Here is a 57,061-nt window from a genome sequence, read left to right as displayed (position 1 = left end):
AAGCTGGCTGGAGCCGATGTAGTCGGCGTTTGCGCCTACGACGATCGCTGGATGTACAGCAAGATCTATGACGAAAATTCCCAGCAAAGCATAGCGCAGGAAATTCCCGATGACTTACCTCACGTCATAGTTTTGGGCGAATCAATGGATGAAGACTTAACTCGCACCGTGCCGTCGGCCCTATCAGGCACTGCTACCGGGCTGGGCTATTCTAACGACGCGGTCACGCTACTCACCCTCACCCAGTATATCCGCAACCTAGGCTACCGAGCGCACGCCAGTATGAACGATTCGTCGCTTGCCATTCCACTGGCAGTACAGGCAGGTCTCGGGGAGGTGGGTCGACACAGCTTGCTGATAACGGAGGAGTACGGCCCACGATTGCGGTTGGGACGCATCCATACGGATATGCCGCTGGTGTTGTCTACACCGAAGAAGTTTGGAGTGAAGGAGTTTTGTGAGATCTGTGATCGCTGTGCCGCCGGATGCCCGCCAAAGGCCATCACCTTTGAAGAGCCGACGACGAAAGTCTATAACCGATCCAATTTGATCGGCGTGTCAAAATGGACTGTAGATGCTGAAAAATGCTTTAAGTTCTGGGCAAACCAGAATACGGACTGCTCCATTTGTATTCGCACCTGCCCTTACAATCGCGATTATGGCAAGTGGTATAACCGCGCTTGGCGAAAACTGGCTGGAGGCAAGCTACGTCACCTGGCCCTTTGGCTGGACGACAAGCTGGTTCAACGCACCCGTTTTAAATCTACTGGCTGGTGGGGCCGGACTGGCTAAACTGCCCCCGTCACCTCAAAGCTCGCGCTGACTCGAACCGTTTCGAACTTTAGACAGAGACTCATGAAAATTATTCACGCGTTTTCCCGGGTGATTAGTCTCTACAGCTCTGGGCAGGACGAAACTCGATATGCAGTTCCTTGAGCGCGCGCAGCAGGTAATGGGGGTGATAGCGGAACTCATTCTTGCCCTCGGCGAACCAGAGGTCGTCCACTCGATCGAGTAGCGCCGTGAACGACCAAAGCAACTCGCGTCTCGCCAACGGTGCACCCAGGCAGTGGTGTTTACCCGAACCGAATGCCATATGGCCGCCTGCATTCTTGCGCTCCAAATCAATTTCCGTGGCCTTGTCGAAACGGCGTTCGTCGCGATTGGCAGCCGCGTAGCGAACATTGATCAGACTGCCTTTGGGAATCAGCGTGCCGCCAATCTCCACATCCTTGGCCGCCGCGCGCATCAGGCTCTGCACCGGCGACTCGAGGCGCAACACCTCCTCTATAAACGTCTTCAGATAGCGATCCGGATCCGATTTCAGTTGATCCCAGATATTCTTGTTCTCGATGAGCAACTTAACCCCGGAAGCAATCGCATTGGTCGTGGTCTCGGCGCCCCCGACAAACGTATCGGCCATCATCTCGGCATGGAGCTCGTTGTCGTTCATCGGCCGGCCCCATTCCTCGATGACTGTATTGACCAGAATGCTCAACAGCGAGTCCTCGGGTTTGCGCCGCAATTGCTCAAAAATAGGCTGGAAATAATGTTGCGCCTCGATCTCCCGGCGGACGGTATCGAGTTCCTCGTCGGGGCTTTGCATCATGCTGATACGTTCGAAGAACGCTTCGGTCCAGCCTTTGATGCGCCACAGATCCGCGGGGTCGGCACCCATCTGCTGGCCAATAATAAATAGGGGCAGGGGTATGGCAAACTGCTGGACCCACTCGCAGTGGCCATCCTCTATAAAGTCATCGATCAGCCGGTAGGCCAGCGCCTCTACCTCACTATCCATCGCCTTTATTTTGCCGGGCCTGAACGCCTCATTGAATACGGAACGCATGGCCTTGTGGTCAGGGTCGTCCCGCGCGGCCAGTGTCGGTGCCGGTAGCCACCCCTCTTTTTCAAATAAATCGTTAACCATCTGCTGGCGATCACTAAGCACGGGCTGCTTACCGTAAAGCGTGGTGCGATTGGTGAAATTATCGTGATCGGTGAGAACCCGGCGTACGTCCTCATACCGCGTGATGATATACATGCCGGTCTCGGGGCACTGATAGACTGGGGCTTCATCCCGCAGTGCTTTGTAGGCATCGTACGGACATTGCTGGGTTTCAAGGTTGAACAGGTCTACATCGGGTTGCTTAGAATTACTCATATCCGCCCTTATTGTCTTTAGATTGAGACGCAGTCACCACTGTGTGATATTCGAATCTTTAAAGTCAAGGAAGAAAGCTGATGGAACGGGAACTACAGGAACTGCTCGATAAAAAGGCCTGCGAAGAAGTGTTGATGCGTTATGCCCGAACCCTCGACTGGCTGGACCGCGAAGGACAGGCAAGCTGCTTCTGGCCGGACGCCGACATCGACTACGGATTTTATTCCGGAGACGGTACGGGCTGGGTGGAAACGGTCATGGAAGTCGAGCTCGCCGCACCCCGCCGCTGGCATATGTCCGGCGGTGCATTGATTCGTATTGAAGGCGCGAAGGCACAGAGTGAGTGTTATGGATTCACAGTGAGCATGTCCACGGATGACGATGGCAACAGCGTTGACAGCCTTTTTGGTGGCCGCTACCTGGATGAGCTGGAGAAACGCGGCGGGCAATGGCGTATTTCCAAACGCCGGTACATTCTCGATTTCAGCTACCAGTTGCCCAATGGTCTGGAAGATCTGGTGAAGAGCGGCTTTAGCCTGCACACACTGCAAATTCAGCAACCGGGGCATCCGGACTATCGGGAACTTTGACCGGTGTGGCTTTGTACGCCAGCGCCGACGTTATTGCCTCAAGCCACGCGGTGTTATCGGTTGTTCCCTCTTGATCGGGGCGAGGATTAGTTCTCGGAGTCGCGGCGTTCAGTCAATATCGGGGTTGCGCGGGTAAGCGGAGGCTTGGCCGCCCGGACCCCAGTGTAGTGGCCATTTTTTAAGCGTTATTACTTTTTCAGCGGTAATTCGCGCAGCGAGTCGAGCCGCCATCGCTCACCGCAGCACCGCCCGGTTATTCTCCCGGCGACACCGAACACCTCGCGCCAAACCCATTGCAATCGGGCTTTACTTGCCAAACAGCGTGCCCAGCGCCTTATCGATCACACTGTCAGTAGCTTTGTCGGTCTCCTCATCGACCGTTTCATCTACCTGATCTTCCACCCGGTCTTTTTGCCGCTCGGTCTTGGCACCGAGAACACCCATCACACTGGAAAACAGGCCTCCCTTTTCTTCTTCTTCGGGTTCGGTGGAGCTCTCACCCTCGCTATCCGCAGCTTCTGTGGTCGATAACTTGCCGAGAAGACCGGACAAACCGCTCATATCGGTGGGTTCCGCCGGCAATTCGAATCGGTCAGCGGGTACCGTTTCTCCGCTGATGGTGCTCACGCGCATGTCGTCCCCAAAGCGAAGCACGCCGGCGTCCATCGCCGTCAGCCGCTGCATAAAGTCGTCGCTTTTCTCCCGAGACGCCTCGGGGGCGATTGAGGTCGCGAAGGCCATCATTTGACCCATGGCCTGGGTGTATTCCTGAACACGCGGGTCCGATGAGAGCACCAGGGTTTCCAGGCGCTCCTCGCCGTCTTCATCCCTGAAGCGCGCTTCGTACACATCGCCACGAATACCGGCAACGGTCTCCTTCTTTCCCGTGTCTTCGAACGACAACAGCTCGCCAGCGAGATCGCTATTCCAGTCAGTCGGCAGCATCCCGGAATTACCCAGCTGTTTCATCATGGCACCCGCGTCCATCACCATCATGCCATCGCCGGTATCGACAACCGAATACATGTTGCCGTCGCGCACCACCATATATGCGTCGGTACTTTCGGCGCTGTTGATACGCAGCATGGTCTCGTTGTATTCGAGCGTCGTTTCACCGCCGTCGGAGGACTCGATCGTGGCGATACCGGCAACCGTCACGGTGGCAAACAGCGAGCTGGCAACCAGCGGGCCAAAAATCGATGTTACTACTGAACGCTTCTTCATTTTTCTCGCTCCTTTTACTGCGCGCTAAAGACGTTGTTCTCAAGAGTAACGTAGACCAGTTTTTACACAGATTCCAGTCGCTGCCGCGCGCCTCCATCCGGCGATGCAGCGCCCCACTGAGTGCCACTCTACGGGAGTATCAACAAGCGTCGGCGATCTACCCCCCGCTTTCGCTGCATTTCAGCCCAATGAGTGAAGGATGCACCGCTCCGATACCGCGTACCGGATCGGCCCACAGGCGGTGGGTATAATAAGAATGGAACCAGCCCATACCGAAGCTAATCGACTGCCAGTGACTATGTTGTGCGACAGCGGGCCTGATGACCTATTGCTCATGGGCTCGTAGCGGTCAAGTGGGGTTTCGGAGAGATGCGGTAGAGGCACACTGGTACACGCCGGGTTTCTTTGGTAGAAACCTTGGCACTCTGAACACTGAATTTGAATACTTTTGATTCGGATACAAAACGTCAGTTCCCTTGGCAGCAACCTATTTTCAACGGAAAGGAACTTCTTATGATTACGATTCACCACCTGGGCGTATCACAATCCGATCGCATCGTATGGCTTATGGAGGAGTTGGGGCTTCCCTACGCGCTGAAATGGTACGACCGCGGCGAAGATATGCTGGCACCCCCGGAGTATCGGGCCCTGCATCCCAGTGGCACTGCTCCGATCATCACCGACGGTGACCTGGTCATGGCGGAGTCGACGGCGATTGTCGAGTACATTTCCCAGCGCCACGGCGACGGTAAATTGTCCGTAAGCGTCGAATCCCCCGACTATCCCCACTACCTCTACTGGATGCAGTTCAACAACAATCTGCAAACCAGCGTGTTCACCAAAATGGCCTATGAGTCCGCCGGTGGCACAGAGCCGGGGCCCGATAATGTAATCATGACCACCATGTCACGGCGAGGGGAAGGGCTCTACCGGGCGCTGGAGCAACGCCTTGGCGAGTCGGACTATCTCGGCGGTCCGGAATTCAGTTGTGCGGACATTATGTCTATTTTCAACCTGACCTCACTGACCACGCTGGTCGGCGCCCGCACGATTGATGACAGCATGCCCAATACCCAAGCCTACATAGGGCGGGTCACCTCCAGACCCGCCTATCAAAAAGCGATGTCGATTGCCGGCCCGGAGGCCTCTCGCCCCGACTAGGTCTCCGAACGGGATAACGTACACCACGCCCTCGCCTATCAGCACTGAGCCGTGCCTCCTCCGATCGCCGGGGTATATCACGCGCCCCCCGAACGAAGTTGACACAGGCAAGGTGAGGTCGCGGCTATTTTTGGGTTGCCGCGGGCTGAATACCTGCCACCCCGCAATAACGAGGTTTCACGATTTTTGAGCAACCCGGCTATTTGAAGGGGTTGTGGATAAGCCACGCCGCAACACATTGCCGTGAAAAAACAAGCTAAATGGTTTGACTGGTTAATAACAATTGCTGTATTGCTAAGCGGTAGATAGTCCAATAACAAAAAAAGGGCTCATCGCGTATGTCAAACCATCAGGACCATTCTAAGGTCCGCCATGGCGTGTTAGGGGCCATCGGCACCGCATATTCTGGCTGCCTCGCTTCGAAAGTAGCGCCGGGGATACTCGCTAATTATCAGCATGATCAGAAACAGCATCTTCACCAGACGCTGAATGCTGAGCAATCAATAAAAAAGGTTACCTAAGGGAGTACTGATTATGCATTCCAAAATTGCTCGCCCGCTCGCTCGATCGTTGGTTACAGCAAGCCTGACGTTGGCGGTGTCGGCCGCGAACGCCCAACTTGAGGAGGTCGTTGTCACGGCGCAGAAGCGTACCGAAAGTTTGCAGCAAGTGCCCATCTCGGTGACCGCAATCAGCGGTGAGCGCATAGCGGACTTTCAGATCGGTGATCTGACCGCATTGAGCGGTTCAGCGCCGAACGTTCAAATCACCCATTTTGCGAATACGCCGCACGGTGCCGTATTCAATATTCGAGGCATGGGCGTGATCGAGCCCGATCCGTATGCCGGGCAAACCGTCACCACCGTGGTCGATGGTGTGCCACTGGTTTTCAATATGCTTTCCTTGCTCGATCTTTACGATATCGAGCGCATTGAAGTCCACCGCGGACCGCAGGGCACGCTGTTCGGTGCCAACACCACCGGCGGGGTGATCAACGTGGTGACCCGTCAGCCGACGGGGGAACTGGGTGGCGATCTCAAGGTAAACGTCGGCGACTATAACCAGCGCGATATCATGGGTTCGATCAACTTCCCGATCACCGAAAACCTGTCTGGCAAGATCACGGCGGCGAATTACCAGCGCGACGGCTTCGTCACGAACGTCGTCAACGGCGACAGTATGGGTGACAAAGACGTGACTATTGTGCGCGGTTATCTGCGCTATGACGACGGCGAGACCCTTGATGCGACCTTTATCGCCGAGGCGACCCGTTCACGCAATGGTGCGCCGATAGTGGTCAATGGCTCCTATCCGGGTGAGATCACCTACGTGCCCGAGGGGACGGTCGGGCCCGATGGTGGCGTGATGTATGAGAGCGTGTGTAAGCCGGGCGGAAAGTGCAGAGCACCTAACAGCTACAAGTCGGCAAACAACTCGGTACGGGATGTGTCTGACCAGGATGTGGAAAGCTACGGGCTGACCATTAACAAAGATCTGGGCTGGGGGAAATTGACGTCCATCACCGGCTACAAAAACTTCGAGCTCTACGAGGAGACCGATCAGGATGGCACGGTGCTGTTCATCGATGACACACAACGACCGTCCGAAGGCGAGCAGTTCTCGCAGGAATTGCGCGCAACGATTCCGATTGGTGACAGCACCGAGATCATAACGGGGGTGTTCTACCAGGAAAACGAGTGGGATCATATCCAGAACTTCCGTATCCCGTTCGCCGGGCCGCTGAACCAGGTGACCACCATGGATTGGGAAAACTGGTCCGTGTCAGCGTTCGCACACGCCTTTATCGATATCTCTGATCGAATGCGGCTACAAGTGGGTGGCCGTTTCGCGCATGAAGAGACCGACGCAGACGTCGACGTAACCACGTTTTTTCACCCCGGTGGAGAAGCGCTGTTTTCAGGTGGTGTGCCGGTCGGGAATATTGCGGCAGCCGATGAGGAGCAATGGGACAACTGGGCTGCCAAGATCGGAATCGACTACGACCTCAACGACGATATGATGCTGTATGCGTTCGCATCGCGTGGCTTCAAGTCGGGCGGCTTCACTGGCCGTCTGGGTGTACCTGAGGATATCGGTCCGTATGACGAGGAAACGGTACAGACCGTGGAAGTCGGTATCAAAAGCGAGTGGTTCAATAACAGGGTGCGGGTCAATGCATCCAGCTTCTTCAACGCTTACGACGACCTGCAGTTGGCATTGATCTACTTCTGTACCGATGAACAGACCGGTGCCACGATCAACTGCAATTCGATCATCAACGCGGCCGAAGCCGAAACCTGGGGTCTCGAACTCGAGGTGGAAGCGGTTCCAACCGACGGATTGCTTCTGACGGCGAACCTCGGTTACCTGAATGCCGAATACACAGACTTCCCGTTCCTGAATCCGGTGACCGGTACGGTCGAAGATCTGAGTGGCGAAGACCTGCAGAACTCACCGGATATGACAGCGTCGCTTGGTCTTCGTTACGAGTTCTCCCTGTTCTCGGGCACCAGCTCTTTCGGTGCGAACTATCGGTACACCGATACCAAGTACCTCGGCAACCTGACCAATTCGGTACGCTCGGAAATCCAGTCAATGAAGTATATTGATGCAAACCTGACCTGGACGCCGGCTTCCGAAAACTGGCGAATCAATATCTGGGGCACCAACCTTGCCGATGAGCGGTACATCGACACGGCCTTTGAAGGTGTTGGGTTCATTGGCTTGATGAGCTTCGCGGCGCCGCGTCAGTACGGGGCATCGTTCGAGTACTTTTGGAACTGATCAGTTTTGCAAACCGGCCAGCAGCGCCCACGATACACGCGGGTGCGCCGGCCAGCTGACGCCTCAAGGCCAAGATGAAATCCGGCCATCTCAGTTAACACTCAGGTCTGCGCAGATCGGACCACTATCAGGCACGCCTACCAGCGTGCAAATTCGATTGCCGGCCCAGAGGCCAAAGGCCGTTTATCCTGCTTAAAGCAATAAAAGAGAAAGTATCGTGTGCTTAAACCCGAACGGTAGGGGCAACACCGGCGCGCTTATTTCAGCAGGCTTTTGACGGCGTCAATAGCGGCACGGCTGCAGGCCTCGTCTTCTGTCGAAGAAGCACCAGAGACGCCAATGCCACCTATATGCTCACCGTTCTCAGTGCTGATCGGCAGGCCGCCTTGTGCGACCGTCAGCCCCGGCATATTGGCAATACCCATGGGTCGTTCATGGTTCTCATAATCCAGGTCGCCCAATGCACCGGTGGCAAGACCTGTGATTGCGGCTGTTCGGGCTTTTGCCATGGCAAAAGCCGACACGGCTTGCATGGCATTGTCCTGAATAACGAACAGGATCGGATTTCCGGCTCGGTCGTACACGGCCATTGCCAGGGGTGCGAGTGCGTGTTCCTGCGCATAGTCTTCGCAACCCCTGATCATCAGTCGGGCAGTCGCGAGGCTGACAGACTTTTGTGTTATTAACGACGAAGCACTACTCGCCCCCGCCCCCAGAGTCGCGACGGTCAGCGCAACGATTCCGATTTGAGCGCCTATGCGATGACCTATGCGATGACCTATGCGATGAAACACAGCGTTAACCCCCAGAGCACCAATGGCTCTCTCTACTGCGCGGTAAATCCGCCGTCGACACTGAGTACCGCGCCCTGACACAGACTGGAATCGGCAGACGCAAAAAACAGGATCGAACCGGCCACTTCGTCGGCGGTACCCATGCGACCGATGGGCATGACACCTTTGAGCATGGTCTGGGCGGCCTCTTTATCGGGCATGCGATCGGTCCAGCGCTCCATCATGCCGGTCTCAATGACCCCGGGGCAGACACAGTTAATGCGTACCCCGGTGGTGGCCAGTTCTATTGCCATGTCCCGGGTGAACACCACCAGCCCCCCTTTTGCACTGCCGTACGCCGTCGACAGCGGAAAGCCCACCAGGCCATTCAGTGAAGAAATATTGATAACGCTACCGGACCCCGCTTTCACCATGGGCGGTACAAAATGCTTGCACATCAACCACGGACCCTTCAGGTCGGTGTTCAGCACATGGTCCCATTCGTCTTCGGTGGTTTCGTCGTAGGGACGGTTCAACTCGCTGCCCGCATTATTGACCAGCACGTCCACCTTGCCCCATCGGGCATAGGCGGCCTCCGCCGCCGCCTTGACCTCCGCCTCGCTCTTTACATCGCAACGAAACGTCGTCACGGCATCGCCAAGTTCCGCGGCCAGGGCGTCGGCCGCCTCCATGTTGATATCGGTAATCAACACCTCGGCACCCTCAGCGACGAAGCGTCGCGCAGTGGCAGCACCGATGCCGCTCGATCCACCGGTAATCACGCAATTCTGGCCTTGTAGTCGCATGGGGCACTCCTCTTGTTTTGACGGCATCGTAGCACCCGGGATCTGCAAACAACCAGAGCAATCGACTCTACATTGCCGGGGCCCGCAGGAAGTCACCGTCCACATCGGAGGTGCGCGGAGAATCGTTTGATCTTTACCGGCTGTTGTACGATGGTTCATGAAGCGGACGCGATTCATAAACAGCCCGCGGCCTCCCGTGCCGGGGCCTGCTATGTCAGGGCCCGAAATACTGGTGAAATGTTTAGGAAAAGCGACAAAAGGTAAAATAAAAATGATCACACTCATTATGCGGGTGCGCATAAAAGCCGACCAGGTGGACGTTTTCACCGGTCTTGTTACGCAGTTGGCAACGGATGTCTACGCCAACGAGCCCGACTGCCTGGCCTTCGAAGTGCGCCAGTCACAGGAGGACCCCACGCTGTTCGTATTTTATGAATGCTTTCGTAATCAGGAGGCCCACAGCGCACACCCCGACATGCCTTACCACAAGGCGATGTCTGAGGCCGGCTGGGATTGCGTCGATGGCGAGCCGCAGATCGAGTATCTGACGCCCCTGGCTGGCGCCCCCGCGGCATTCCGGGGTGCCTGACGTGAGCACCAGTGGAGTAGGTCATGAATAACAACGGCAGGCTTGCGGGAAAGACCGTTTTTATCACCGGCGCCGCCAGCGGTATCGGCCGTGCGGCCGTGGTCAAATGCCTGGAGGCCGGCGCGAACGTTTTTGCCACCGATGTGTCTGATGCCATCGATCAGCTGGCCGATACGCTTGAATCAGTAGATACAAACGTCCTCGCCAGCAGACGGCTCGACGTGCGCGATGCCGCCGCCTGCGAGGAGGCCATGACGGACGCCATTCGGCAGTTCGGTGAAGTCGATGTTGCCGTGCTCGCAGCGGGAATTGGCTATTCGCGGCCGTTCGAGGCGATGGATGCCGAATCCTGGCACGAGCTCTACGCCGTGAATGTCGATGGCGTTTTTCACTGTTGCCAGGCCGCTATCGCCATCATGAAAAGCGGGGCAACGGAACGCACCTGGGATTCGGCCGCTTCGATCATCATCATTTCCTCGATCGCGGGCCAGGTCGCAGAACCTGCGGCAAGCGCTTATGCGAGCACCAAAGGCGCCGTGCGCAGCCTGTCAAAGTCCCTCGCGAAGTATTGCGCGGGCCACGACTATAAAATCCGGGTGAACTCGGTGCATCCCGGCGTCATCGATACGCCGCTGCTGTGGGCGGACCTCGAAGCAACCGGTGCGGCGCAGGAGGCTTACGAATCGGTCTGCGCCGCACAGCCGACCGGGCGTATCGGTCGACCCGAAGATGTGGCTAATGGCATTGTGTATCTGGCTTCCGATGAAGCGGCCTTCGTCAACGGTGCCGAGCTGGTGATTGATGGAGGTAGTACCGCCTGATGGACCCATCAAACGATAGCGCCTTATTTGCCGGGCGAACGGTTCTGGTCACGGGCGGTGCTTCGGGTATCGGCCAGGCAACGGCACACGCGTTCGCGAACCGTGGCGCCCGCGTCGGCATCATTGATACCGCAGATACCGGCGACATCGACGAGGAAGTGTCGCGACTGAAAGCCCACGGCATCGATGCGGCGGGCACCCGTGCTGACATCGCCAATGCGCAGCAGGTAGCACACGCGATAGCGTTGCTTTCAGAAGCCCTTGGCCCCATCGATACCCTGGTCAATAACGCCGGTATCTGGGAACCCAATCCGGTACCCGAAAGCCCGCTTCAGCTTTTCGACCAACATATCGACGTCAATGTGAAAGGGACCTTTCATGTCACCCAGGCCTGTCTGCCGGCGATGCTGGAACGCGGTCGCGGTGTCATCGTCAATGTATCGTCGGTGAGTGGCATCGCGGGCCGCGCCGGGGACAGCGCTTACTCCACCTCGAAAGCCGCGGTGGGCATGCTGACAAGAACGCTGGCGGCGGAGCTTGGTCCAAAGGGCATACGCATCAACTGCATAGCACCGGGCGCGGTCGCCACGCCGCTCACCGCAGGTCTGCGCACCCCCGAGGGCGAATCCGCCATCGCCGCGTTAATGGCAACCCACCCAAGCCCCAATGGCCGGTTTTTTATCGACCCCGAAGACATGGCCGATATCATCCTTTTTCTCTGCAGCGACGCGTCGAAGGCGATTCACGGTGCGGTGATCCCGGCGGATGAAGGGCTGACGGCGGTGATGTAACGCGCCTTGATCCCGGCTACCGACCGATGGAGATAACTCCAGACTCTCACTCGCTGTAATGCTTACCTCGGTACCTGCTCTACATTGCGAAGTCCAGCGGCATCCGAAACGCTGCGCGGATAATCGAGTGCGCGCGAAGGGCAGGCATTCCACGCGCGTCGTTGCGCAGCCACCGAGTCAGAAACGAGAAGACCGCAAGCTCTCGGATATACTTCCCTCGACATCCAAGGGGAAAGGACATCCAAGTATTGATTAACCGACGCCAATTTTCCATGGCCGCCCTCACCGGTAGTTTTTTAGCAGGAAACAGAATCAGCCAAGCTGCAGCGGGCAAGTGGCGTCGCGGGGCCTCGATGCCCTATCGAACCCAGGAAATCTATCCCGCCCGGCTGGGTACAAAAATCTACGTTGTGGGGGGGCTGTCCCCGGACTTTATGGATCATCGTCTGGGCCTATCGGACCAAACCCTTGTTTATGACATTGCCCGCAACACCTGGCAGACGGGACCGGGTTTCCCCGAGCCCAGCCATCACGTCAATTGTATTGGCTACGGGGGGAAGCTCTATGCAGCGGGCGGGTTCACCCTGAGCAATAGTGGACGCTGGAAAATGCGCCAATCACTGCATGTTTACGATCCCGCCTTTCCCAGAAGCGGCTGGCGTCAACTGACTTCAATGCCACTGCCACAGGCGGAATCGGTTTTGTTTGCCAGCGATGGCCTCCTGCACCTCATCTCCGGGCGAACGCCCAGTAGCCCCGGGAACGACCAGTGGCAGGATCACACCGATACGGACAGACACCAGATCTACAATGTCAGCGGCAACAACTGGATGCTGGGGCCAAACTGTCCGACGCCGCGAAATTCTGCGGCAGGTGCCACAGTAGACGGCAACCATTATCTGATTGGCGGGCGAACCGTCAGCGGCGGCAATGTCGCCGATGTGACGGTATTGTCTGGCACGGGAAGTTCGCCCGGAGCGAGCGACCAAGCCTGGCGCTGGGAATCCCTGCCCTCGATGCCGCAGGCCCAGGGCGGCCTCGCCGCAGCGGCCCTGAATTCGAAGATTTACGTGTTCGGCGGCGAGTACGCAAGCTTCTTCGGCAATGGTGTGTTTTCTGACACCTGGTGTTTTGACCCGAGCAGGCAAAGTTGGCAGCCGGCTTCTCCGATGCCAACCCCTCGACATGGGTTAGGCGCCATTGCCTATGACAACGAAATTTTCCTGCTCGGTGGAGCCCGTGAAGCTGGTGCCGAATCAACAAGCGATGTTGTCACCCTATTTGAACCCTGAGTTAACCGTTACGAGTTTGAATCCGGATGCCTTTCTCGATTGCGATCGTGCGCCCGCGGCCCAGATCTGGAATTCGCCATCACGGGTAATGGGCGGCGAAACCTGATGCCGACGCGAGAATCCCCGGACCGGCGTCACGCTAAACAGCGACCGTTTTTGCTTTCAAAATATGATTTTTGCAGGTAACTTAAGTTTCCGAATCCGTTTTTAGTTCTAGGGGGAGACTGAACATGATCCGTAAGTCACTCTTACAACGAGCCAGCGCGTTCCTTGTCCTGGCGCTGAGTTCCGCGCTCGCGCATGCCACACTGAATCCTCCGGTCAGTGGCTCGGTGACTTTTGGCTCCAATGCTGTGACCGCGATGGCAGTGCCGGTTCCTTCGATGTCGCCGATCATTTTGAGCGCGCTCGGTTTTTTTCTGGTCGTTGTCGCGCTACGTTCGCTGCGCCAAAGCACCGCCGCAAGGCGGATTCTCGGTCTCTCTGTATTAGGCATTGGCTCCGCCATTACCGCGCTCGGTATTGAAAGGAGCATTGCCGGAAATGTCCCGATTCTTACTCCGACTGACTGTCCACCCGGGGGTGATATCGTGGTTCAGATTCCAAATATTGCCGGTTCAAATGTTGTTTCCAATCAATGCCCTATCGATTTATTCCTCAAATCGTACCAGTTCGATTGCGATGCCATTTCCCCCAGAGGCGGGTTCCTGGATGACAGCGCAGCACCTCCTGAGACCACGCCTTTTCCTGCGGGCGCAGATCTTCAAATTGGGCGTTGTTTGGAAAATCTAAATCCGGCCTAACCGTCATTATCATCGCGGCTACTCCGTGAGTGTCGGCGTTCGCCATGCATCGACCATCGTCTCCCTTCGTACTAGAGCAGGTAGCGTTTTGTCTTACGGCTTTAGCGTGAAGCACCGTTTTGGCGACACTTAGCATGTTGGTACCCTAATCGGCACCACCAAATACGGTCGAGATCTGGATTGAGCGGGCGCCGTTTACGCGCCACATAGGCTCGAACAGGAACAGTTTTGCCTCTCAATTTCCAACAAGATTTTGCTGAGTCTAGCCAGTCATCAGGCGCTTGATTTTTAGATCTGGCTTTTGTTTACTGTCAATAGCCGTATTTTTAGTGCGTTCTAAGTCACTATTATTCACGACAAATGGAAGAGCCGCGATTTACGAAAAGTTTGGGAGCGCATAATGAATAACATAACCTTTTCACGACTTTGCCGCGCGGCTCTGCCGGCGCCCGCGTTTATCGGTTCAAGTTTCGCCGCTGCCCAGGGAACGGGAACGACCGTCCCCTACGTCACGGTCGGGCCAGTTTCTGCAGCCTCTGCAGTGCCTGTGCCCACGATGTCCTCGGGTGTGCTTATCGCCCTGGGAATTGTTCTCGCCGTAGTTGCCATTAGGGTCCTTAAGCACTCAGCCATCAACCAACGAATCGCAGGTGCTGTCGTTTTGGGTGGTGGGCTATTAGCGGTCGGACTCGGCGTTCAGGACACATTGGCCACCGGCACATTTCTGAATGTATCTGGCAACAGTTGCAGCTCGACGTCCACAATCAATGTCATGTCCTCGACAATTCTTGAAGAGGGCAATTCGATTGAAAATCAGTGTTCCATTGATATTGAAATCAAGTCTTACGATTTCACATGTACGCCACCCTCCGTTTTCGTGGATGATGGCGCTCCAGTCGGTACGATAATCGCAGCGGGGGCTACTGCGGGTGGCCGGGGCCCTCAAGGTGGTACCGCATACTGTGACTCCGGTATTATCTGACCATCTTCACCTTAACTTGCCAACCAGCGCCCAGGGCATTTCCGTTGGCTACTGAGCTTTCTGGTCTCCCCTAAATGGAACAGGACATCGTTATTCAGTCTTCCGCCGAGGTCGTGCTCACAGCGACCCTGGTGATTTTTGCTGTCGCGATGCTGCTCGAGGGTTTTATTCCCGCGCGCAAACCAGCCGGGAGCATGCTCTGGCGCTGGTCCAATAATTTCTCACTCGGGCTTGTCAGCTGGTACACCTCTGCGGTGGTCAGCACGCTTTTTGTAGTCTGGCTCGCCAGTTGGACCCAGGTCGCCAACATTGGTCTGCTGTCGAAGATTGACGCGGGGCCGGTGGTTGGCTTTTTTGCCCTGCTCACCGCCACACAATTTCTCAGCTACTGGGTGCACCGGGCGTTTCACCGCTGGGCATGGTTATGGCCACTACATGTGATCCATCACTCGGATACCGAAGTCGATGCGTCGACGACCTACCGGCATCACCCCCTCGAACCGCTGATCAGCCTGCCGCTGGCCGCGCCGATCGTGCTCGCACTGGGCGTCAGCCCGGAATCGGCGCTTGCCTATCGTCTGTTCGATGTCGGCATTCAGGTATTCAGCCACAGCAATCTTCGCCTACCGATGCCCATGGAACGCGTCCTGCGCCGGTTTATCCTGACGCCCGACTTCCACCGCGTACATCATTGCGCCGAGTCGCACTACACCAACAGTAATTACGGCAGCCTGGTGCCCTGGTTCGATTACCTCTTTGGTACCGCCAAGCATCGGAATGTCGAAGACCATAAAGACATGACGCTGGGGTTGGAATATCTGCGAGAAACCCGGGATCAGCGGCTCGACAAACTGATCTTCGCGCCACTGAGAGTGCCCGGTCTGATTCGCAGTACCGCAGCATCGGCGACCAACAACACGCCAATGGACGATGCGGATGCACTCGCGGCTAAAGTGCCGAGCCACTGATTATTGTGGGCGGGGCATTCGCTCGTTTTCGTAAGCCCTGACTTACCCCAATAATTTATAAAGACCGGACCCTCCGAACACTTCGGTGTTTGCGCTTTACTCGCCGCGTGTGAGTTCCGATCAAAAGTAGTGGGTAACGCCCAAAACCACCCGGTCCCGATCTTCAAACTGGCCAAATAGCCCGTCTTGCGTACCGGAGAAATGTTCCGCGGACAGATAAACCGCGGTCTCGTCGCTGACATCATAAGACGCCCGAAGCACCAGGGCGTCATCGTTATCGGTGAACGAGTGATACCAGCGCAGCTCGGTCGCAACGGTGTCATACGCAAAGCGCCGCCGCAGGAACAGTGTTATCAGCTGGTCTTCATCGGGCCGTACAAGTTCGGCGGGAGCACCAGCGACTCGATCGAGCACAAACTGCACGTTGGCGAACACATTCAGCGGCAGATCAATATCCGCACCCAGCCCGAGCGTGGTTTGATCCGCGGCAACCACACCAAGACCATTGCCGTCGCTTACGTTAAACCGCCGATCGGGCTGATGCGACAGTTCACCGCGTATCGCCAGGGCGCCCACCGAGGTCTCGGCGCTAACGCCCACGACCTCGCGGCGTCGATAGAACTGCTCAACCACGGCCGCCCCCTCATCGACGATCAGTTGGCCGAGGGGTTCATGATCGAGCCCGGAATAAAGCTGGATACTCCAGTCGATACCCGCGCTAAAGCGTGACACTCGAGCGGCCAGAGCGCTGTCTTCGAGCCAGTGGTCATTACCATCAATCGCGGCGGGCAGCCCGGCACTGCCTGCAGGCGCACCAAAACGGAAGCGTGGCGCGGTCAACTCGAACCAGGCGCCGTCCTCGGGAATGTCGTGCCCGGTTGGATCGGGAATCCAGGCCAGCTCGGCCCGCCACGATCCCAGCGACACGTCAAGATACGCGCTCCACAGGCTGATTCGCGACTCGTCGAGATCATCAAGAATAAATTCCCGATAGGTCTGCGGATTCAATACATCCAGCACTTTGATTCCGTCGAGCCGCCCCCACACGATCTGCTGCTTTCCGAGGCGTATCAACCCGGCGTCCAGCAGTTGCTCGTAATACACATCGCGCAATTCGAGCGTCCCGGCGTCTCCCAGTGTGATCGGCGCTGAAGCTGCCGAATAGCGATCAAAGTCCGGCGCGCCCGGCTCGAGTTCATCGCGGGCGTCGAGGCGCAAGCGAAACGACGCCGTTATCGATCTCAAGTCACTGAGCGCCAGACCCCATTTTGGCGTCGCCTCAAACTGCGCCTGCATGAGGTCACCCCGCGCGGGGTCAATACCCACGCTGAGATCCACAGGAACCTCGATCAGCCTCGCGGTTTCACCGTGTGCGGTCGCAGTAATCAGTGCAGTGGCGACAAGCGCCACGAATCCATGCAGCTTACGATTCACGGCAATAGCGACGATGGCAGACCGCGACTCAGGGTTTGTGGATTAAACAGGGAGCCTGGCAGGGATTCGCCGAAAGCGACGTCCTGATAGAGAAATCGAGTCTTGTGATCGGTCTGATGGTTGGTCACCTCGATATCAGTCGCGCACCAGATCCCGTCAAAAACTGCGGCATCGTGAACCCGCACGGTTTTTAGCAGCTCACCCTTCGGATCAGAGAATTCAACCCGATGAAAAAGCCAGGAGTCAGCGTTCACTTCAGCGGTGAACCCGCCATAGCCCAGCTCCCGGGCAATGGCATCGGTCCTGGTTTTTCCGGAAAGCTGATAGGTCAGCGTACCCCCTTCTGACACGCTGCTGCCATCGAGGGCAAAGTCGTAATCCGCGAGCGAGAGCTTGAACTCGGACTGGATATCTTCGTAGGTAAAATCGGTACCGAGAAAATAGTCACCGCGATCTGAGGCGGGAATTCGCCGCACCTTTCGCGTCGCGGGGAGATACAGCCAGCGGTTGTCCGAGGCCGTGGCCGCGTCAAAATCCTCGCTGAGAAAAGTCACTTCCGCAACCGATTTGGGCGCCAGATAGGTAAACCGCGTACTGCGCGCGCTGTCGGTCCGCGTCTTCAGTACCAGTGCCTGTCGCTCGCGGGTTTTACCGCGTCGATCAGTGACCACAATATCGAGCAGCCGGCGTGAGGATGTGCCCTCCTCCCTGTCCGCCACGCGCTGGGCGACGGCCGCTCCCGTTTCGAGCACCGGCGGTTCGGGCAATGAAGAAACCGCATCAGCGGCATACACCTTATCGGTGATGACCGTGCTGATCAAAACCAGCAACATGATGACGGCGGTGATGGCGGCGGCCCGCGGTACCGGCCTGAAGGCACTTTGACTATAGGCTCGGCCGGCGGCGAACAGTGCGGGAACCATGACCAGAGCCAATACATAGCTGCACGCCGATGCGAGGGTGACCAAACCCCCGAATCGCTGCAACGTCGGTAACTCGCTGGTCATCAGCACGGCAAACCCCACCGCGAGGGCTGCCGAATTGTAGTAACAGGCGCGGGCCGTCAGCGGTAAAGCGTGATCTACGGCAAGATAAATGTCTTCATCGTGCAACTTCAGCGACTCTCTTAATTTGTCGATCAGGTGGATCGCAAAATCGATGCCCACACCAATGGCAATGGCGGCGAACATGGATGTCGCCGGTTCGAGGTAAATACCGCGCTGTGCCATAACCGCATAGAGCAGCAGCACCGTGAAACTCACGGGCACCACCGCGACAATGCCGGTACTCACCGAGCGAAACACCAAAATAGAGGTAATCAGGACCAGTATCAGGGAAACAATCACACCGCCAAAATGCGAGCGCTTCAGGCTGTTCATCCAGTGGTAACTGACATTGACGTCGCCGGTCAGCATGGCGGTCATACCGGGCTCAACGAACCGGGTATCGAGGTACTTCTGGAGCGCGGCAACGGTTTCCCGGTTCTGGCTGAAGTGATGTTCATTGAGCACACCGCGAATCATTGCCATCCGGTATTCGGTATCAATCTCCTCCTCGAAATCGGTGGGATCCCCCGACGATTCGTAGACCAGAAGATACTGGGCGATCGCATCATCGGAGTCGGGTAGGACGCGATCAGCCACGGCCGATGGTGGCAGTTCCTCGAGAGCGGCATGTAGCTGGGTGAGATAATCCGTAATCCCCACCGTTTTTTGCACGTGGGGCAGACCCTCAAAATACTGCTGCAAGGCGACTATTTTCTGCATGCGCCGGGCATCGAGGAGGCCCTCCACAGTATCGGTTTCGATAATGACATCGAGAAAGGCACTGCCGGCGAAGGTCGAATTGATTAATTCATCAGCAACACGAATCGGCTCGTCGGGGGCGAAATTATCAACCTGGGCGCGATCAATCCGCAGTTGCGAGGCACCCACCGAGACCAGGACCACTGCCGCGCAAAAAAGAATCAGTACCTTGCCGTAGTGTCGTGCCGACGCCGAGCCAATATGCGCCAGGGCCTTACCCAGCCCGCTCGGTCGATTTTGCCGCCAGGATCGAAACGCGGGACTCGGTTTGGGGTCCAGCAGAAACAGGACATTGGGCAGGGCAAAAATCGACAAGGCCCAGGCCAACGCCACACCGAGGGCGGCAAACCAACCGAACATAACAATCGGCGGCATGATCGACATCAGCGCAATACCCGAAAAACCCGCCATTGTCGTGACTGTTGTCAGCGTAATGGGCCGCCACATATCTGCCATTGCCCCGATCACAAGATCACGGGTATTTCCCTCGGGGTGCTGTGATCGGCGCTGATAAAACGCGGTCAATATATGAATCGAGTCGGCCACCGATATGGCAACCAGCACCACGGGCAAGGCATTGGTAATCGCGTAATAGGGCGTTCCTGTCCAGGCCATGATGCCCATAGCCCCACCGGCGGCTCCAGCGACCACCAACAGCGGCCCGGGCATCGCCGATTTGCGGCGGAACGCGAGGTAGATGAAGAGCAGCACCAGGGCAAAGACCAACGGCTGCATCTTGCGCGCGTCCCGGTCGATGTAGGTACTCAAAAAGCCGCTTACCGCACCCGGTCCGGCAACGTGAATATCAATGTCGTCGGAAGCGTATTTATTGGCGAGCGCCAATGCCATCTCATAGCTTTTGCTGGCGAGTTCCTCCTTGGCCAGTTCCGCCATGATGACCGCCGCCTGGCCATCGATGGTGGCCAGTCCGTCCTGGTGGGCCAGCATGGCATCAAAACGTCGCCGGCTGTCGACCGCAAAAGCGTCATCGATTGGCCCTCCCGGAATATAAGGGTCAATCTCAACAAAGCCGGCGGCGCCACTGATGGAAGACTCCGTCGCCAGGCTCGCCACCCGCTCTGATCGCACGTTGGGCATACCCTGAAGTTCAGCAGTGAGCTCCCGGATAACGACCATGACCTCGGGGTCAAATACAGAGCCGCCGTCTCTAACCACCACGGCGATGGCCAGGGAGTCGGAAAGACCGAAGACCTCCTCGGCCACAGCATCGGAGACCAGCGAGGGGTGGTCGGGTGGAATAAACGCTTTGACCGAGGTGTCTTTAACGATCTGCGACAGACCCGCAGCGGCCAGCACAACGAGTATCAGCGTGAGCGCGATGGTGCGCCGTGGGTATTGGGTAATGGCAATGAAAAATTCCTGCACCCGTTCTTGCGCGTTTGTTGCCATCAATTCTCCGGTAATTTCCGGTCCCATTACGGCGACCCCTGGTTACTGCGTACCACAACCCACACTGGGATTCAGTTTCGGCGCGGCCAAAACCAGTTCGCGAATGGCCGGTCAAACAAAGCAACGCGTCGACGGGAAATATCGCAACGGGTCAGCGCATGGCATAGGGTGCCTTCAACGCTTGGGCCAGAACAAAGCAGTAGGTATTTCAGCGTGTTTTATCACCGGCCCCAGGCAACTGCAAGCCAGCATGACAGGGGCTATTTTGCGACCCGACACGCTGGGAAGACCGATCGTCCGAGCTGTGGTTTGGTAGCAGCTTATTGCGACACGCCCTTGCGCGTCCTCATTACCCACTCTTTTCAGGAGATCGATTTAATGCCAGAAATCAGCGTACAACACCAGTGCATCGAGGAAACCGAACTTGTGCTTGCCGACTCCTTCGGCGAGCCCGTCGGCCCCCTGCCCAAGCAGACCGACAAAGGCTTCTTTTCCCACGGCAATATGGTGGCCGGCACCTGGGAATGTGAGCCCGGTGTCCTCGACCTCGACCTCGATGTCACCGAGTTCTGCCACCTGCTCGAAGGCCACTGGCGCTTCACCTCGGAATCCGGACAGGTCACCGACGTCCGCGCCGGCGATAGCTGGGTATTCCCGAAAGGCTGGAAAGGCCGCGCCGAAGTCATCGAGAAAGTACGTAAAACTTACATGATGATTTTGCCCGAGTAACTGGCTTCTCCAGTCGAGGGCGCATCACCTACGCTCGGTGGTACAGCTTTTTGCTGCTGATTTTCATGCCTTGAGCGATACGAGTTACCAGCAAGGCAGTGCAGCCATCAGCAGCCGACGATGCATTGCGGAAACAAATGGCGGACCTCGACACTAACTCCCCCAGGAACATAAAAAAAGCAGCCACTGGCTGCTTCTTTTAAATCCAGACCAGGTTAAGGCCTGTTTGCTGACGCTCCAAGCTCGACTGGCCCGATATTCTTTCTTCCCGAATTTTACGATAAAGGGACGTCGCAGTCCGCTGGAATATCGCAGGTGCCTCCACCGCCGGAAACGGTAACACCAACCTCACACAACGGCGGTGACAGATCCGATGGTGCAACGGGTGTACATGTCAGACCAGTCTGCTCATCGACAATAGAGATAATTTCGACGTCATTCTCACACTGATTCTCGAAATTGTTGTCAGGGCCAGATCGTAGATCATTAATCTGAACCTCTCCACCAGTGCTGCACTCGCCGAGAGGAACGGAAGCGGTTTCGGTGGCCACAGCTTGTTTGATGGTCAGGGTCGTCAGTGCGACAGTCGCGGCCAGCGCGATACCAGCGAACACGGTCATCATCGTGAGCGATGTACCCCGGTTTTTCAGCACCCGAAACCCGATAATTGCCAGTAAAACTGCCAGAGCCAGCAATCCCAGCGAGCCCAGTGCCGGGACAGGTACCACAGGTACCGCACTTTGGCTGGAAGGGGCAAATCCAATCACAATCGAACCCGCGCTGCCGCCCGCAAAACTTGCCTGAGACTGGAGAAGTGAGAACATCACTGCACCAGCAGATAACACTCTTTTTCGGTTGATCATGGCTGTTTGCCTCTCTTGGTTTACACCCCGTTCGACAGATTCCACCAAATAATAGTATTAAATGCAATCAGCGAGCAGAAGGACCCTGCAACCCGGGAGTCGCACAGCGGCTTATATATCGATGCTTGGAGACCGAGCCCAGCTGCGGGTAAAGCGCTAACCGACAACACAGACAACAAAAAAGGCGGTCCCTGGCCGCCTTTTGGGTTCTCACTGAGTGCTCACCTAGAGCTTGGAGAACTCCCGGTTGAGGTCGTAGTGGCGCGAGGTGACGTAACGCTCCATCGCCTCGACCCGGCTCAGGGCCTTGTTCAGTCGCTCCTGAGCCTTGCGGATTCGTGTGCTCGGCGCATCCGAATACCGAAACACCGTCTTCGGGCGGTACTGGTGCAGATCTTCGTCGTATTCCATGGCCACGTCATCCTCGGCGTCCGCCTCAAAGCGGCCCGGGCGCGGCGCCAGTAGCAACCAGCCCACGATGTAGCCCCAGAAAGCCAGCGAGCCGGTAAAGATCAGTAGCGCCACCACACCCAAACGCACCATCCACGCCGGTACATCCCAGTGGTCGGCAAAGCCCGCGCACACACCGCCGAGCCAGGCATCGCTGCGGTTGCGGTATAAGCCAATCCCCCAACCCCGTTTCTTGCGTGAACCTATCCCCTCGCGGCGATCGGCCCGTCGGTAACCACGCTCATCCCTGCGCATCATTCGCTCCTTTGTCCGTCTGTCTTGCGCCAATTCGGATGGTCCACATCCAGTATCGACTCCAGCGATACGATTCGGTCGCTCAGCTTGTCCACCGTCGCCAGCATCTCATCAAGCTCCTGGCGATCATCCTCGCTCAGGCTCTGGCTCGAGCGCTTGCGGCTCTGGTAGTGCATCACAATCCAGATCGGCGCCACGATCAGCATGAACAGTATCGTCGGTACAAATAACGCTTCCGTAATGCTCATCGTTGACTCCCTGGTCCTGCGTCGGTGATATCGAGTGTAAACAGCCTTCCCTGGCCTTTCATCCTCTCAGTCCTTTGCACCGCCTGATGACTTCCCTTTGCTGGTGGCTTTGTCGTCCTTCGACGCCATCGACGCCTTGAGACGATCGAGTTCCTCGGTCAGCCACTCGTCCTGCGCCAGCGACTCGATCTCCGCCGCCAGGTCCGGCGTCACATCGCGACCGAGATCCATCGCCTCCAGCTGCCCTTCGAGGTTATCCACCCGTCGCTCGAACTTGTCGAACTTGGTGAAGGCCTCATCGAGCTCGGTGCGATGCACCTGACGCTTGACCTGCATCCGTGACTGGGCCGTCTTCGAGCGCATCAGAATGGTCTTCTGCTTCGCCTTGGCGTCATTGAGCTTCGCCTGCAGCTGGCTCACTTCCTCGTTGAGCTGGGCAATGTGCTCGTCGGTCGCCGACAGTTCCTCCTGAACCGCCGCCACTTCCTCCTCGATCGCCCGCTTCTCCTGAAGCGCTGCCCGGGCCAGGTCTTCGCGGCCCTTGCTAATCGCCAGTTTCGCCTTTGCTTCCCACTGCGCGGCTTCCGCCTCGGTCGCCTCCAGCCGTCGGGCCGCGGTCTTCCTGTCCGCCAACACCCGTGCCGAGGAGCTCCGTACTTCCACCAGCGTGTCTTCCATCTCCTGGATAATCAGGCGAATCATCTTCTCCGGATCTTCGGCGCTGTCCAACAGCGCGTTCAGGTTGGAGTTAACAATGTCTGACATACGTGAAAATATACCCATGATGCTTCTCCTTTCGATGGACCTAGGCGTCGGACTGGTCCGTCGCGTTCATCAGGCCACTAGCGACATACGCCAGCTCGATACCGACCGCCAACACGCCAAAGGTCACCGCCGCGGCACTCAGCCCGGCCAGCGCACCCAGGGTGCTGCAGATGAAAACTACCGCGGTGTAGATCGAGAATCGTTCGTCCAGTGTATCCATGCTGTGTTACTCCTTGATCGTGAGTGGGGCTTCCCTGCCCCTCTGGCGATTCCGGCCAACCCGGCGCCTTCAACCGGTATTTAGCGAATGCCGTGCCAGATTAATAAATACCAATAAAAACAGTCGGTTATGAATCTATCAGCGCTCAATGCAGGCCTTGAATGATTTATTTAGGTCAAATAAACCTGTCATAGAGGTACAGATAACCATTAAAGGTATTTGTACCCCTTTAAAGCTGCACAAAGCCCAGATCACCCGAACATACCCCGTCGAATCCCCTGCAGTCCTCCACAAGACACCCGTGAAAGGCGCCTAAGCGCGGCTGTTTCGCGCATACGGGAAACTTGCGGCGCCGTCGGGACAAGTCACTTGACTCCAGGATAAGGCGCTTCTAACGTTATTTCCAAATATAATAAAAGCAATAAATAGCGGGTAAATGGTAACCATGACGCATCCACAAGGTGACGAATTTGCACTCTGCCGGGCTACCATCATCTCGCTGCTTCGTGACAACGAAGACTGGCTCATGCGTCGGATTCTCGATTATGCCCACCGGCAGGATTACACCCAGTACACCTCCACGATGATGTGTGCCTGGCAGGCATCCATTGCCGGGCTCAGCGAAGCACTCATCAAAGGTGCCCAGGAGCAAACCCGATCTTCGATCGAGTTCACCCCCAATCAGGACTTTATCCACGATGCGCTCGCGCATTTTGCCGTCGAAGAGGCGATCTTACATCGCAAGCGCGGCATCAAACCCGGCATGTTTCTGAGCCTGCTCAAGTATTATCGACAGGCCTATACCGACCTTGTCGATGAGCGCTGCGCCGACTCCCCGCATATAAAAACCCTGCGCCACTTCGTACTGAAGCGCTTTGATTTATTGGAAATCGCCCTCGTTACCGAGTGGAACAGCACCCCGATGGATAAAGTCGTCGATGAGCTCAGCACAACCAATCGCAAACTCACCAACGAAAAAAACTTCTATCTGACCGCATTTGAGAGCCTCGGTACCCCGGCCTTTCTGCTTGATCACGAACTCGAGGTCACTGACGCCAACCAGGCGGCTGTCAGCTTGCTAACGGGTATGAATGCCAGAGCGGGAGAAGTCTATTACGACGCTGCCGCGATAACCGGGCATGACCAGGATTTTGTATCGGAAAATGTGATCCTGAATCGACCCGTTACTGAGTTGATGCCGGAGCTCACCGATTTTATCGGCAAGCGTTGTGACACTGAAGCTCAAAAATCGGGCGATGTGTCCATGACGATACGGGATGAAGACTACGATTTTTTCTTCGACCAGCACCCGCTTCAGGATATTTCCGGGCAATTTGCTGGCTCAATAATGTTCCTCAAAGACATCAGCGACAGAAAGGCCGTCGAGCGTCGACTGAAAGCTATCGCCGATAAAGACCCTCTTACGGGAGCGGGCAACCGCCGCGCCCTGGAGAGCGTGATCAAAAGCGAATTGTCCCGCGCTCACCGTCACGATGAGCCCCTGTCCGTCGCCATATTGGACATCGACTGGTTTAAGTCGGTCAATGACAATTATGGTCATCTCATGGGCGATCGCGTTCTAATCGATATTGCAAAGCTGTGCAAGGACCTGATCCGGCCCTACGACACCTTTGCCCGAATCGGAGGCGAGGAGTTTGCACTGCTGTTACCCAAAACCTCGGTACCGGAGGCTGAACGCCTTGCAGAGCGGCTGCGCCAGCGTGTCGCCGAGCACACCACCCAAGCCGGAGAAAATCGTGTGCAGGTGACCATCAGTATTGGTGTCGCTTTACTCGCTAAGGGCGCAAAAACCCTCGAGGAGATGATCGAGTCAGCCGATCGCGCCCTGTACTGCGCCAAGCTCGACGGCCGCAACCGCGTCGTGACTTTCGAGCAGCTCCGATCCAATAAACCCGCCTGACGGCCAAGCCCTGAAGCGGATACCGGCTTAGAGCAACAAACTGGTCGCCAGGAACAGCATCAGGCCCATACCGAGAATATCGGTAAACGTCGTCAGGAAAATACTGCTCGCCATGGCGGGGTCCGCGCCAAACCGTCTGAGCGTCAGGGGCACCAGCACCCCAAACAAGCCACTGCCGATACACGCACCGACCATCGCGATCAGTACGACGAGGGCCAGTGTCAACGCATCAGCGGCGCCGGTCATGGTGGAGTAAAAATACATGGCTGCCGCAGCAACAAGCCCGACGAAGAAGCCATTGAGCGCCCCGAGCACCACTTCCTTGCGCAGCAGTTGCGTCATCGAATGTTCCTCCAATTCGCCAACTGCCAGGCTGCGCAGGGTGATGGCAAGCGCCTGACAACCGGTGTTGCCGCTTTGGCCGGCCAGCACCGGCAGGAACACCGCGAGCACGACAATCTGGGCAATGGTGTCCTCAAAAAGCCCCACCACAAACGCCGCCACAAACGCGGTCAGCAGATTCACCTGTAACCAGGGATGACGCATAAGAAAGGCGCGCCAGATTGGCGTTGAGCTGCGTTCCTCGCGATCCAGACCCACGGTGGCGCCCAGCTGCCCACTGAGCTCGGTGGCAACGTACTCGAACAGCCGCCAGCTATACACCATGCCCAGTAGCTTGTTGCTGCTGTCGACCACGGGGTATACCCGGTGCCGTTTGGCCAGCGCTGACTTCAATGCCTCGGGAAGAATGGTATCCGGCGCAAACACAAAGGGCGCCGGCACCATGATGTCCTGCAAAATTTGCCCGGGCCGCGCAAGCAGCAGATCGCGCATGGCCACCACACCCAGCAGATGCTTCTCCTCGTCAACAATATACAAATAGGTCAACGGGGTAACCGGATGAGTTCGGACAACATAGTCGATGCCCGCGGCGACCGTGGTACCCGGCGTCAGCTCGCCGATCGCGTCCACCATCAGGTCACCCACATTACCCACGATTGCCCTTGCGGGTTCCAGCGAATGATCGAGATCCGAGTCGAGTTCCTTTTGTGCCACCAGATTCGCCGCGATCGATATTGCGGCATCGGCAGGTAGGGCGCGCAGTGTGGCTTCAATCGCGGCGGGTGACTCGCCGAGCAGTAAGGCCGCCGCATCCGCGGGGGGCAGCATGTCGAGGGTGACCTCAGGAAACTCTTCAGTTGAAGTGTTGGTCATGCGTTATCTCCAGCGTGGAAGGCGTCGCCACAGGCTACGACATTTTGTTCCAAAAGTATCAGGGCGGCCCAGCTGCAAATCATCGATGGCTGTACCGAGCGGACCGAGTCTCAAACCGAACGTCGACTGCAGCGCTACCGCGAAATGGCACGGGATTGCGGCTGGCAGCGATAGCTCCGCGCTCGCGTCCACGCGCGATATACCAAAAAAAAGGCGCCCCGCGGGGCGCCTTTTTATCAACCGACGGTCGACTACATGCCGAAGTCGTACTTGAGCGTCAGGCCATAAGTTCGCGGCGTATTGGGGTAACCACTGAAGCTACCGGGCTGGGCCACCGACGGGAACGCCGACTGCAGGTACTCGTCATCGTTGAGATTACGGCCCCACAGATTAAACGACAGGCCGTTGTTCCAGCTCATGCCCATACTCGCGTTGAACATATTGATCTCTCGTGATGCCACATCAGCCGGCACATTCTCGACCACCTGCACTTCGTCTTCGTAGACGTGTTCGAATCGGACATAAGACATCGCGCCGAGCAGATCAAAGTTGTAGCTGACCGAGGTATTGGTGGCGAACTCGGGGATTCCCGGGGGCTGAGTGCCTGAAAGGTCGGTCGGGCCGTCAATACCCTCGGCGCCTTTAAAGTCGTCGTAGAGCGGATCAAGCCAGGTCATCGCAAAGTTGAAACGCAGATTCTCGGTCGCCGCCCACTTCATATCAAACTCGACGCCGTCGGTGGACTGGGTACCCGCATTGGCGAGGCTGAAGCCCGTGCCAGTGAAGATGTTGGACTGAAAGCCCTTGATCTCCTGATTGAACACCGCAATGTTGAAGGCGACGCTTTCGTATTCCGCTTTCAGGCCCGCCTCATAAACGGTGGATTCTTCAGGGTCGGCAAAGCGCGTACCACCGTTGAGGTTGGGCACACCGAGGCCCGCGGCAAACAAGGCGGGAATATCTTCAGCAAACGGCCGCGAGAAGCGCGACAGGTTCCACGAGGTCGCCTTGAAGCCGGTGCTCACGCCGGCGTAGACGTTCATATTGGGGTTCACATCGTACGCAAGGCGCACGGTGTAAGTGGTCTCATCATCCTTCGATTTACCGTCCTCGACCGCATTGGGGTAGCTGACAAACGGCGGCAGAAACTGGAACCCCTGCAGCGCGGCAATGTTTTCCGGCGGCAGCGGCAGGCCCAACTGATCGAGAGGCAACGACGCCCAGACGTCGGTTGAAGTGACCGCCACACTGGCCTCTTTATCCGACTCCGTGTAGTTCAGCCCGAGGGTGAGTATCAGGGATTCGCTGAGGTCGATATCCACCTGGGCAAAGAGCGACAAGGTGTCATCATCCAAGGTCGACCGCTCCGCGGGGTTACCCTGCCCTGCGCCGAAGAAGGTACCCGCCGGGATGCCCAGCACCGGGCCTACGGCTTGCTCGATAAGAGAGATCGCCCCCTGGGTTGCAATGTCCGCATAGGGTCGGAATTGATCGGCGTAGGTCAACGCGCCTTTGGTGTCCACCTCTTCGGTAAAGTAGAACGCGCCAACCAGCCAGGAAAAGCCGTCGGCTTCACCGGCCAGACGCAGTTCCTGGGTGAAGGTATCGATCTCGGTGTCCTGACGATCCCCGTTGGGTGGGAAGATCAGGCGGGCACTGGTGAAATCGATGTCTGCTGTAGAGAATTGCTCCAGTGTGCGATACGCACTGATCGACGTCAGGGTGAAGGCATCAAAATCATAGTTGAGTTCGAGCGAGTAGCCATTGGTATCGATCTCGTTGGTCGGATCGATATCGTAAAAGCCCTCGTAGGCAAACGCCTCATTGGAAACCAGCTGACCACCGAGCGCACGCACGATATTACCGGTAGGGCCATCGACGAGGTTGGCGACACCACAGCAGGATTCATCCAGCGACTCGCCGTCGGCAATAAAGCGGGCCTCTAACCGATCCGTCGGGTTCCACAGCAACTGGGCACGGTAGTTCCACCGATTGATCTCATTGAGCTCGGTGTCCAGAGCGAGGTTGTCGTAATAGCCATCGCGTTCGTTTCTGCTCGCGAACAGGCTGTAGGCCACGTTGTCCGTGATCGGCCCCGTGACGTCACCGCGGACAATCCACTGGTTGAAGTTACCCACGGTGGTCGACACCGAGCCGCTCATGGCATCGAGGTCGGGCTTGGCGGTAACGACGTTGATGACACCGGCCGACGCGTTCTTGCCAAACAGTGTGCTCTGGGGGCCGCGCAGTACTTCGACCCGCTCGATTTTCGGCAGATCCGCCAGCGCGCTGCCCACTCTGGAGCGATAAACGCCATCGATGAACACCCCCACCGAGGGCTCAATGCCCGGGTTGTTGGCGCCGTTGCCGAAGCCGCGAATAATGAAGTTGGTGTTGGCGCTGCTCTGCAGCTGGGTCACACGAAGGCTGGGTACCAGGGTCTGCAGATCCTTGATGTCGAGCACCTGCGCCTGTTCGATTGTCTCGGCAGTGACCACCGAGACGGCAACGGGTACTTCCTGCAGCGTCTGTTGACGCTTGGTCGCCACCACTACCACTTCCTCGAGCATTCCGCCCTGGCCCCAGGTGATGGGCGCGGCGGTTACAGAAGCGACCGCGAGTGCGAGTGCGAGTCGACGCGGCTTAAAGCCAGAATTCGTAGCCATGGTCCTTCCTTCTCTTATTTCAACGTTGGTGAAACGAGTGTTTATTTTTATGCCGCCACTTAATAGCGTTGCTTTATAACTCAGTTTAATTTTATAATTTTTTAGTATAAATCCTTATTCCACCTGCATTCTCAGCATCTGCGCCTATACCGTCAACCCAAGAATCTGTGAAATAACCTACAGAACGCGGACATAAATCCGCGGATGATTTTCATTCACGCTACCGATCCCCTAACCTACGGCCACCCCGCGTGGAACTCCAACGTGATTATTATTGACAACCTCAGCCTGCGCCGTGGCGGCAAACTGCTACTGCAGGCTGCCAGTGCAACACTTGAAAACCGGCAGAAGATCGCCCTCATTGGCGCCAACGGCTGCGGTAAGTCGAGTTTCTTTCGCTTACTGACCGGCGCCGTCGCCCTCGATGGGGGCAGCATCCGCGGTACCGAAGGTATCGATATTGCGCACATGGCCCAGGAGGTGCCGGGCACCGAGCAGTCGGCGCTTGATTACGTGATGGCGGGGCACGAGCGTATCGCCACGCTGCTGACCGAGGTTGCCGCAGCGGAAGCGGCCTCGGACTTCGAACGAGCCGCGGAGCTTCACGGGGACCTCGACGCCCTCGACGGCTATGGACTGCCCCGAACCGCCGAACAGCTGCTGCGTGGACTCGGCTTTTCCAAGTCACAGATTGGCAAGCCGTTGAGCGCCTTTTCCGGCGGCTGGCGGGTGCGGTTGGGGCTTGCCCGCGCATTGATCTCACCCTCGGACCTTTTGCTGCTCGACGAGCCCACCAACCACCTCGATCTCGACGCCACCGTGTGGCTGCAACAATGGCTCAAGAGCTACCCGGGCACCCTGCTGATGATTTCCCACGACCGGGATTTTATCGACGGTACCTGCGAAAAAGTGCTGCGGTTCGAGGGCCAGACCCTGCACAGCTACAGCGGCGGCTATTCGGATTACGAACGCCAGCGGGCTGAGCACATCGCCCAGCAGCAGGCCAGCTTTGAGAAACAGGCCCGTCGCAAAGCGGAAATCGAGAACTTTGTGCGCCGATTCCGCGCCAAAGCGACCAAGGCACGACAGGCCCAGAGCCGGATCAAGGAGCTCGAGCGCATGGAGCAGCTCGCCCCGGCGCATGTTGACTCCCCCTTTTCATTTGCCTTCCCCGAACCCGGCAAGATCAGCGACCCGCTGCTTAATCTGGACCGCGGCGACCTCGGCTACGGCGATCACCGGGTGCTCGAGCGCATCGAGCTGACCCTGCGTCCCGGGGATCGGATTGGCCTGCTCGGGCGCAACGGCGCCGGCAAGACCACGCTACTGAAAACCCTCGCCGGCGAACTGCCGCTGCTCGAAGGCGATCTCGATATCGGTAAACACTGCCGCATCGGCTATTTTGATCAGCAACAGGTCGATGTGCTCGATATGGAGGCGAGTCCACTACTGCAACTGCAACGGCTGACGCCGCAGAAACGCGAGCAGGAGATTCTCGATTTTCTCGGCGGATTCAACTTTCGCGGCGATATGGCCACCGGCCCGATCACCCATTTTTCGGGGGGTGAGAAGGCGCGCCTCGCCCTCGCCATGGTGGTGTGGCAGGACCCGAACGTCCTGGTACTCGACGAGCCCACCAACCACCTCGACCTGGAGATGCGCCACGCGCTGGAGGTCGCTCTGGGGGGCTACGACGGCGCGCTGTTGCTGGTCAGCCACGATCGTCATTTGCTGCGCAGCTCCGTAGAACAGCTACTCCTCGTTGATGGGGGTCGCATTCAGGAGTACCCCGAGGATCTCAAGGCCTACGAGGCGTGGATTGTCAGCGGTAGAACGGCTCCGCAAGGCGCGCCGGCTACGGCAGCCGTCAGCGAAAAACCGAATAAAGCCCAGCGTCAGGAAAGCGCCGAAAAACGACAGCGAGTTCGCCCGTTAAAGAAAGCGCTGGAACAGACCGAGCACGAGATGCAAAAGGTCGAGACCACACTCGCAGCGTTGCAGGCGCAGCTCGCAGATACCGACTTATACAACGAAGACCGGCGCGAAGAGCTCGCCCAACTGGTCAAAGCCGAAGGCGAGGCCAAGCAGACACTGCAAAGTATCGAGAGCCGGTGGCTCGAACAACAAGCGGAACTCGAGGCACTCGAATCGGCTCTGGGTTTATAACCTGACAACCGGGCGCGTTGGCGATAAAGTGTCGTCCCGTGAACACATCACAACAACGCTAACAGGAGTACAACTATGTTCAGCCATATTATGGTCGGTACCAACGACATGCAGGCATCCAAGGCATTCTATGACGCTATCCTCGGCGTGCTGGGCTACGGCGAAGGCACCCTCGATGACAAGGGCCGCTGCTTTTACATGAGTGACAATGGCTTTTTTGCCATCACCCCGCCTATTGATGGCAACCCCGCGACTGCCGGTAACGGCTGCACGATTGGCTTTAGTGTCGAGAACGGCGAACAGGCTGACGCCTGGCACAAAGCCGGTGTAGAGAACGGCGGCACCGCGGTCGAGGACCCTCCCGGTATTCGCGATAACGGCGCCATGAAGCTGTATCTCGCCTACCTGCGCGATCCCGCCGGCAACAAACTGTGTGCGGTTAAGTTTTTGTAAGCCGTTGGCTTCGCTCGAATAATAACGCGCCCTACGGGGCGCTTTTTTTTTGCAGCGCTGTTTCCAGGCGGGCCCAAGCCCGGGGCCTTTGTTGGGAGCATCGCAAGGTAGCGGGATCGAGGTTTTGTCAGTCGACGGTGGCCACAGGTGGTGTTCTTGAGTCGGTGCAGTTAGCAGCATCAAGGTGTGCGCGATACCTCGATCCCAGCTCTGAACGACATTCGCCGGCGATCACACCCTATGCCTTGAAGTCGGCGAGGCCGACGGCAGTCCTTTGGGCTGCTCGCGTAGCTCCAGCACGGCCAGCGCACTGTTAGAGTCGCTCGTCGACGCCCAAAGGACTCCCGCCCGCCTCTCCTCGCGCCGATGCAACGTGATGCAACGTTTAGGGGTGTTTGCACCGTATTTGTAGCAACCACTGACGTCGCCAGGAAACCTTTTGGCCTGGTGTTGCGCGCGCTGCCGAGTGCCTCCACGCGGGTAGCGACATCGGCCAAACCCGTTAGACTGGGAAACCCATCTCCAAACGGCGACACCATGAAACAGCTCTCCGGTCTCGATGCCTCCTTTCTCTACCTCGAAACGGCCAATCAGCCGATGCATATCTCGGGTCTTTCGATTTACACCCCCGAGACGGCGCCCGGCGGCAAGGTGCGCTTCAAGCAAATTATCGATAACACCGCGGCACGAATTCAGAAACTGCCCGCGTTAACCCAGCGCCTGGCCGAGGTACCATTTCATCTGGATCACCCCTACTGGGTCGACGATGGCACCTTTGATCCTGAGTACCACATCCGTCACCTCGCGCTGCCCTCTCCCGGCGACTGGCGGCAGCTGTGCATTCTGATCTCGCGGATACACGCCCGCCCGCTGGATCGGGCGCGTCCACTCTGGGAGATGACCGTCATCGAAGGGCTCGATAACGTCGACGGTTATCCACCGGGCTGTTTTGCGGTCTTTACCAAAATGCACCACGCCGCCATCGATGGCGCCTCCGGCGTCGAAATCGCCGCGGCGATCCACGATCTTGAACCCGACGGCGAAGTGCTCGAAGCCCTCGAGCCACGACCGGCGGAGAAGCCCCCGGGAGCCCTGTCGCTACTGGCCAAATCACAGATCAATACGCTGAAACAGCCGATGCGCTTTCTGTCGGTGGCGAGCAATACCATCCCCGGTATTGCCAAGGCCATGATGGCGATCCGCCGTGGAGACCTGAAAGGGGTGGGCAAGTTGCCGCGCACCCGTTTCAACCGACCGGTGTCCCCACACCGGGTTTTTGAGGCCGTGAGACTGCCGCTTCAGGACATCAAGGCCATCAAGAATGCACTGCCCGGGGCAACCGTCAACGATGTCGCCCTGACCATTGTCGGTGGCGCGCTGCGGCGATACCTCCGGCATCACGGTGAACTCCCGGAGAGCTCGCTGGTGGCGATGGCGCCGGTGAATATTCGACAGGGAGCAGATGCCGGCTCCGGTGGCAATGTGGTTGCGGCGATGTCGGTGAGCATTCATACCGATGTCGATGATCCGATGCAGCGATTGCGCACCGTCAATGACGCGGCGGGTAACGCGAAAAAACGCGCGGCGGTCATCGGCGCCAAATCGATGACCGATTACTCGCAATTCATCCCCAGCACCCTCACCGCTCAGGCCGCCAAGCTGGTCACCCGCTGGGGGCTGGTGAATCAGGTCAACCCGATCTACAACTGCGTAATTACCAATGTGCCCGGGCCACAGGTACCGCTCTACAACACCGGCGCGCGCATGCTGTCGAATTTTGGTACCGGCCCGGTGGTTGACGGCGTCGGGCTGTTCCATGTGATTGGCAGCTACTGCGGTGAATTCACCATCTCGGCGACCTGCTGCCGGGAGATGATGGCTGACCCGGCGTTTTATAAAGACTGCCTGCTCGCCAGCTACCAGGAGTTGTTTGACGCTGCGCTGAGCGCGGCTGAGACAAATACAGGGACAAAGACAAGGACAAAGGCTGCAGCCAAAAAAGCACCCGCTAAAACCAAAAGCAAGGCGGCGAAAAAGCAGGTTGCAAAAAAGAAGATCGCAAAAAAGAAGGTCGCGAAGAAAAAATTAGCAAAAAAAGAAGTCGCAAAGAAAACGGTGACAAAGCAGAAGAAAGCGCCTGCGCAACGATCCAGCAGCAAAAAAAGTGTGGCCGCGAAAAAGCCGGCCGGTGGTAAACCCCGCGCTAAAGCCAGCGCCTCCACTGCCGCACCGAAAGCGCGCAAAACCCGCAGCAAAAAAGCCCCGGCAAAACGGTTAACCCCACCGCGCCAACCCAAGGTGCGCCCAAAAACCTCGAGTGGAAGCTGAGTCTGACGCTACTGGAAGTGCCGCGCCCGGCTACTAACTCGCTCCGGACAGCAGCTCCCGTATCAGGAGTGGCGCCCCCGCCAAAGATCCGGATTCGGCGTAACCCACCCCGTTAACGCAGAGTATGGCTGCGCCCATGGCCGCAGTCCCAAGGCAAACCGCCGTACAACGTCATTTAGCGAGAGCAATAACCAGGAGTCGATCATGGAAAATTTACTGCAACCCACGGGTGATCAGGTGCGCGCCTTTCGCAATCGCCAAAGCGGTGAACCGATTGCCATGCTCAACCTGCTCAAATTTAAATCTCACGCCACTTATGAGGACGGTCGCGACTCCTCACTCAGCGGCCGTGAGGCGTATGCACTTTATGCGAAAAACTTTCGCGAGATCATGGAGCCCGAGGGTGTAACCATTCTTTACTCGGGGGACGTTCGCGGCCTGTTGATCGGGCATGGCGACGACCTGTGGGATGCGGTGGCGCTTATCCGCTACCCCAACACCCAGGTGATGCTCGACATGCTGCGCAACGAGGCCTATCAGGCGGCGCAGCACCATCGCGCGGCGGGGTTGGAAGGTCAGCTTCTGGTGGAGTGCGGCGAAGGCTTTGGCTTTTAACAGACAAATGCCAACAGCGGTTTGCTGCCGGGGATTGCTCACTCCCGGTACGTCCATGCCCACCCGAACATACGTTCGGCCTTTAGCTCACTGAGTTGTTGTCTTTGGCTGCTGGCGCAGGCTTATCGATGACGGATCGTCCGCGAGTGTCGGGGGCCCATACAAGATGCCAGATCTGCCAGGGTGGCGAGGCGTGCCAGCGGTAACTCGAACACCGTCATTGATTGCTGACCGATCGTAGGAAATTTAGCGGTTAACGCACAAACACCAGTGATAGGTTGTTGGCAGGCATTGGGATCGCACCCGTTTCGCTAAAGCCATTTTGGTTCGCCAGCGTCGACACCTGATCGACATCGCGCACACCCCACTCGGCATTGCGCTGCTTCAATGAGATGTCGAAGTCGGCATTGGATGCTGAAATGTGCTCGCCACCCTGGGAAAACGGGCCATAGAGGTAGAGCACACCACCCGGAGGTAGTAGCTCCGCCGCGCCGGCAAACAGCCCAACCGCGGCCGACCAGGGGGCGATATGAATCATGTTGATACTGACAATCGCGGTGATCGGCGCCGGCAGTTGTCCGGTCTCGATTGGCCAGGGCGGATCGCTGGCATCGATGCTGATCGGTGCCAGTAGATTATCGGCGGGTTCGGCGGTGCCCCAGGCGGCGATCGAGGCCAGTGCGTTATCGCCGATATCGCTGGGCAGCCAATAGCGCCCGCGCAGTCGCGGGGCGAAATACACCGCGTGCTCGCCGCTGCCGCTGGCGACTTCGAGCACCGTGCCCGATGCCGGTAAGTGCGCGTCCAGCACCTGCAAAATAGCATCGCGGTTGCGCAAGGTGGCCGGTGCATGGCGTCTCGAGTCTTGATTCACAGATTGTCCTCCCGCTGCAACGCTACGGATTGTGCGCGGTGAATGCCAGTGCCGTTTTCGCGGTTTGAGCGCTGTCGGTTACCATGGCACACGACGTTGCTCAAAACAGGACCAGGCGATCATGCCCAAAAGTAAAAATCTAACGCCGCTGGCGGCCTTGCTGTTCACCGCCGCCTGCACGGCGGGACCGTCAATGGAGGCGCAGCGCGAGTACGGCACCGACCCCCAGCTGGTGGAACCGGAATCCTCGTTTTTCCCCACCACCAAGGTGGCCAAGGCGATCGGCTGGTCTGAAGGCGCCACACCTGTTGCCGCTGAGGGGCTGGCGGTCAATGCCTTTGCCCGCGACCTTGATCATCCGCGCTGGATGACAGTGCTGCCCAACGGCGATGTACTGGTGGCCGAGAGCCGGGGGCCCAACAGCGGCGGTGGCTTTGAGGGCATCAAGGGCTGGATCGCCGAAAAAATGATGGCCTATGCGGGCTCCCTGGGCGAGAGCGCCGATCGGGTCACGCTGCTGCGGGATACCGATAACGACGGTGTTGCCGATGTGCAGGTACCGCTTTTGGAGAACCTGAGCTCACCCTTTGGCATGGCGCTGGTCGGCGACTGGCTGTATATCGCCAACGCGGCATCACTAGTGCGCTTCCCCTATACCCTGGGTGCACTCAGCATCGATCAGCCCGCTGAGCTGATCGTTGATCTGCCCGGCAAGGGCCTCAACCATCACTGGACCAAAAATGTGATCGCCAGTCCCGATGGCAAGAAGCTCTACGTCGCTGTGGGCTCGAACAGCAATATTGGTGAGAACGGCATGGCCGAAGAAGTCGATCGCGCGGCGATTCTCGAGGTCGACGCGGAGGCCAAGACCTATCGCTTGTTTGCGAATGGACTGCGCAACCCGGTGGGCCTCGACTGGAACCCCGTCACCGGCGAGCTCTGGACCGCGGTCAATGAGCGCGATGAACTCGGCGACCAGTTGGTACCCGACTACATCACCTCGGTGACCGACGGTGAGTTCTTTGGCTGGCCCTATTCCTACTGGGGCGATAACCCGGATGTCCGGGTCGAAGCGCAAAACCCCCACCCCGAAAAGCCCGTGCAGGTTCCCGACTATGCACTGGGGGCACACACTGCATCACTGGGACTGGCGTTTTACACCGCCGATCGGCTACCCGGCTTCAAAGGCAGCGCCGTGATTGGGCAGCACGGCTCCTGGAACCGCAATCCCCGCAGCGGCTACAAGGTCATCGCGGTACCTTTTAATGCCGTGGGCGAACCCGAGGGCTTACCCATGGATGTCCTCACCGGCTTCCTCAATGACGACGAAGAAGCCCAGGGCCGACCCGCCGGCGTTGCGGTGGATAGCCAGGGGGCTATTCTGGTCGCCGACGATGTCGGCAATAGCATCTGGCGCGTGGTGCCCGCGGGCAGCGAAAGCTAGCGCCGGTTCATAGCAGCTGAAACCGGCGCGGACGCCCGGCTTACTTGTGCGCGATGGGCTTGTCGGTAAACAGGTAGTCGCGCAGTTCTTTATCGAGGGTGGGGTCATTGCGGCGAATCCACTCGAGAGTCATCGCGGCGTGCTCTTTCTCCTCATCGCGGTTGTGCGCGAGGATGGCTTTGAGATCGGGATCGGAGCAGGCATCGACCCGCTGGTTGTACCAGTCCACCGCCTCCAGCTCTTCCATTAACGAGACGATGGCCCGGTGCATATCCCGGGTTTCGGTGGACAGCTCGACGACCGGCTCGTGGTAACCCTCATTGCTCATTTTTTTCTCCCTGTTTCATCATTTCGGCGCGACGGCGATGTGCCGTCCCCGCGCCACCTGCCGCTACGCTGACAAATCCATGCGGCTAACGCAAGAAGCTTCGCAGTTGGGCATCAGGGCCTGCGCCGAGTTCCATGAATGTTTTAAAGGCACTTGCTGAATACCACCCCACTGTACTTTCCGCCGGCGAGGCAGGCGGCAATCCTTTGAGCCGCTCTCCGAGGGTGGCTCGGCCGGTCTTTGGTCGAGCGTCGGCGAGCGAGTTGTTTAAGACTCCGACGCCGATGGAGCTCCGCGAGCAGCTCGATTCAAGCGCGGGCGGGACCCCCGGGCCCGCGACGAAGGCAAATGCCAACCCTGCGCGACCGCCAGAGGCCGGTGGCGATCGGCGGCCAGTCGCGCCATAATGCCGCCGCTTTCAAACAGGAGCCCTGCCCATGTCCTCGAGCTTTTTCCCCACGCCGCGCACCCTCATGGGACCCGGCCCTTCCGATGTCTCCCCGCGAGTCCTCGGTGCCCTGTCGCGTCCGACCATTGGCCACCTCGATCCCCAGTTCATTGCGCTTATGGATGACGTGAAGGGGCTGCTGCAGTACGCCTTCCAGACCGAAAACGCACTGACCATCCCGATTTCGGCGCCGGGCTCGGCGGGTATGGAATCGGCCTTCGTCAACCTGCTGTCACCGGGTGACACGGTCATCGTCTGTCAGAATGGGGTATTCGGTGGCCGTATGCGCGAGAATGTCGAGCGTTGTGGCGCGACCGCCGTTATGGTCGAGGATGCCTGGGGTGCGCCCGTCGACCCAGAAAAGGTACGCGAGGCGTTCAGGAAAAATCCGCAGGCCTCGGTACTGGCGTTTGTTTACGCCGAGACCTCCACCGGCGCCCGCAGCGACGCCGGGACCCTGTGCGCGATTGCCAAAGAGTTCGGTGCGTTGTCGATTGTCGACGCCGTCACCGCGCTGGCCGGGATCGATCTTCAGGTCGATGCCTGGGGCGCCGACGTGGTGTATTCGGGCACCCAGAAATGCCTGTCCTGCGTGCCGGGCATTTCGCCGATCACCTTCAGCCCCGCCGCCGTGGAGCGCATCCAAAACCGCCCGGGCAAGGTCCAGAGCTGGTTTTTGGACATGCAGCTGGTCATGGGCTATTGGGGCGGCGACAGCAAGCGCGCCTATCACCACACCGCACCGGTCAACGCCATGTACGCGCTGCACGAATCGCTGTTAATCGTGAAAGAAGAGGGACTAGAGCAAAGCTTTGCGCGGCATCACCGCAATCACACGGCGCTGGTCGCCGGTCTCGAGGCGCTGGGATTGAGTATGGCGGTCGCCGCAGATTACCGGCTGCCCCAGCTCAACGCCGTCAATATCCCCGATGGCATTGATGACGGGGCGATTCGGGGCGCGCTGCTCAATGATCACAACCTGGAGATCGGTGCGGGACTGGGTGCCCTTGCGGGCAAAACCTGGCGCATCGGCCTGATGGGCCACGCCAGCAACCCGGGCAACATCAAGCGCTGCCTGACCGCGCTCGGCAGCGCCCTGCGTCGATCGGGTTATGCCTGTGATACCGAAGCCGCACTGACCGCCGCGGAAATTGCCCTCGGGGAGTGACTTGAGGCGGGCATTGGCCCGGATCGGTACTCTTAACAGTATCTGCTGGAACAGTAGCTGCTGGAGACCCATTTCCGCGCTCTTGAATCGGCGTTGCGAGCGGGAGTGATTTGCCAACGCTCCGGTATCCCCGACCCCCTTCATGGTGGCTTGCCTCTGCAATAATGTACATCTTTAAAGCGTACAAATTGACGCGCTGTCAAAAGCACGTACAATTTAAAGATGTACAAATTCAGAAGGAGAGTAACTCGATGCCTCGAGTACCGGTAGAAAACAACGACCGCATGTCACTGCGTATCGCGGCGGAAGAAAAAACGCTGCTGGTTCGAGCGGCAACACTTCAGCACACCAATCTGACTGAATTTGTCATTCGTTCGGCGGTGGCGACAGCAAAAGACGTTATCGATCAAAGCGAACATCAGGCGCTCACGGAGCGCGACAGTTTGCAGGTCCTGGACCTCCTCGAGAACCCGCCTGAAGCCAATGAAAAGCTCGTAGCGGCTGCTTTCGCGATGCCAGGACGCGAATGACGCTACCGGCCTGGCATGAAGAGCCCATCGAGAAACACCACGATAGAGCGGGCTTTGATTGCGGTGACACCGATCTGAATACCTTTTTGCAACGTCATGCCCGAAAGAGCCATGAAAAAGGCGGGGCAAAAACCTTCCTCGCTATCAATGATACCGATACCACCAAAATCCTCGGCTTCTATAGCCTGAGCCCCGCATCGATTGCCTACGAGCGAACGCCGGAGGTTGTGAAGCGCGGGCTGGCTCGTCACGAAGTGCCTGTGTTCCGGCTGGGGCGCCTCGCGGTCGACCTGTCGGCTCAGGGGGAAAATCTTGGTGGTCAACTCCTACTTGCTGCGGGCCGTCGTTGTCTTTATGTCGCCGCGGAAGCGGGGGGTGTCGCCCTGTTGATTGATGCCAAAAATGAACGGGTTGCGATGTGGTACGCAAGCTATGGGGCCGTGCCGCTTATGGATGCGCCTCTTTCGCTACTGTTGCCCTTCAAGACCATCCATTCAGCGCTGTCCGCAGCGGGAAAACTTTGAGCCCTGTCGGCTATCGCGGCGGATTCAGCCGCGTCAGCAACTGATCGAGCTGATCGGCAAAGGTTTTGCGATCGGTTTGGTTGAGGGGTGGCGGGCCACCGCTGTGTTCACCGCTGCTGCGCATGGTGTCCATAAAATCGCGCATGTTGAGCCGGGCGCCGATATTGTTGGCGGTATAACGCTCGCCCCGGGGTGTGAGCACATGGGCGCCCTTGGGAATCACTTCCGCCGCGAGCGGGATATCGCTGGTAATCACCAGATCCCCCGCTTCCGCGCGACGCACGATTTCGTCGTCGGCGACGTCGAACCCGGACGGTACCTGATACGACGAGATATAAGGTGACGGCGGTGTGCGCAAGGGCATATTGGCCACCAGAATGGTTTCGATCTCGCGCTTTTGCGCCGCGCGAAAAAGGATGTCGCGGATAACCACCGGCAGCGCGTCGGCATCCACCCAGATTTTCACGGCGTTGCGTCGACCAGCCCCAGCGCGTCGAGGTTCAGTGTAGCGGCATCGAAATTGGCCTGGGCGATCAGGGTATCCAGTGTCGCGACCAGATACTGCACCCGCGCATTCGCGGCGGTCTCTTCGCGTACGTTCACCAGGAAGAAGTCGCTGGCCCCTTCCTTGAAGCGCTGCTGCTCGGCGCTGGTCATGAGATCGGCGAGCTCCACCTCCTGCTTGGCCAGAGCGGCCAACTGGTCGGCGTAGTCGAGCGCGGTGAAGATGTTGCGAATCTCCACCTCGATCTGGTCCTGCTGCTGCAACTGCTTGTAGTACAGCGCATCGCGCTTGGCGCGGCTCCTGGCCAGCTTACCCCTGGCTACCCGCCGCTCCAGCGGCACCTCAAAGGAGAATCCAATCACGGTATCGGTAGCGTCCCGCGACGGGCCGCCCTCGGCGATCTCACCGATGGGTGTATTCACCTCGAAGCGCAGATCGAGGCGTGCCTGGAGATCGTTTTCGCGCAAAGCCACGGTGTTATCGGCGCGAGCGATGGCGTTATTGAGCATTAACATTTCCGGTCGGCGGGAAAGCGCTTCGGGCAGCACCTCGAGCGAACGGCCACCATCGACTTCGGCGTATTCGGCTATCAGGTCGGTGGGGGGTAGCTGGGTTGCCGTTGGAATCTGCAACCGACTGCTGTCGTCGCGGTAGTAAAACGCGAGCTTGTTCGCCGCCGCCTCAAACGTCCGGCGCGTGGAGGTGACCAGTGAGCGCCGGCGTAAAATATTCTGTTCGTTCTCGGTCAGGAATATGGTCGCCCGCGCGCCCCGCGCCACCTGCTCCTTAAGCCCTTCCTCCCGCTGCAGTGCGATGCGCAGCAGGTTCTCGTAGACCCGCAACCGGGCACCGGCCACCACCCACTGCCAGTAGGCGACCATCGCCCGCTGCTGCACGCCGATGCGGACCATGAGTACGTCGAGGTCTGCGTTTTCCAGCGCCAATCGGGTATCAACCTCGTTGAACCGGCGCTGGTCGATATCGCGATCTCTCAGCAATGAGAACAATACCCCCGCGGCCAGCGTGCCGCCGGTGTTGGTGTAATTGATATCTTCATAGATCGGGAACTCGCCGTTGGAGAGCTTGTACTCGCTGAAAACGGTGGCGCCTAGGGGGCGCAATGGCTGTTTCGCACCGCCCTTTATTGCCTGACCGTCGTAGAAACCATCGACGCGATCAAACCCTTCGGCATCGAACACCAGATCAAACGCACCCAGCGCCGCGGTGACATCGCCCTCGGCAGCGCGGCGATCGGCAAGCGCCGCCATGATCTTGGGGAAATGCTGTTGTGCGGAATCGAGCACCTGCTCCAGCCGCAGGTAGTTGTCACTGGCGGTCACAGCCCCCTGCGCCAGCACCAGCGGACTGGCGGCAAGGAGTAGCGCGCAGAGAACGGACCTGATGAACGTCATCGGGCTATTGTAGCTCCGCTGCGCTGTCGGCGCCGCCCTGCCCCGGGAAATCCGGGGGGAAGTTATTCAGTTGCCGCCAGATTTCGTAGCCAACGCGAACCTCCTCCAATAACACCCAGCCGCGGGCTTTGGCGCCGAAGCGCACAAAACGCTCATCGGGCCAGGGCACGTCGGCGTTCGGATCCTCGATCACCAGTACCCGGAAGCGTCCGTTGGCGGAAGCCGATGGATCCACCGCTGTCACGATGCCGTCAAAGGTGCCGACGGCAATCGATGGCCAGCCACTCAATTGAATCACCGGCCAGCCCTCGAACTGTAAGCGCACGTGCGCTCCGGTCGTAACCAGCGCCACATCGCGGCCGTCGATGTATAGCTCCACCGCACGCTCGACATCGGCGGGCACAAAGGTGGCAATGCGATCACCGGCGTTGATAAAGGTGGCGTTATCACCGGCGTTGACCCGGATGATGCGCCCGGCACGAGGCGCGCGCACGGTTTGCACCGATTGGCGCGACAAATTGATATCGATGCGGTTCATCTCCGCCTCGGCTTCAGCAAGCTTGGAACGCAGCTCCTGAGCCTTGATGCGCGCCTGTTCAAACTCCCGGCGCGACGCCAGACCCTGATCAAACAGGTTCTCAGAGCGGCGCACATCGATCTCGGCAGTTTCCATGGCGTTGGTGGCGGCATTGATCTTCGCCTGCACCTGCACCCGCTCGAGTTCGAGGCGCTGGAGCAGGTTGGGGTCGTTGTCGACCAGTTTGACGATCGGGTCGCCCTTTTCGACGATGCTGCCGTCGCGCACATAGAACTGATCGATACGCCCGGCGACGAGGGCATTGATGTCCTGCATCCGATCGTTGGGGTTGAGCGCGGTCACCCGGCCCGCCCCCGCGGTGGTCTGCACCCAGGGCACAAGGATCAGAAACAGTACGGTGACCACAACCGTGCTCACTACCATCCACATGATGATGCGGCTGGTCCTTGGAACATGGAGCCTGCCAAGGGTCTGGAAGCAATCCGCGTGATAAGACTGATCAGGCATCCGCGCCACCCTCTGTCGGGACGACGTGACGCAGCACATTGGCCGTCGCCCGCTCGCGCAGGTCCTCAAAGCTGTCGCAATGATCCTGTCGGTCAGCGCCCAGATACAGGTAATCGTTGTAATCGAGATCCGCCGAGCGATTGGAGAAGTAGATCACCGTCGTACCCGCCGATTCCTGCAGCGAATCGAGGGATTTGCGCAGCGCCTCCCGGGGCATGACGTCGTACAGCTGGCTCAAAATCAGCAGCTTGGGTTTAGCGAGAATCGCGGCGGCGAGCTTGAGCTGCATGGTCTCGGCAATCGACAGCGGCCAGCCGGTCGCCGCGAGGCGCGTCTGCATGCCGTTTTGCAGCTGGATGACCGTGGACTCGAGCTCTACGGTGCGCAGGGCGTCGAGGACGTCATCGGCGGAGACCTCATCGGCACTCATGCGCAGGTATTCCTGAATGGTCAGCTCAATGACGTTGGGGCGGTCGAGCACAATCACCTTTTGGCGGATCGAGTGGGCTTTGACCCACTGGATATCGGTCCCGCCGAGGGTGATGTAACCCCCCTCGGGCACGTCGTGGCGCTTCAAAAAATCGGCGCAGATGCGCTGGATGGCGTGGTGTTCAGGATAGGCCAGTACCCGCGCGCCCGAAGCGATATCGAAACTCAGCTGCGCCTGGATCCCCACCATATCGCCGCGGGCTTTGACAAAACTCAGGCTGTTATCCCCCGAAAGCGCGGCGTCGGCGTCGCTGACTTCTTCCTGCTCGATGTCATAAAACAACGACAGTTCCTCCACCGCCGCACACAAGTCGTAGAAGTACGTGAAATAGGTGCCCAGTTGGGAAATGCCGTAAAACACCACCGACAGCACCAACTCCGCCGCGACCAGCTGACCGATGGAGAGCTCACCGAGCACAACCAGCCAGCCACCGATCCCCAGCAGCGCGGCGCTACCACAGGCCCAGATCAGCAGAAAGCAAATGGTCTGGGCAAAGTGGTGGCGAAAGTGCACCTCGTGCTTTTGCATGTAATTGGCGGTGACGTCGTCGGTGTACTTCATCGCCGTAAAAATATGTTCGGGGGTTTTGAAGAAGCCGTTGGAGGCGCCGAGGCTATCGGCCCACGCAGCAGCGGCGTGCTTCTTGTGGGACAGCTCCAGGGAGCTGACGATGGCGCGACGCCCCCAGATCTTCCAGGTGAGGTAGATCAGCGTGACGACGATCAAATTGAAACCGAGCAGAATCGGGTGGTACATGGACACCAGAATCAAGCCGAACAACGCCTGCAGAACGATCGAAAAACCGCCCACCAGCAGGTAGGGCACCCGCTTCATGACAATCATGATGTCGAAGTAACGGTTGAACAGCGGACCTTTGCTGCTGTCCTCGAAATAGGGGTTTAACGCGTAGGTCGAACGCAGGGCGATTTCCGAGAGCATCCGCGCGTAAAAGCGACGCCCGAACAGATCCATAATGTGGATACGCAGCGCGCTGAGCCCCGCCGCAATCAACAGCAAAAAGAGCAACACCAGCGACAACACCACAATCGGCTGGGTCAGCCCGGTATTGACGATGGTGTTGACGAGCATCTGCACCGATACCGGAATGGCCAGCGAGAGCAGGCTGATACCCACGCCGTAGACGATGGCGGTCCAGTAAAAGCGCTTCTCCGGGCCTAGGATTTTGCCAAAGAAATAGAACAGCTCCGGCAGCGTCCGGATTTCAAACATGGTGTGCTGGCTCATTGGCCGACCTCGGGCTGGTGCGTCATGGGGGTGCTGTCGTGTTGGCTATTGGGTCTAGGGTACCGTTTCTGATCGTTTATTGTACGCGATTAGGCGGCGGGTCGATTGCTGCAAAAGTGCGGAAAAGACGCCATTTTCTGGCTATTGCGCCGGAAGCCACGGGGAACGATGCGAACACAGCGCCGACCGTGAACCACAGCATCACTGCCAGACCCACCGAAGACAGGGAGAAAAGTGCGAAACGCCCCACCATTTTATTGCGTGTCGTTATTGTTTGTCGCCTGAATCAGCGCATGGGTGATGCGCAAACTCACAGAGGCCCAGGCAGCGGCCAGCGTAGGTTCGCGCTGATACCCGACTCCAACACCTGAGCCGTTCTTTGACATCCGCCAAAACCGTGTGATGCTGTGGGTTATTAGTCGTAACACAGGTCAAGCAGGACCGACCATGCATTTTCTCGTCACCGGCGGCGCAGGCTACGTGGGTTCGCACATTGTTCGCACGCTGTTAAGGCAGGGGCACACGACCGTCATTCTCGATGACTTCTCCACCGGGCACCGCTGGGCGACTCAGGGGCAGGAGGTGGTCGAGGTCGACCTGAAAGACCTGCCCGCACTCCGAGCCGCTTTGGCCGGACGGGAATTCCATGGCATTTTTCACTTTGCCGCCAAATCCCTGGTCGGAGAATCCGATGAAGAAGCGCTGCTCTATTACCAGAATAATGTAGACGGCACCTCGAACCTTTTGCGAGTCGCGCTGGAAAACGGCTGGCACCGCTGTGTTTTCTCCTCAACCGCGGCGGTCTACGGTAATCCCGTTACCGCCACCATTGACGAAGACCATCCCAAAGCCCCGATCAACGTCTACGGCGAAACGAAGCTGGCGATGGAAAACTTGCTGGAGGGTGTGTGCAACTCCAAGTCGTTTGGCGCAGTGTGTTTGCGTTATTTCAACGCCGCGGGTGCCGCGGATGACGCGTCCATCGGTGAGGCCCACACTCCCGAGACACACCTGATCCCGAGGGCGCTCAAAGCCGCTGCGGGCAACGGCGGTGACCTGACAATTTTTGGCGATGATTATCCGACCGCCGACGGCACGTGCATTCGGGATTACATTCATGTGGAAGACTTGGCAGACGCGCATTCGAAGGCCATGGACTACCTGCAGCAACACTCAGGTTTTGTGGCCTTGAACCTTGGCACCGGCAGCGGATTTTCGGTTAAGAGCGTAGTCAATGCCTGCGAAAAGGTAGTCAACCGCGCCATTCCGCACACAGTCGGACCACGGCGTTCGGGGGACCCCGATTCGCTGATAGCTGATGCCAGCAAGGCAAAAAAGCTCTTGGGCTGGCGCCCAAAACGGACTGATCTTCACACAATCGTCGCCAGCGCGTGGGCGTGGGAGCAAGTCAGGCCCGTCATCGACACAGACGGCGGATGAGGGTCAAGGCGACCCAGGGTAATCCAGGGAACTTCACTTGTGTCCTTGCACTTGCAACCCATTTCCATTTCACGTCCTCCAACGTGAACATGATGCTTCACAACCCAGCTCATGACTGCTAATTCCTCGCCTTCGATCCCCCGCGGCCAGCTTATCTTCGCCGGTCTTTTCTGCTTTTTTCTGGTGGGCGCCGAACAGGGCATGCTCGGGCTGGTGGTGGCGGACATGCAGCAAAACCGCGGCATCTCGGCCTCCCAGGGGGGCCTGTTTTTTGCGCTGCACGCGATTGGCTCGGCGGTCGCCGTGGGGCTGTCGCTGGTGCACGCGATCGATCGGCGCAACCCTTACCGGGTGGCGCTGGCGCTGGCGAGCTTTGCCGCGGGGCTCGCCCTCCTCGCCTTCGCGGAGGTCTGGAGCTGGCTGTTGCTCGCAAGCGTGCTGCTTGGCCTCGGTTTTGGTGGGCTGACGCTCGGCTTCAACACGCTGTTCGCGACCCGGTTCGCCCATCACAGCCCGCGCTTTCTGAACCTGTTGAACGCGGTGTTTGGCCTTGGCGCGGTAGCGGCCCCGGCATTGCTCGCCAACGGTCTATTATCGGCCGGCTCGCTGCTCGCGATCGGCAGCGTCGCCTGCGGCGTGCTCGTGCTGGTGACAATCAATCTCGATGACCGGATCCAGTCGCAGCACACCGCGACCCGCTCCAAAGCGAGCCATACCACCCTCGCCCTGCTCGCTGCTGCACTGTTCTTTGCCCTGGCGCTGGAGTCGAGCGTCGCCGCCTGGCTACCGACTTTGCTGGTGCGCCATGGCCTGACCCAGGCCGAGTCAGCCGACCAGATCGCTCTGTATTTCTTTTGTTTTTTGTTGGTACGCGTTGGCGCCTCACTGATCAGCCATCGCATTGGCGCGCGGATGCTGGCAGTGATGGGCTGTGGTGGCAGCGCGCTATTGCTCGGTGGGTTTGCCTTCGACACCAGCTGGTTGTGGCTGGTGCCGCTGCTCGGCGCGGTGGTGGGGTTGATCTTCCCCAATCTGTTCGGCTTCGCCATGGCCACCATCGTCGGCGGCACCCGCGAGAGCGCCTGGCTGCTGCTGGCCGCCATCGCAGGCGCCACCACCGGCCCCTGGGTAATGGGCATGATCGCCGAGTCGTCGGCGGTCATGGGGCTGTTGTTGGGGTTGACCCTGTGGGCAGCGGCGGCCTTGGGGTGTTTGGTGCTGACGGGTCGAACGGTTAAAACGGAATAATCAACAAGGATACCGCCACCATCAGCACCGCCGCGGTTTTGCTGAGCAGCGCAAACTGATGTTCCTGCCCCAGCCGCTTGCGTAACCAGCCGCCGCCACCAGCGTAAAGCGACATTGAAGCGAATTCGGTGCTGAGCATTACAGCCACAAAGAGCGACACCTGTGGCGCGAGGCTCGCATCAAAGGCAATAAACCCCGGGAGGAGCGCCATAGTGAACGCCCACCCCTTGGGGTTGAACAGCGCCGTGGTCAGGCCCAACGCGAATAGGGACAGCGGCGGAACGCCCCGCTCTATTCGCTGCCGGTGCAGCGAATCGTCGGCATGCCACAGCTGCCACGCCATCCACAGTAAATAGCTTGCGGCAACGAGCGCCAGCGCGGTCATAATCCGCGGGTCCAGCGCCAGTAGCCAGTGCATTGCCACAGCGGTGGTAATGATGACCGTGGCCACCCCCAGCATCTCGCCGGCCATCATCCAAAGGGTTTTTCGATAACCCAGTGATAAGCCCAACGAAAACGCGAGGCTCATGCATAGACCCGGGGTTAGCGAGACCAGGCCTATGGTGCCGATCATGGTGAGGAGGCCGAGACCGGTTTGGGTGAGTGGTTCGGTCACGGTAAAAGAACCCTGTGAGGCTGCAGAGGGACTCCATGGTAACCGACGGCGGCGCTCGCGGGCTTAACATGCGCTTGTGCTCACTAAGCGGCGAAAAAGGCATCGCCCCGGTGGCAGCATCCGGGGAATGCTACGCGCCCACGAGCTTAGCGAATGAGTTCGACGGTCACCGGCAACGAGAGCGCGCTCCACGCACGATCGGCTGTAAGTACGGGCGCTGCAGTATCAAGCGCCAGCGCCAGGCACGCGCGATCAGCAAGTGAAAGTCCGGATACACGGGTTGCTTGCCACAGACCGGCCGCGAGCGCCGCCTGCCTCGCGCTGAAAGGCACGATGTTTAAACCCAACTCGGTCAGGTCGTTATCAAGACCCGCAACATCGGCCCCGAACTGCTCTGCCTTTTGCAATAGCTCGCAGAGGTTGACGCTGGATAGCAGCCCACCCTCCAGGCACTCACCCACCCGCGAACCGCCCGCCTCGTCGTGCAGCTAGGCCAGCATCGCTACGAATCTCTAAGTCCGACAGGCTGCTAGACCTGGCGTACGCTATAGCGTACATTCTGACTTGGGAGGAAATGACTATGACAACAGTTAACGTGACGGAAGCGAGAGCCAAACTTTATAAATTGATAGACGACACGGCGGCCAACCATGAGCCGGTGATTATTACGGGCAAGCGTGGCAACGCGGTGCTTTTGTCGGAAGAGGATTGGAATGCGATCAACGAGACCTTGCATCTTTTATCGGTGCCGGGAATGCGTGAGTCTATCATTGAGGGTATGCAACAAACGCTTGATGACTGTACGAATGAATTGGATTGGTAATGTGGTTGCTTTATTTCACCAGACAAGCACAAAAGGATGCACGAAAACTTGCCTCCTCTGGCCTTAAAGCGAAGGCACAGGACTTGTTGGCTATTCTGAAATTGGACCCTTGGCAAAATCCACCACCTTACGAAAAGCTGGTGGGCGATTTAGATGGCGCTTACTCCAGGAGAATCAATATTCAGCATCGACTGGTCTATCAAGTGTTGGAGGCAGAGAAGGCCGTTAAGGTGTTACGCCTTTGGACGCATTATGAGTAGTTGGTTATTTGAAAGTCGAAGTGACTGGCAAACGGCAGCTCGAGTAACTCATCTGGCGCGTTCCATCTCGGTCTGATCTCGAACAGCTCGACGCTTTTGCCTGTTACCCGATGCTCCAGATCCAGTTGCGGTCGAATAGGTGCAGCGGGCCGGCGCTTGACCATAAACGCCTGCACGTCCTTCTCTATTCGCTTTAATGCTATTTCGCTGAACGCCATAGCCTGTATCCACCGTATTTCGTTATTTGAATCGCGGCCTGTTTACCAGTGACGTACCCTTTTGGACGGATCAGGAGACAGGCGTATCAAGCAACAAACGAGAACATGGCACACAGCGTGTCAGCGACGGATGTTGCTGTCTTTTTGTGCACTGCCCCCAAGCGCTTAATGAGCTGGGTCTTATCGACAGTGCGAATCTGGTCCAGTGCGATTTGTCCGCGGCGCCTTTGAAAGGTTAACGCGACCCGACTTGGATACGACTGAATTGCCCCACACCGCCTACCCGGACCACTCTTCGTCATCACATTGATGCTCGAGCGCATCGGGAATCAGCAACTGATCATCCTCATTCGAGGCCATGGCGTCAAAGGCCGCCGCCCACCCTGCCCGAGGATGCTTAGCAGCCGTCAAAATCACCGCGTCGCCTTCCACCCGCAATTCAATTTCCCCCACCAATCCACACTGTTGTATGACCGCGGCGGGCAACCGGACCCCCTTGGAGTTACCGATAGTAATCAGGTTCACTCTCATACTCGCCTCCCATATAGTCACATTGTCATTACACGCAGGCGATGCGACAAGTTGAAAATGAATTGCCCGTTACCCAAACCCACGCCCGCTGCATTCCCGGCTGCAAACGGTAACGGCTCAAACCCTCATTTTTTTGAAGGCCCAGTCAGCCCGTCTAGAACCGCCTGCTTTTCGAAACTGGGGTTAATCGCGACCTCTGCGAAGCTGATCGCACTGACCCAGCGTGTTAGCGATTATTTCCTGCTCGCCAATATGCCGCGCACTGTCAGCGCCTACCAGTCGTTCTTCTGATGCAAAAAAAATGGTCCCCAGACTCTAGGCGTGATAATGCCTATTACCCATCTCGACGGCGCTTTCGCCGACAACACCCTGCGCGCCTATCGCGCGGACTTCCAAGTATTCCATTGCTGGTGCCAGGCAAATAACATCGACCAACTGGCCGCAACGCCCAAGGACCTTACTGCATTCGTCGAACATGAAGCGACGCAGCGCTCCACCGCCACGGTACGCCGACGAATTGCCAGCCTTTCGAGCCTGCTTAAGCTCAACCATTATGAAGATCCTTCCTCAGCACCCGAAGGGAGTCTCGCACTAAAACGGATGCATAGGCAGAAAAGACAGGTTCAGCAGCAAGCGGTGCCACTAACCAGCGACTTGCTTGAACGGTTGCTTGCTGTCTGCGGCGACTCGCTTCAGGGAACCCGCGACCAGGTGATGCTGCGCCTCGGCCATGAAAGTATGCGCCGTCGCTCAGAATTGTGCGCCTTCAGGTTCAAGGATCTTGAAGTACTACCCAAGGGAAAACGGGCACTACGATTACGGTTTTCCAAAACGGACCAGTTCGGGAACGGCAAACTTTTTCCGGTAAGTGATGAGCTTGTGTACGCCATTGAGGGCGGGGGCGAAAAAATAGGCCGTTACGGAAAAATACTGCGGGGAATCCGCCGAGATGGCCGAATAAACACGTCGATGTCGCCAGCATCGATCAACATACGGCTCAAGGCGCTACAAAACGCCGCCGCGCTGACGCTTGATGGCGAACTTAGCGGCCATTCCTTTCGGGTAGGCGCCGCACTGGACCTACTCGAGTCCGGTGAGAGTCTGGAGAAGATTATGCTTAGGGGTGGCTGGGCGTCTGACGCGACAGCGATGCGATATTTGAGGGCTTGGCAAGCGGTATAGTCGAGAGGTGGTGTCTCGACGGCGCAGTGAGCTTTATAATCACAACGCATGTCACCATTGCCGAAGTTGGTCGGCGCCTCTATTAGAAGCCTACTCCGCTTCAAACAGGTTTGATTAATTGGTACTTACTCCATGGGATCGATGAATACGTCAAATAAAACCCAGGCAAAAATCCATATCATCGGTGGAGCGGGCTTTGTAGGAACACGTCTTTCGAGAGTGCTGGATGAACAAGGCGTCTCATACAGGGTATTTGACAAGACACTTACCGGGGATGGTTTTTGCGACGTCACAAACCCTGAAACACTCTCAGCGATGCCTAGTGCTGAAGTGGTAATCAATCTTGCCGCAGAACACAGAGACGATGTGTCACCAAGATCTTTATACGATGAAGTGAACGTTGAGGGCGCTAGAAATGTTTGTAAATACTGCAGGCACGAAGACATCGAGACTATAGTATTTACCAGCTCAGTGGCTGTTTACGGTTTTGCGCCTGAGGGTACGGACGAAACTGGCGGGTTTAATCCATTTAACGACTATGGCCGCACGAAGATGGAGGCGGAAGCGGTATATAGAGAGTGGCTTGCCGAAAAACCAGCCAACCGATCACTAGTCATAGTTAGACCCACTGTTATTTTTGGCGAACAGAACCGAGGGAATGTTTATAACCTGCTTCGCCAAATCGCTGCAGGCCGATTCATTATGTTTGGCGCGGGCACCAACCGCAAGTCGATGGCCTATGTGCAGAACATCGCCGAGTTCTTAGCGTTTAGTGCACAATTTAGGCCCGGTGAGCATTTGTATAACTATGTGGACAAGCCCGACGTCGACATGAACACACTGGTCGCTCATTGTCGTTCAGTGCTATTTGGGAAGAGCGGCGTCGGATTACGGCTGCCCGGATGGCTTGGCGTGTTGGTGGGGTATGGCTTTGATATGCTGGCGACGATCACCCATTCAAAGCTTCCTGTGAGCTCCATACGAGTTAAAAAGTTTATGGGGACAACAGCTTTCACTACCTCGATCAGTGAAACAGGTTTCTCACCCTCATGCTCGTTAGCCGAAGGCATTGAGCGAACGTTGCGTCACGAGTTTCTGGAAGATCACAGCGGTCATAAGTTGTTTTATAGCGAATAAGGCCGTGCGTCCTTAGCTTTACAAATTGGGTTTACCGCGCCTTTCCATAAAAGGCTGATTTGATCTTCAGGAAGACGTAGTCGCTTTTGCCAAAGGCTACCCGCTTGATAATGTCCACTTCCCCTAATCTGAGACATCGTTAATTGGAGTTTTCTGTGACAATGAGCACAGGAGGCTGCGATGAAGAAGTCACGATTTACGGAAAGCCAAATCATTGGTGTGTTGAAGCAAGTGGATGCGGGCCACAAGGTCGATGATGTTTGCCGTGAGCACGGCATTAGTTCGGCGACCTACTACATCTATGGACTACCTCCATATTGCAAGCGCAGAATCCGATAAAGTTGTGATCCCCCCGAAAAATAGTCGAGGTTTTAAGTAGAGACTTTTATGATGCTCAGACAAGGAGAGCGCAATGAGAAAGTCTCGATTCAGCGACAGCCAGATCATGGCGATATTGAAGCAAGCAGAGTCTGGTGTTCCGGTTGCAGATTTGTGCCGGGAGCACGGCATGAGCAGCGGCTTGTTTTACCAGTGGCCCAGCAAGTACGGCGGCATGGATGCTTCCATGATGAAGCGCCTGAAGGAACTGGAGGCAGAGAACGCTCGGCTCAAGAAAATGTACGCCGAGGAGCGGATCAAGGCAGAGCTGCGCCAGGAGGCTCGAGGGAATGCCCATAAACACGGGCAGACTCAGCTGTAAGGCTATCTCATCGAAGAGATGGCCGTTAAAGCGGTTGAAAAGTACAAGGTGAATATTCGCCTGTCGTGCCAAGCATTCGGCATTAGCGAGACGTGTTACCGCTACCAGCCGAAGTTGTCGTCGGAGAACGCTGAGGTCGCCGATTGGCTGTTGCGGTTGACGACAGCCAATAAGCGCTGGGGCTTCGGGTTGTGCTTTTTGTATCTCAGGAACGTGAAGCACCGGCCCTGGAACCACAAGCGTGTGTATCGGATCTATCGGGAGCTAGAACTGAACCTGCGCATCAAACCAAAGCAGAGGCTGCTGCGGGACCGACCGGACCCGCTCAGTGTACCGGTAGCGATTAACCAAGTGTGGTTGATGGACTTTATGAGCGATGCACTGGTCGGTGGGCGGAAGTTCAGAACCTTTAACGTCATCGACGATTACAACCGTGAAGGCCTGGGTATCGAAGTGGACTTCTCTCTACCATCCACCAGAGTGGTTCGAGCACTTGATCAGATCATCGAATGGCGAGGTAAGCCCGCAGCGATTCGGTGCGACAACGGGTCAGAAAATCTGGCGGCTGAGCTTGTGAATTGGGCGAACCGAAACCATATCACGATGCTCTACATCCAACCCGGAAAGCCTACTCAGAACCCTTACATCGAAAGATACAATCGCACTGTGCGACATGAATGGCTGGATCTCCACGCCTTCGAGTCGCTGCAACATGCCAGAGAACTAGCCACTCAGTGACTCTGGACGCGCAACACTGAAAGGCCCAACATGGCTATCGGCGGTATCCCGCCAAGGCAACTACTGATGGCCGCGTAACCCTCTACTTAATCAATCGATTAAAAATGGGGGGATTACATGTCCACTTGACGGGGAAGCTTACGGTCCATTTCTTTAGTCTCTGCGGGCCCTTACCCGCGACAGCAAAACCCGCTCCTCCACAGTAAGCCTCAAAACGCCCAGTGCATAGTAAATCATTCCTACCACTGATGAGCGCTTCAGCACGCGGCGAACTTGCGTTATCTTCACCGGCGAAAGGGATGGCTGAGTGTCGTAACCAATAGGGACGTCGAGAAGTCGTATTACTTTCCCCTGCCAGCTTTTATCACGTGTAACGTCAATCCAAAACAACCAATCTTCTAGCGGCTCAGATTTAAAATACTTGCGCCTTGCCACACTCAAAGGGCTTGAAGAACCACTCATTACAACGTGGTTTTTATAAGCCAACTGAGACTTGCTAATTACCCGGTAACGCCGGCAATCCGCTGCATATTCATAATCGTAAAGGCCCGACCGCAGTGGGAGCTTAACACCAGTGTAAACATCACAAGAGCTCAGAATTGCAGGTTGCGAAAGGAACTCTAAGTAACGTTTTGGAAGCTCATCATCAATATCTAAAAATACGAGCCGCGTAACGTTTTCGAGCGCGCCTATGCCTGTATTACGCGGCGCCGCTGGCCTTCCTGAATTGGTACTGAGTGTGATCACTTCAACGAACCCGTAACTGTCCACCGCCGCCATCAACTGTTCTCGGGAGCCGTCAGAAGAGCAATCATCCACGATTACTACTTCTTGGAAAAAATCAATAGACTTCGACAACCATTTGAGAAATTTAGGCACATGTCCGACACCATTGTAGTTGGTGACAATAAGACCGAGTCCTCCCTTTGCCTTTCCTACCAATTTGGCGAACTCATAACATTAGACCTTTCGAAGTTTTCGCTCGTTTGCTCTGCGATAGCCCTCACATCATCCACAAGGCTCTTGTTAAGTAAAATCGTCGTAAACCCTAAAGAAACTAAGCCAGTTTTTGAAACTTCAAGTTCGTTTTCCGCAAGCTCCTTCCGAGGATTTTCCCTATACTCAAGCTTTTCGCCATACTGATGCTCTAGAATTTTGGCGAGTCCTAATACAGTATGCACCTCTGCTACCTGGTTGAATATTCGCACTCGCGAAGATTCGAAGTCGTCATTCTCCAAAGCAAGCTGAACGCAGGTAGCTGTATCTGATATGTGTATAAATGCTCGGCTCTGCCCCCCGTACCGTAGATTGTTAATGGCACACCATTCCATTCGCAGCCTGAGATATGAAACGGTTCATCACCGTTCCGTAGATACCGTCATAATCAAATCTGTTAGTTAAATCGGGCGCCAAAGAAGTCTGAGCGGTTTCGGTTCCCCAAACGATGCCTTGATGGAGATCAGTGATCTTCAGACCCCAATTTTTGTTATAGAATTGGAAGACAAGCTGATCTAAGTACTTTGTCATATGATAAATGCTGCCAGGGTTCGCTAGATATAGCACGTCGGCGTCTTTTTTCGTCGATTTAATTTGTATATTTAAGTAGCCTTCAGGGATAGAACCAAAAACTTTTGAATAGCCGTACACCCCCATCGTTCCCAAATGGACAATGTTGATGTTTCTATCGATCTCAACAATCGCTGAGCAGATATTATGCGTTGAAGTTACATTGTTATCTACAGTATACCGCCTCTCGCCATCCCCAATCATGGAATAAGGCGCGGCGCGTTGCTCTGCAAAATGCACAACAGTGTGTGGTTTTTCGCGTCTTAAAAGATTGCCTAACCCTGCTGGATCTTTGCAGATATCCAGAAATTCAAACCTTATATCACCTACAAACTTTTGTGCGCTTAGTATCCTCTGCTTTATCGGCGCAATATTGGTGAGTGATCCCGAAGAAAGCTGCTCATCGATGGCTCGCCGTGAAAGATTATCAACTATCACAACGCTATGTCCTTCAGCAGCCAACTTCAGAGAGGTTGGCCAACCACAGAAACCATCGCCACCAAAAACAACAATCTTCATTTGAGACCTCATTTTTTTGCGATAAAACAAGATAGCCCACTTTAAGAGATAGATTTTTATCGGGACCTTTGAGCATGCAGTTTTATAGCACTAGTTAAAGATGTCTCCCTTCCCATAGCTACCGCTAGGCTGGCAGCCAGCCCGCCTAGCATAGGCATCAGGAAACGTGATCCGCCTGTGCCATCTACTACGGTGACACGAAACCCATAGTCACTTAAAAGGCTACCGCCGAGCCACGTGAGAACGACCAATACAGAGAACTGGGCTACAGCTCTCGCAATCGCTGCCGATGGTCCTTGATTATGATACAAAACCAAAAACAAAGCTAAAAAAGATATTGAGAAACTAGAATTGAAAAAAACAGCTCTTAAAAAAGAACCGAATACTTCTGAAATATCACGTTGGTCATAATAGATCTCTCGCCCAGCGATACCGGACACATATTCAAATAAAATGTTTATCGAATCACTGAAGTAAGGAGCGATGAAAATAACAATTAAAAAAAAAGCAACCTGCCCTGCTAACATAAAGTAAAACAGCTTACCCTGAAAAAATCTTGCCAAAAGGATCGAAAGCAGAAGATAACATGAAAACACTATTCCAACATTTTTCTGAACTACAAGATAGAAAAGCGAAAATGCAAGACCTAAAATTGAGGACATCGCCAATCTTTTTTGCACCAGATAGGCAAAACAAAATGAGAGAAATACTCCCAAAGTCAGCTTCGCCTCCGCATAGCCGGAAAGCAAAATATGGTTTTCGAGTAAAGGTAAAGTAACTAT

General features: G+C 57.1%; 54 protein-coding genes and 2 pseudogenes (1 of these 56 cut by a window edge). 29 read left to right on the top strand and 27 right to left on the bottom strand.

Annotated elements, in window-relative coordinates:
* Positions 1–792, top strand: the 3' portion of a protein-coding gene (locus NOR51B_RS05880) for a 4Fe-4S dicluster domain-containing protein (protein ID WP_009021343.1). Its footprint begins 384 nt before the window's first position; 792 of the gene's 1,176 nt are visible here — the last part of the coding sequence; the start codon falls outside the window, past its left edge; its stop codon occupies positions 790–792.
* A gap of 94 nt (positions 793–886) precedes the next feature.
* Here the strand turns inward: NOR51B_RS05880 and NOR51B_RS05875 are convergent, their stop codons facing one another.
* Positions 887–2,161, bottom strand: a complete 1,275-nt coding sequence (locus tag NOR51B_RS05875; RefSeq protein WP_009019431.1) for a cytochrome P450 — start codon at positions 2,159–2,161, stop codon at positions 887–889.
* 80 nt (positions 2,162–2,241) lie between these two features.
* Here NOR51B_RS05875 and NOR51B_RS05870 point away from each other — a divergent pair, with 80 nt between their 5' ends.
* Entirely contained in the window at positions 2,242–2,751 is a 510-nt protein-coding gene (locus tag NOR51B_RS05870) for a nuclear transport factor 2 family protein (protein ID WP_009020190.1), read from the top strand.
* Positions 2,752–3,057: 306 nt separating this feature from the next.
* On the opposite strand, the gene NOR51B_RS05865 is transcribed toward NOR51B_RS05870, so the two are convergent.
* Positions 3,058–3,975 (bottom strand): hypothetical protein, encoded by a 918-nt coding sequence (locus NOR51B_RS05865; protein WP_009020436.1) that lies wholly within the window; start codon positions 3,973–3,975, stop codon positions 3,058–3,060.
* Between the two features lie 513 nt (positions 3,976–4,488).
* Here NOR51B_RS05865 and NOR51B_RS05860 point away from each other — a divergent pair.
* Together NOR51B_RS05860 and NOR51B_RS05855 are read left to right on the top strand one after the other, a co-directional pair.
* Entirely contained in the window at positions 4,489–5,136 is a 648-nt protein-coding gene (locus NOR51B_RS05860) for a glutathione S-transferase family protein (RefSeq protein WP_009021030.1), read from the top strand.
* Between the two features lie 534 nt (positions 5,137–5,670).
* Complete coding sequence (locus NOR51B_RS05855; protein ID WP_009020016.1) at positions 5,671–7,920, top strand: TonB-dependent receptor; 2,250 nt, start codon at positions 5,671–5,673, stop codon at positions 7,918–7,920.
* A gap of 257 nt (positions 7,921–8,177) precedes the next feature.
* Here the strand turns inward: NOR51B_RS05855 and NOR51B_RS05850 are convergent, their stop codons facing one another.
* Both NOR51B_RS05850 and NOR51B_RS05845 read right to left on the bottom strand, forming a co-directional pair.
* Entirely contained in the window at positions 8,178–8,714 is a 537-nt protein-coding gene (locus NOR51B_RS05850; RefSeq protein ID WP_195891471.1) for a GlcG/HbpS family heme-binding protein, read from the bottom strand.
* A gap of 32 nt (positions 8,715–8,746) precedes the next feature.
* Entirely contained in the window at positions 8,747–9,499 is a 753-nt protein-coding gene (locus tag NOR51B_RS05845) for an SDR family NAD(P)-dependent oxidoreductase (protein ID WP_040481853.1), read from the bottom strand.
* A gap of 271 nt (positions 9,500–9,770) precedes the next feature.
* On the opposite strand from NOR51B_RS05845, the gene NOR51B_RS05840 reads away from it, so the two are divergent.
* The 7 genes from NOR51B_RS05840 (at position 9,771) to NOR51B_RS14890 (ending at position 15,745) form a co-directional block, all read left to right on the top strand.
* Positions 9,771–10,088 (top strand): putative quinol monooxygenase, encoded by a 318-nt coding sequence (locus tag NOR51B_RS05840; protein WP_040481852.1) that lies wholly within the window; start codon positions 9,771–9,773, stop codon positions 10,086–10,088.
* A 23-nt stretch (positions 10,089–10,111) separates the two neighbouring features.
* On the top strand, positions 10,112–10,909 hold the full coding sequence (locus tag NOR51B_RS05835) for an SDR family NAD(P)-dependent oxidoreductase (protein WP_009019071.1): 798 nt from the start codon (positions 10,112–10,114) through the stop codon (positions 10,907–10,909).
* Complete coding sequence (locus NOR51B_RS05830) at positions 10,909–11,700, top strand: SDR family NAD(P)-dependent oxidoreductase (protein WP_009019160.1); 792 nt, start codon at positions 10,909–10,911, stop codon at positions 11,698–11,700. The genes NOR51B_RS05835 and NOR51B_RS05830 overlap by 1 nt, the downstream gene beginning before the upstream one ends.
* Positions 11,701–12,053: 353 nt before the next feature.
* The gene (locus NOR51B_RS05825) at positions 12,054–12,992 is read left to right on the top strand and encodes a Kelch repeat-containing protein (protein WP_009021172.1); all 939 of its coding nucleotides are present in this window, start codon (positions 12,054–12,056) and stop codon (positions 12,990–12,992) included.
* Between the two features lie 353 nt (positions 12,993–13,345).
* Positions 13,346–13,795 (top strand): hypothetical protein, encoded by a 450-nt coding sequence (locus NOR51B_RS05820; RefSeq protein ID WP_154647612.1) that lies wholly within the window; start codon positions 13,346–13,348, stop codon positions 13,793–13,795.
* 400 nt (positions 13,796–14,195) lie between these two features.
* Positions 14,196–14,777 (top strand): hypothetical protein, encoded by a 582-nt coding sequence (locus NOR51B_RS05815; protein WP_040481850.1) that lies wholly within the window; start codon positions 14,196–14,198, stop codon positions 14,775–14,777.
* A 74-nt stretch (positions 14,778–14,851) separates the two neighbouring features.
* Complete coding sequence (locus NOR51B_RS14890; protein ID WP_009019649.1) at positions 14,852–15,745, top strand: sterol desaturase family protein; 894 nt, start codon at positions 14,852–14,854, stop codon at positions 15,743–15,745.
* A 120-nt stretch (positions 15,746–15,865) separates the two neighbouring features.
* On the opposite strand, the gene NOR51B_RS05805 is transcribed toward NOR51B_RS14890, so the two are convergent.
* Together NOR51B_RS05805 and NOR51B_RS05800 are read right to left on the bottom strand one after the other, a co-directional pair.
* Positions 15,866–17,179 carry a DUF1302 family protein gene (locus tag NOR51B_RS05805; RefSeq protein WP_009019219.1) on the bottom strand — a complete coding sequence of 438 codons (1,314 nt, stop codon included), beginning with the start codon at positions 17,177–17,179 and terminating at the stop codon, positions 15,866–15,868.
* The gene (locus NOR51B_RS05800; RefSeq protein ID WP_009021378.1) at positions 17,176–20,421 is read right to left on the bottom strand and encodes an outer membrane lipoprotein-sorting protein; all 3,246 of its coding nucleotides are present in this window, start codon (positions 20,419–20,421) and stop codon (positions 17,176–17,178) included. The genes NOR51B_RS05805 and NOR51B_RS05800 overlap by 4 nt, the downstream gene beginning before the upstream one ends.
* 351 nt (positions 20,422–20,772) lie before the next feature.
* Here NOR51B_RS05800 and NOR51B_RS05795 point away from each other — a divergent pair, with 351 nt between their 5' ends.
* Positions 20,773–21,123, top strand: a complete 351-nt coding sequence (locus NOR51B_RS05795; RefSeq protein WP_040481849.1) for a cupin domain-containing protein — start codon at positions 20,773–20,775, stop codon at positions 21,121–21,123.
* A 275-nt stretch (positions 21,124–21,398) separates the two neighbouring features.
* On the opposite strand, the gene NOR51B_RS05790 is transcribed toward NOR51B_RS05795, so the two are convergent.
* From NOR51B_RS05790 to NOR51B_RS05770, 5 genes are all read right to left on the bottom strand, one after another.
* A complete protein-coding gene (locus NOR51B_RS05790) occupies positions 21,399–22,031 on the bottom strand; it encodes a midcut-by-XrtH protein (protein ID WP_154647611.1) in 633 nt (210 codons plus the stop codon).
* Positions 22,032–22,211: 180 nt separating this feature from the next.
* On the bottom strand, positions 22,212–22,691 hold the full coding sequence (locus NOR51B_RS05785; protein WP_154647740.1) for a PspC domain-containing protein: 480 nt from the start codon (positions 22,689–22,691) through the stop codon (positions 22,212–22,214).
* On the bottom strand, positions 22,691–22,939 hold the full coding sequence (pspB, locus tag NOR51B_RS05780; protein ID WP_009018959.1) for an envelope stress response membrane protein PspB: 249 nt from the start codon (positions 22,937–22,939) through the stop codon (positions 22,691–22,693). The genes NOR51B_RS05785 and pspB overlap by 1 nt, the downstream gene beginning before the upstream one ends.
* A 66-nt stretch (positions 22,940–23,005) precedes the next feature.
* The gene (gene pspA / locus NOR51B_RS05775) at positions 23,006–23,722 is read right to left on the bottom strand and encodes a phage shock protein PspA (protein ID WP_009020647.1); all 717 of its coding nucleotides are present in this window, start codon (positions 23,720–23,722) and stop codon (positions 23,006–23,008) included.
* Positions 23,723–23,744: 22 nt separating this feature from the next.
* Positions 23,745–23,924, bottom strand: a complete 180-nt coding sequence (locus tag NOR51B_RS05770) for a hypothetical protein (protein WP_009021474.1) — start codon at positions 23,922–23,924, stop codon at positions 23,745–23,747.
* Positions 23,925–24,369: 445 nt separating this feature from the next.
* Between NOR51B_RS05770 and NOR51B_RS14885 the strand changes: the two genes are divergently transcribed.
* Positions 24,370–25,845, top strand: a complete 1,476-nt coding sequence (locus NOR51B_RS14885) for a sensor domain-containing diguanylate cyclase (RefSeq protein ID WP_195891470.1) — start codon at positions 24,370–24,372, stop codon at positions 25,843–25,845.
* A 27-nt stretch (positions 25,846–25,872) separates the two neighbouring features.
* Here NOR51B_RS14885 and NOR51B_RS05760 read toward each other — a convergent pair whose 3' ends face one another.
* Positions 25,873–27,060 (bottom strand): magnesium transporter, encoded by a 1,188-nt coding sequence (locus NOR51B_RS05760; protein WP_009019155.1) that lies wholly within the window; start codon positions 27,058–27,060, stop codon positions 25,873–25,875.
* A 251-nt stretch (positions 27,061–27,311) separates the two neighbouring features.
* The gene (locus tag NOR51B_RS05755) at positions 27,312–29,726 is read right to left on the bottom strand and encodes a TonB-dependent receptor (RefSeq protein WP_009021041.1); all 2,415 of its coding nucleotides are present in this window, start codon (positions 29,724–29,726) and stop codon (positions 27,312–27,314) included.
* A 204-nt stretch (positions 29,727–29,930) separates the two neighbouring features.
* Here NOR51B_RS05755 and abc-f point away from each other — a divergent pair, with 204 nt between their 5' ends.
* The 4 genes from abc-f to NOR51B_RS05735 all read left to right on the top strand — a co-directional run bounded on the left by abc-f (position 29,931) and on the right by NOR51B_RS05735 (position 35,288).
* A complete protein-coding gene (gene abc-f, locus NOR51B_RS05750) occupies positions 29,931–31,892 on the top strand; it encodes a ribosomal protection-like ABC-F family protein (protein WP_009020897.1) in 1,962 nt (653 codons plus the stop codon).
* A gap of 75 nt (positions 31,893–31,967) precedes the next feature.
* Positions 31,968–32,345: a VOC family protein gene (locus NOR51B_RS05745; RefSeq protein WP_009020638.1), complete on the top strand. Its 378-nt coding sequence runs from the start codon at positions 31,968–31,970 to the stop codon at positions 32,343–32,345.
* A 537-nt stretch (positions 32,346–32,882) separates the two neighbouring features.
* Complete coding sequence (locus NOR51B_RS05740; RefSeq protein ID WP_040481848.1) at positions 32,883–34,673, top strand: WS/DGAT/MGAT family O-acyltransferase; 1,791 nt, start codon at positions 32,883–32,885, stop codon at positions 34,671–34,673.
* Positions 34,674–34,877: 204 nt separating this feature from the next.
* Positions 34,878–35,288 carry a DUF1330 domain-containing protein gene (locus NOR51B_RS05735; protein ID WP_009020544.1) on the top strand — a complete coding sequence of 137 codons (411 nt, stop codon included), beginning with the start codon at positions 34,878–34,880 and terminating at the stop codon, positions 35,286–35,288.
* A 253-nt stretch (positions 35,289–35,541) separates the two neighbouring features.
* Here the strand turns inward: NOR51B_RS05735 and NOR51B_RS05730 are convergent, their stop codons facing one another.
* A complete protein-coding gene (locus NOR51B_RS05730) occupies positions 35,542–36,162 on the bottom strand; it encodes a DUF938 domain-containing protein (RefSeq protein WP_040481847.1) in 621 nt (206 codons plus the stop codon).
* Between the two features lie 121 nt (positions 36,163–36,283).
* Between NOR51B_RS05730 and NOR51B_RS05725 the strand changes: the two genes are divergently transcribed.
* Positions 36,284–37,606, top strand: coding sequence for a PQQ-dependent sugar dehydrogenase (locus NOR51B_RS05725; protein WP_040481846.1), 1,323 nt, complete (start codon positions 36,284–36,286; stop codon positions 37,604–37,606).
* Positions 37,607–37,646: 40 nt separating this feature from the next.
* Here NOR51B_RS05725 and NOR51B_RS05720 read toward each other — a convergent pair whose 3' ends face one another.
* Entirely contained in the window at positions 37,647–37,934 is a 288-nt protein-coding gene (locus NOR51B_RS05720; protein WP_009019832.1) for an encapsulin-associated ferritin-like protein, read from the bottom strand.
* A gap of 437 nt (positions 37,935–38,371) precedes the next feature.
* Here NOR51B_RS05720 and NOR51B_RS05715 point away from each other — a divergent pair, with 437 nt between their 5' ends.
* The 3 genes from NOR51B_RS05715 to NOR51B_RS05705 all read left to right on the top strand — a co-directional run bounded on the left by NOR51B_RS05715 (position 38,372) and on the right by NOR51B_RS05705 (position 40,604).
* Positions 38,372–39,550 carry a pyridoxal-phosphate-dependent aminotransferase family protein gene (locus NOR51B_RS05715; RefSeq protein ID WP_009020902.1) on the top strand — a complete coding sequence of 393 codons (1,179 nt, stop codon included), beginning with the start codon at positions 38,372–38,374 and terminating at the stop codon, positions 39,548–39,550.
* A 251-nt stretch (positions 39,551–39,801) separates the two neighbouring features.
* On the top strand, positions 39,802–40,080 hold the full coding sequence (locus NOR51B_RS05710; RefSeq protein ID WP_040481845.1) for a type II toxin-antitoxin system TacA family antitoxin: 279 nt from the start codon (positions 39,802–39,804) through the stop codon (positions 40,078–40,080).
* Positions 40,077–40,604 (top strand): GNAT family N-acetyltransferase, encoded by a 528-nt coding sequence (locus NOR51B_RS05705; protein WP_009018909.1) that lies wholly within the window; start codon positions 40,077–40,079, stop codon positions 40,602–40,604. Before NOR51B_RS05710 ends, NOR51B_RS05705 begins: the two co-directional genes overlap by 4 nt.
* Before the next feature lie 10 nt (positions 40,605–40,614).
* On the opposite strand, the gene NOR51B_RS05700 is transcribed toward NOR51B_RS05705, so the two are convergent.
* The 4 genes from NOR51B_RS05700 to NOR51B_RS05685 are packed head-to-tail and all read right to left on the bottom strand — an operon-like array spanning position 40,615 to position 45,301.
* Complete coding sequence (locus NOR51B_RS05700; protein ID WP_009021318.1) at positions 40,615–41,070, bottom strand: YaiI/YqxD family protein; 456 nt, start codon at positions 41,068–41,070, stop codon at positions 40,615–40,617.
* Positions 41,067–42,521 carry a TolC family protein gene (locus NOR51B_RS05695; RefSeq protein ID WP_040481844.1) on the bottom strand — a complete coding sequence of 485 codons (1,455 nt, stop codon included), beginning with the start codon at positions 42,519–42,521 and terminating at the stop codon, positions 41,067–41,069. Before NOR51B_RS05695 ends, NOR51B_RS05700 begins: the two co-directional genes overlap by 4 nt.
* A 4-nt stretch (positions 42,522–42,525) precedes the next feature.
* A complete protein-coding gene (locus tag NOR51B_RS05690) occupies positions 42,526–43,566 on the bottom strand; it encodes an efflux RND transporter periplasmic adaptor subunit (protein ID WP_040481843.1) in 1,041 nt (346 codons plus the stop codon).
* Positions 43,559–45,301, bottom strand: coding sequence for an ATP-binding cassette domain-containing protein (locus NOR51B_RS05685; RefSeq protein WP_009019422.1), 1,743 nt, complete (start codon positions 45,299–45,301; stop codon positions 43,559–43,561). The genes NOR51B_RS05690 and NOR51B_RS05685 overlap by 8 nt, the downstream gene beginning before the upstream one ends.
* Before the next feature lie 447 nt (positions 45,302–45,748).
* Between NOR51B_RS05685 and galE the strand changes: the two genes are divergently transcribed.
* Together galE and NOR51B_RS05675 are read left to right on the top strand one after the other, a co-directional pair.
* The gene (galE, locus tag NOR51B_RS05680) at positions 45,749–46,741 is read left to right on the top strand and encodes a UDP-glucose 4-epimerase GalE (protein WP_009019360.1); all 993 of its coding nucleotides are present in this window, start codon (positions 45,749–45,751) and stop codon (positions 46,739–46,741) included.
* A 111-nt stretch (positions 46,742–46,852) separates the two neighbouring features.
* Positions 46,853–47,989 (top strand): MFS transporter, encoded by a 1,137-nt coding sequence (locus NOR51B_RS05675; protein ID WP_009020550.1) that lies wholly within the window; start codon positions 46,853–46,855, stop codon positions 47,987–47,989.
* Here the strand turns inward: NOR51B_RS05675 and NOR51B_RS05670 are convergent.
* Together NOR51B_RS05670 and NOR51B_RS05665 are read right to left on the bottom strand one after the other, a co-directional pair.
* The gene (locus NOR51B_RS05670) at positions 47,976–48,605 is read right to left on the bottom strand and encodes a LysE family translocator (protein WP_050759420.1); all 630 of its coding nucleotides are present in this window, start codon (positions 48,603–48,605) and stop codon (positions 47,976–47,978) included. The two genes, NOR51B_RS05675 and NOR51B_RS05670, sit on opposite strands and share 14 nt — an antisense overlap.
* Before the next feature lie 146 nt (positions 48,606–48,751).
* Positions 48,752–49,066 carry a PIN domain-containing protein gene (locus tag NOR51B_RS05665; RefSeq protein ID WP_009021639.1) on the bottom strand — a complete coding sequence of 105 codons (315 nt, stop codon included), beginning with the start codon at positions 49,064–49,066 and terminating at the stop codon, positions 48,752–48,754.
* Positions 49,067–49,185: 119 nt separating this feature from the next.
* On the opposite strand from NOR51B_RS05665, the gene NOR51B_RS05660 reads away from it, so the two are divergent.
* Both NOR51B_RS05660 and NOR51B_RS05655 read left to right on the top strand, forming a co-directional pair.
* Positions 49,186–49,428, top strand: coding sequence for a type II toxin-antitoxin system Phd/YefM family antitoxin (locus NOR51B_RS05660; protein WP_009019321.1), 243 nt, complete (start codon positions 49,186–49,188; stop codon positions 49,426–49,428).
* Positions 49,428–49,688: a Txe/YoeB family addiction module toxin gene (locus NOR51B_RS05655; protein WP_040481842.1), complete on the top strand. Its 261-nt coding sequence runs from the start codon at positions 49,428–49,430 to the stop codon at positions 49,686–49,688. The genes NOR51B_RS05660 and NOR51B_RS05655 overlap by 1 nt, the downstream gene beginning before the upstream one ends.
* On the opposite strand, the gene NOR51B_RS05650 is transcribed toward NOR51B_RS05655, so the two are convergent.
* From NOR51B_RS05650 to NOR51B_RS05645, 3 genes are all read right to left on the bottom strand, one after another.
* The gene (locus tag NOR51B_RS05650; RefSeq protein ID WP_009021071.1) at positions 49,679–49,906 is read right to left on the bottom strand and encodes a DUF3024 domain-containing protein; all 228 of its coding nucleotides are present in this window, start codon (positions 49,904–49,906) and stop codon (positions 49,679–49,681) included. The two genes, NOR51B_RS05655 and NOR51B_RS05650, sit on opposite strands and share 10 nt — an antisense overlap.
* Before the next feature lie 86 nt (positions 49,907–49,992).
* Positions 49,993–50,208, bottom strand: a complete 216-nt coding sequence (locus NOR51B_RS15925) for a type II toxin-antitoxin system PemK/MazF family toxin (protein WP_407635214.1) — start codon at positions 50,206–50,208, stop codon at positions 49,993–49,995.
* Positions 50,186–50,437: an AbrB/MazE/SpoVT family DNA-binding domain-containing protein gene (locus tag NOR51B_RS05645; RefSeq protein ID WP_040481841.1), complete on the bottom strand. Its 252-nt coding sequence runs from the start codon at positions 50,435–50,437 to the stop codon at positions 50,186–50,188. Before NOR51B_RS05645 ends, NOR51B_RS15925 begins: the two co-directional genes overlap by 23 nt.
* 327 nt (positions 50,438–50,764) lie before the next feature.
* On the opposite strand from NOR51B_RS05645, the gene NOR51B_RS05635 reads away from it, so the two are divergent.
* The 4 genes and pseudogenes from NOR51B_RS05635 (at position 50,765) to NOR51B_RS05615 (ending at position 54,272) form a co-directional block, all read left to right on the top strand.
* Entirely contained in the window at positions 50,765–51,619 is an 855-nt protein-coding gene (locus NOR51B_RS05635) for a tyrosine-type recombinase/integrase (RefSeq protein WP_009020634.1), read from the top strand.
* 141 nt (positions 51,620–51,760) lie between these two features.
* Positions 51,761–52,756 carry an NAD-dependent epimerase/dehydratase family protein gene (locus tag NOR51B_RS05630; protein WP_040481839.1) on the top strand — a complete coding sequence of 332 codons (996 nt, stop codon included), beginning with the start codon at positions 51,761–51,763 and terminating at the stop codon, positions 52,754–52,756.
* Positions 52,757–52,936: 180 nt separating this feature from the next.
* Positions 52,937–53,053, top strand: a pseudogene (locus NOR51B_RS05625) (transposase); the annotation flags it as partial.
* 115 nt (positions 53,054–53,168) lie between these two features.
* Positions 53,169–54,272: pseudogene (locus tag NOR51B_RS05615) on the top strand (IS3 family transposase).
* A 75-nt stretch (positions 54,273–54,347) separates the two neighbouring features.
* Here NOR51B_RS05615 and NOR51B_RS05610 read toward each other — a convergent pair.
* The 3 genes from NOR51B_RS05610 to NOR51B_RS05600 form a co-directional block, all read right to left on the bottom strand.
* Positions 54,348–55,136, bottom strand: a complete 789-nt coding sequence (locus NOR51B_RS05610; RefSeq protein WP_040481838.1) for a glycosyltransferase family 2 protein — start codon at positions 55,134–55,136, stop codon at positions 54,348–54,350.
* A gap of 369 nt (positions 55,137–55,505) precedes the next feature.
* Positions 55,506–56,279: an NAD-dependent epimerase/dehydratase family protein gene (locus tag NOR51B_RS05605; RefSeq protein ID WP_009020189.1), complete on the bottom strand. Its 774-nt coding sequence runs from the start codon at positions 56,277–56,279 to the stop codon at positions 55,506–55,508.
* 56 nt (positions 56,280–56,335) lie between these two features.
* A partial coding sequence (locus NOR51B_RS05600; protein ID WP_040481837.1) for a hypothetical protein occupies positions 56,336–57,061 on the bottom strand: 726 nt, incomplete at its 5' end.

It is taken from the genome of Luminiphilus syltensis NOR5-1B, from assembly GCF_000158175.1.
In the GTDB taxonomy this organism is placed as follows: domain Bacteria; phylum Pseudomonadota; class Gammaproteobacteria; order Pseudomonadales; family Halieaceae; genus Luminiphilus; species Luminiphilus syltensis.
Note: the sequence above shows the minus strand (reverse complement) of the source record. Positions and strands in the feature narration are given on the sequence as shown.

Bases quoted from the DNA above. Each gene is read 5' to 3' on its own strand.
- NOR51B_RS05875 (WP_009019431.1), bottom strand. From the start codon at position 2,161: ATGAGTAATTCTAAGCAACCCGATGTAGACCTGTTCAACCTTGAAACC.
- NOR51B_RS05870 (WP_009020190.1), top strand. From the start codon at position 2,242: ATGGAACGGGAACTACAGGAACTGCTCGATAAAAAGGCCTGCGAAGAA.
- NOR51B_RS05865 (WP_009020436.1), bottom strand. From the start codon at position 3,975: ATGAAGAAGCGTTCAGTAGTAACATCGATTTTTGGCCCGCTGGTTGCC.
- NOR51B_RS05860 (WP_009021030.1), top strand. From the start codon at position 4,489: ATGATTACGATTCACCACCTGGGCGTATCACAATCCGATCGCATCGTA.
- NOR51B_RS05855 (WP_009020016.1), top strand. From the start codon at position 5,671: ATGCATTCCAAAATTGCTCGCCCGCTCGCTCGATCGTTGGTTACAGCA.
- NOR51B_RS05845 (WP_040481853.1), bottom strand. From the start codon at position 9,499: ATGCGACTACAAGGCCAGAATTGCGTGATTACCGGTGGATCGAGCGGC.
- NOR51B_RS05840 (WP_040481852.1), top strand. From the start codon at position 9,771: ATGATCACACTCATTATGCGGGTGCGCATAAAAGCCGACCAGGTGGAC.
- NOR51B_RS05835 (WP_009019071.1), top strand. From the start codon at position 10,112: ATGAATAACAACGGCAGGCTTGCGGGAAAGACCGTTTTTATCACCGGC.
- NOR51B_RS05830 (WP_009019160.1), top strand. From the start codon at position 10,909: ATGGACCCATCAAACGATAGCGCCTTATTTGCCGGGCGAACGGTTCTG.
- NOR51B_RS05825 (WP_009021172.1), top strand. From the start codon at position 12,054: ATGCCCTATCGAACCCAGGAAATCTATCCCGCCCGGCTGGGTACAAAA.
- NOR51B_RS05815 (WP_040481850.1), top strand. From the start codon at position 14,196: ATGAATAACATAACCTTTTCACGACTTTGCCGCGCGGCTCTGCCGGCG.
- NOR51B_RS14890 (WP_009019649.1), top strand. From the start codon at position 14,852: ATGGAACAGGACATCGTTATTCAGTCTTCCGCCGAGGTCGTGCTCACA.
- NOR51B_RS05800 (WP_009021378.1), bottom strand. From the start codon at position 20,421: ATGGGACCGGAAATTACCGGAGAATTGATGGCAACAAACGCGCAAGAA.
- NOR51B_RS05795 (WP_040481849.1), top strand. From the start codon at position 20,773: ATGCCAGAAATCAGCGTACAACACCAGTGCATCGAGGAAACCGAACTT.
- NOR51B_RS05785 (WP_154647740.1), bottom strand. From the start codon at position 22,691: ATGCGCAGGGATGAGCGTGGTTACCGACGGGCCGATCGCCGCGAGGGG.
- pspB (WP_009018959.1), bottom strand. From the start codon at position 22,939: ATGAGCATTACGGAAGCGTTATTTGTACCGACGATACTGTTCATGCTG.
- pspA (WP_009020647.1), bottom strand. From the start codon at position 23,722: ATGGGTATATTTTCACGTATGTCAGACATTGTTAACTCCAACCTGAAC.
- NOR51B_RS05770 (WP_009021474.1), bottom strand. From the start codon at position 23,924: ATGGATACACTGGACGAACGATTCTCGATCTACACCGCGGTAGTTTTC.
- NOR51B_RS14885 (WP_195891470.1), top strand. From the start codon at position 24,370: ATGACGCATCCACAAGGTGACGAATTTGCACTCTGCCGGGCTACCATC.
- NOR51B_RS05760 (WP_009019155.1), bottom strand. From the start codon at position 27,060: ATGACCAACACTTCAACTGAAGAGTTTCCTGAGGTCACCCTCGACATG.
- NOR51B_RS05755 (WP_009021041.1), bottom strand. From the start codon at position 29,726: ATGGCTACGAATTCTGGCTTTAAGCCGCGTCGACTCGCACTCGCACTC.
- abc-f (WP_009020897.1), top strand. From the start codon at position 29,931: ATGATTTTCATTCACGCTACCGATCCCCTAACCTACGGCCACCCCGCG.
- NOR51B_RS05745 (WP_009020638.1), top strand. From the start codon at position 31,968: ATGTTCAGCCATATTATGGTCGGTACCAACGACATGCAGGCATCCAAG.
- NOR51B_RS05740 (WP_040481848.1), top strand. From the start codon at position 32,883: ATGAAACAGCTCTCCGGTCTCGATGCCTCCTTTCTCTACCTCGAAACG.
- NOR51B_RS05735 (WP_009020544.1), top strand. From the start codon at position 34,878: ATGGAAAATTTACTGCAACCCACGGGTGATCAGGTGCGCGCCTTTCGC.
- NOR51B_RS05725 (WP_040481846.1), top strand. From the start codon at position 36,284: ATGCCCAAAAGTAAAAATCTAACGCCGCTGGCGGCCTTGCTGTTCACC.
- NOR51B_RS05720 (WP_009019832.1), bottom strand. From the start codon at position 37,934: ATGAGCAATGAGGGTTACCACGAGCCGGTCGTCGAGCTGTCCACCGAA.
- NOR51B_RS05715 (WP_009020902.1), top strand. From the start codon at position 38,372: ATGTCCTCGAGCTTTTTCCCCACGCCGCGCACCCTCATGGGACCCGGC.
- NOR51B_RS05710 (WP_040481845.1), top strand. From the start codon at position 39,802: ATGCCTCGAGTACCGGTAGAAAACAACGACCGCATGTCACTGCGTATC.
- NOR51B_RS05705 (WP_009018909.1), top strand. From the start codon at position 40,077: ATGACGCTACCGGCCTGGCATGAAGAGCCCATCGAGAAACACCACGAT.
- NOR51B_RS05695 (WP_040481844.1), bottom strand. From the start codon at position 42,521: ATGACGTTCATCAGGTCCGTTCTCTGCGCGCTACTCCTTGCCGCCAGT.
- NOR51B_RS05690 (WP_040481843.1), bottom strand. From the start codon at position 43,566: ATGCCTGATCAGTCTTATCACGCGGATTGCTTCCAGACCCTTGGCAGG.
- NOR51B_RS05685 (WP_009019422.1), bottom strand. From the start codon at position 45,301: ATGAGCCAGCACACCATGTTTGAAATCCGGACGCTGCCGGAGCTGTTC.
- galE (WP_009019360.1), top strand. From the start codon at position 45,749: ATGCATTTTCTCGTCACCGGCGGCGCAGGCTACGTGGGTTCGCACATT.
- NOR51B_RS05675 (WP_009020550.1), top strand. From the start codon at position 46,853: ATGACTGCTAATTCCTCGCCTTCGATCCCCCGCGGCCAGCTTATCTTC.
- NOR51B_RS05660 (WP_009019321.1), top strand. From the start codon at position 49,186: ATGACAACAGTTAACGTGACGGAAGCGAGAGCCAAACTTTATAAATTG.
- NOR51B_RS05655 (WP_040481842.1), top strand. From the start codon at position 49,428: ATGTGGTTGCTTTATTTCACCAGACAAGCACAAAAGGATGCACGAAAA.
- NOR51B_RS05650 (WP_009021071.1), bottom strand. From the start codon at position 49,906: ATGGCGTTCAGCGAAATAGCATTAAAGCGAATAGAGAAGGACGTGCAG.
- NOR51B_RS15925 (WP_407635214.1), bottom strand. From the start codon at position 50,208: ATGACGAAGAGTGGTCCGGGTAGGCGGTGTGGGGCAATTCAGTCGTAT.
- NOR51B_RS05645 (WP_040481841.1), bottom strand. From the start codon at position 50,437: ATGAGAGTGAACCTGATTACTATCGGTAACTCCAAGGGGGTCCGGTTG.
- NOR51B_RS05635 (WP_009020634.1), top strand. From the start codon at position 50,765: ATGCCTATTACCCATCTCGACGGCGCTTTCGCCGACAACACCCTGCGC.
- NOR51B_RS05630 (WP_040481839.1), top strand. From the start codon at position 51,761: ATGAATACGTCAAATAAAACCCAGGCAAAAATCCATATCATCGGTGGA.
- NOR51B_RS05605 (WP_009020189.1), bottom strand. From the start codon at position 56,279: ATGAAGATTGTTGTTTTTGGTGGCGATGGTTTCTGTGGTTGGCCAACC.